Source organism: Chryseobacterium sp. CH21, from assembly GCF_004119445.1.
GTDB lineage: Bacteria > Bacteroidota > Bacteroidia > Flavobacteriales > Weeksellaceae > Chryseobacterium.
In genome coordinates this window covers 56,496-103,141 of the sequence record NZ_QICI01000067.1, presented here as the reverse complement: position 1 = coordinate 103,141, position 46,646 = coordinate 56,496, and the positions used below count along the sequence as shown (strand labels likewise).

General features: G+C 34.8%; 48 protein-coding genes and 1 pseudogene (1 of these 49 only partly in view). 32 read left to right on the top strand and 17 right to left on the bottom strand.

The features are described 5' to 3' along the window. Positions 1-159 precede the first annotated feature (159 nt). The 4 genes from BOQ62_RS14555 (at position 160) to arr (ending at position 3,504) form a co-directional block, all read left to right on the top strand. The gene (locus tag BOQ62_RS14555) at positions 160-951 is read left to right on the top strand and encodes a hypothetical protein (RefSeq protein WP_164976756.1); all 792 of its coding nucleotides are present in this window, start codon (positions 160-162) and stop codon (positions 949-951) included. Positions 952-1,025: 74 nt separating this feature from the next. Beyond that, on the top strand, positions 1,026-1,787 hold the full coding sequence (locus BOQ62_RS14550; protein ID WP_129040600.1) for a hypothetical protein: 762 nt from the start codon (positions 1,026-1,028) through the stop codon (positions 1,785-1,787). Between the two features lie 40 nt (positions 1,788-1,827). Further along, a complete protein-coding gene (locus tag BOQ62_RS14545) occupies positions 1,828-2,643 on the top strand; it encodes a hypothetical protein (protein WP_129040598.1) in 816 nt (271 codons plus the stop codon). Between the two features lie 453 nt (positions 2,644-3,096). Then, positions 3,097-3,504: an NAD(+)--rifampin ADP-ribosyltransferase gene (gene arr, locus BOQ62_RS24295; protein WP_410494201.1), complete on the top strand. Its 408-nt coding sequence runs from the start codon at positions 3,097-3,099 to the stop codon at positions 3,502-3,504. 468 nt (positions 3,505-3,972) lie between these two features. On the opposite strand, the gene BOQ62_RS14535 is transcribed toward arr, so the two are convergent. After that, entirely contained in the window at positions 3,973-4,656 is a 684-nt protein-coding gene (locus tag BOQ62_RS14535) for a hypothetical protein (protein ID WP_129040595.1), read from the bottom strand. A gap of 384 nt (positions 4,657-5,040) precedes the next feature. On the opposite strand from BOQ62_RS14535, the gene BOQ62_RS14530 reads away from it, so the two are divergent. Next, complete coding sequence (locus BOQ62_RS14530) at positions 5,041-5,409, top strand: hypothetical protein (protein WP_129040593.1); 369 nt, start codon at positions 5,041-5,043, stop codon at positions 5,407-5,409. A gap of 38 nt (positions 5,410-5,447) precedes the next feature. Here BOQ62_RS14530 and BOQ62_RS14525 read toward each other — a convergent pair whose 3' ends face one another. Continuing rightward, complete coding sequence (locus BOQ62_RS14525; protein WP_129040591.1) at positions 5,448-6,086, bottom strand: hypothetical protein; 639 nt, start codon at positions 6,084-6,086, stop codon at positions 5,448-5,450. A 154-nt stretch (positions 6,087-6,240) separates the two neighbouring features. Between BOQ62_RS14525 and BOQ62_RS14520 the strand changes: the two genes are divergently transcribed. From BOQ62_RS14520 to BOQ62_RS22530, 21 genes are all read left to right on the top strand, one after another. Further along, positions 6,241-6,813: a C40 family peptidase gene (locus tag BOQ62_RS14520; protein WP_129040589.1), complete on the top strand. Its 573-nt coding sequence runs from the start codon at positions 6,241-6,243 to the stop codon at positions 6,811-6,813. Positions 6,814-6,827: 14 nt separating this feature from the next. After that, positions 6,828-7,157, top strand: coding sequence for a LytR/AlgR family response regulator transcription factor (locus BOQ62_RS14515; RefSeq protein WP_185146801.1), 330 nt, complete (start codon positions 6,828-6,830; stop codon positions 7,155-7,157). Between the two features lie 109 nt (positions 7,158-7,266). Further along, the gene (locus BOQ62_RS14510; protein ID WP_129040587.1) at positions 7,267-7,638 is read left to right on the top strand and encodes a DUF2255 family protein; all 372 of its coding nucleotides are present in this window, start codon (positions 7,267-7,269) and stop codon (positions 7,636-7,638) included. A gap of 288 nt (positions 7,639-7,926) precedes the next feature. Further along, positions 7,927-8,538 carry a methyltransferase family protein gene (locus tag BOQ62_RS14505; protein WP_129040585.1) on the top strand — a complete coding sequence of 204 codons (612 nt, stop codon included), beginning with the start codon at positions 7,927-7,929 and terminating at the stop codon, positions 8,536-8,538. Between the two features lie 82 nt (positions 8,539-8,620). Further along, on the top strand, positions 8,621-9,433 hold the full coding sequence (locus BOQ62_RS14500; protein ID WP_129040584.1) for a 2,3,4,5-tetrahydropyridine-2,6-dicarboxylate N-succinyltransferase: 813 nt from the start codon (positions 8,621-8,623) through the stop codon (positions 9,431-9,433). Positions 9,434-9,568: 135 nt separating this feature from the next. Further along, positions 9,569-10,669 carry a glycosyltransferase family 87 protein gene (locus tag BOQ62_RS14495; RefSeq protein ID WP_164976755.1) on the top strand — a complete coding sequence of 367 codons (1,101 nt, stop codon included), beginning with the start codon at positions 9,569-9,571 and terminating at the stop codon, positions 10,667-10,669. Then, a complete protein-coding gene (locus BOQ62_RS14490) occupies positions 10,669-11,403 on the top strand; it encodes a class I SAM-dependent methyltransferase (RefSeq protein WP_129040580.1) in 735 nt (244 codons plus the stop codon). Before BOQ62_RS14495 ends, BOQ62_RS14490 begins: the two co-directional genes overlap by 1 nt. A gap of 18 nt (positions 11,404-11,421) precedes the next feature. After that, complete coding sequence (locus BOQ62_RS14485; RefSeq protein WP_129040578.1) at positions 11,422-12,351, top strand: glycosyltransferase family 2 protein; 930 nt, start codon at positions 11,422-11,424, stop codon at positions 12,349-12,351. A gap of 1 nt (position 12,352) precedes the next feature. Next, positions 12,353-13,129: a polysaccharide deacetylase family protein gene (locus BOQ62_RS14480; RefSeq protein ID WP_129040576.1), complete on the top strand. Its 777-nt coding sequence runs from the start codon at positions 12,353-12,355 to the stop codon at positions 13,127-13,129. Next, positions 13,126-14,223 (top strand): glycosyltransferase family 4 protein, encoded by a 1,098-nt coding sequence (locus BOQ62_RS14475; protein WP_129040574.1) that lies wholly within the window; start codon positions 13,126-13,128, stop codon positions 14,221-14,223. Before BOQ62_RS14480 ends, BOQ62_RS14475 begins: the two co-directional genes overlap by 4 nt. Positions 14,224-14,468: 245 nt before the next feature. Then, complete coding sequence (hisG, locus tag BOQ62_RS14470) at positions 14,469-15,326, top strand: ATP phosphoribosyltransferase (RefSeq protein ID WP_129040572.1); 858 nt, start codon at positions 14,469-14,471, stop codon at positions 15,324-15,326. A gap of 323 nt (positions 15,327-15,649) precedes the next feature. Continuing rightward, positions 15,650-16,924, top strand: coding sequence for a histidinol dehydrogenase (gene hisD, locus BOQ62_RS14465; protein ID WP_129040571.1), 1,275 nt, complete (start codon positions 15,650-15,652; stop codon positions 16,922-16,924). 365 nt (positions 16,925-17,289) lie between these two features. Beyond that, entirely contained in the window at positions 17,290-18,315 is a 1,026-nt protein-coding gene (hisC, locus tag BOQ62_RS14460) for a histidinol-phosphate transaminase (protein ID WP_129040569.1), read from the top strand. A gap of 156 nt (positions 18,316-18,471) precedes the next feature. After that, the gene (gene hisB, locus BOQ62_RS14455) at positions 18,472-19,566 is read left to right on the top strand and encodes a bifunctional histidinol-phosphatase/imidazoleglycerol-phosphate dehydratase HisB (protein WP_129040567.1); all 1,095 of its coding nucleotides are present in this window, start codon (positions 18,472-18,474) and stop codon (positions 19,564-19,566) included. 2 nt (positions 19,567-19,568) lie between these two features. Continuing rightward, a complete protein-coding gene (gene hisH, locus BOQ62_RS14450) occupies positions 19,569-20,147 on the top strand; it encodes an imidazole glycerol phosphate synthase subunit HisH (protein ID WP_129040565.1) in 579 nt (192 codons plus the stop codon). A 2-nt stretch (positions 20,148-20,149) separates the two neighbouring features. Further along, complete coding sequence (hisA, locus tag BOQ62_RS14445; protein ID WP_129040612.1) at positions 20,150-20,869, top strand: 1-(5-phosphoribosyl)-5-[(5-phosphoribosylamino)methylideneamino]imidazole-4-carboxamide isomerase; 720 nt, start codon at positions 20,150-20,152, stop codon at positions 20,867-20,869. After that, positions 20,862-21,614 carry an imidazole glycerol phosphate synthase subunit HisF gene (hisF, locus tag BOQ62_RS14440; RefSeq protein ID WP_129040563.1) on the top strand — a complete coding sequence of 251 codons (753 nt, stop codon included), beginning with the start codon at positions 20,862-20,864 and terminating at the stop codon, positions 21,612-21,614. Before hisA ends, hisF begins: the two co-directional genes overlap by 8 nt. Continuing rightward, positions 21,611-22,198, top strand: coding sequence for a bifunctional phosphoribosyl-AMP cyclohydrolase/phosphoribosyl-ATP diphosphatase HisIE (hisIE, locus tag BOQ62_RS14435; RefSeq protein WP_129040561.1), 588 nt, complete (start codon positions 21,611-21,613; stop codon positions 22,196-22,198). Before hisF ends, hisIE begins: the two co-directional genes overlap by 4 nt. A 268-nt stretch (positions 22,199-22,466) precedes the next feature. Continuing rightward, positions 22,467-24,590 carry a TonB-dependent receptor gene (locus BOQ62_RS14430; protein WP_129040559.1) on the top strand — a complete coding sequence of 708 codons (2,124 nt, stop codon included), beginning with the start codon at positions 22,467-22,469 and terminating at the stop codon, positions 24,588-24,590. A gap of 713 nt (positions 24,591-25,303) precedes the next feature. Further along, positions 25,304-25,549 carry a hypothetical protein gene (locus BOQ62_RS14425; protein ID WP_129040557.1) on the top strand — a complete coding sequence of 82 codons (246 nt, stop codon included), beginning with the start codon at positions 25,304-25,306 and terminating at the stop codon, positions 25,547-25,549. Then, positions 25,546-25,695, top strand: a complete 150-nt coding sequence (locus tag BOQ62_RS22530) for a hypothetical protein (protein WP_164976754.1) — start codon at positions 25,546-25,548, stop codon at positions 25,693-25,695. The genes BOQ62_RS14425 and BOQ62_RS22530 overlap by 4 nt, the downstream gene beginning before the upstream one ends. Positions 25,696-25,771: 76 nt before the next feature. Here the strand turns inward: BOQ62_RS22530 and BOQ62_RS14420 are convergent, their stop codons facing one another. The 8 genes from BOQ62_RS14420 to BOQ62_RS14390 all read right to left on the bottom strand — a co-directional run bounded on the left by BOQ62_RS14420 (position 25,772) and on the right by BOQ62_RS14390 (position 32,364). After that, positions 25,772-26,941 carry a M28 family peptidase gene (locus BOQ62_RS14420; protein ID WP_129040555.1) on the bottom strand — a complete coding sequence of 390 codons (1,170 nt, stop codon included), beginning with the start codon at positions 26,939-26,941 and terminating at the stop codon, positions 25,772-25,774. Between the two features lie 206 nt (positions 26,942-27,147). Then, positions 27,148-28,323, bottom strand: coding sequence for a M28 family peptidase (locus BOQ62_RS14415; RefSeq protein ID WP_129040553.1), 1,176 nt, complete (start codon positions 28,321-28,323; stop codon positions 27,148-27,150). Between the two features lie 63 nt (positions 28,324-28,386). Beyond that, positions 28,387-29,262, bottom strand: a complete 876-nt coding sequence (locus BOQ62_RS14410; RefSeq protein WP_262708344.1) for a M28 family peptidase — start codon at positions 29,260-29,262, stop codon at positions 28,387-28,389. 20 nt (positions 29,263-29,282) lie between these two features. Then, positions 29,283-29,564 carry a hypothetical protein gene (locus tag BOQ62_RS23390; protein WP_228414177.1) on the bottom strand — a complete coding sequence of 94 codons (282 nt, stop codon included), beginning with the start codon at positions 29,562-29,564 and terminating at the stop codon, positions 29,283-29,285. A 375-nt stretch (positions 29,565-29,939) separates the two neighbouring features. Next, positions 29,940-30,284 carry a 50S ribosomal protein L20 gene (gene rplT / locus BOQ62_RS14405; RefSeq protein WP_034694451.1) on the bottom strand — a complete coding sequence of 115 codons (345 nt, stop codon included), beginning with the start codon at positions 30,282-30,284 and terminating at the stop codon, positions 29,940-29,942. A 119-nt stretch (positions 30,285-30,403) separates the two neighbouring features. Then, positions 30,404-30,601 carry a 50S ribosomal protein L35 gene (rpmI, locus tag BOQ62_RS14400; RefSeq protein WP_002979658.1) on the bottom strand — a complete coding sequence of 66 codons (198 nt, stop codon included), beginning with the start codon at positions 30,599-30,601 and terminating at the stop codon, positions 30,404-30,406. Between the two features lie 184 nt (positions 30,602-30,785). Then, complete coding sequence (locus BOQ62_RS14395; protein ID WP_164976753.1) at positions 30,786-31,355, bottom strand: hypothetical protein; 570 nt, start codon at positions 31,353-31,355, stop codon at positions 30,786-30,788. A gap of 187 nt (positions 31,356-31,542) precedes the next feature. Further along, the gene (locus BOQ62_RS14390; protein WP_129040551.1) at positions 31,543-32,364 is read right to left on the bottom strand and encodes an alpha/beta fold hydrolase; all 822 of its coding nucleotides are present in this window, start codon (positions 32,362-32,364) and stop codon (positions 31,543-31,545) included. 1,018 nt (positions 32,365-33,382) lie between these two features. Here BOQ62_RS14390 and BOQ62_RS14380 point away from each other — a divergent pair. Continuing rightward, complete coding sequence (locus tag BOQ62_RS14380; RefSeq protein ID WP_129040547.1) at positions 33,383-35,590, top strand: ATP-binding protein; 2,208 nt, start codon at positions 33,383-33,385, stop codon at positions 35,588-35,590. Between the two features lie 2 nt (positions 35,591-35,592). After that, entirely contained in the window at positions 35,593-36,222 is a 630-nt protein-coding gene (locus BOQ62_RS14375) for a response regulator transcription factor (protein WP_129040545.1), read from the top strand. A gap of 78 nt (positions 36,223-36,300) precedes the next feature. Here BOQ62_RS14375 and BOQ62_RS14370 read toward each other — a convergent pair whose 3' ends face one another. Both BOQ62_RS14370 and BOQ62_RS14365 read right to left on the bottom strand, forming a co-directional pair. Continuing rightward, a complete protein-coding gene (locus BOQ62_RS14370; RefSeq protein WP_228414175.1) occupies positions 36,301-36,825 on the bottom strand; it encodes a hypothetical protein in 525 nt (174 codons plus the stop codon). Between the two features lie 244 nt (positions 36,826-37,069). Continuing rightward, entirely contained in the window at positions 37,070-38,143 is a 1,074-nt protein-coding gene (locus tag BOQ62_RS14365) for a resolvase (RefSeq protein WP_129040541.1), read from the bottom strand. A 157-nt stretch (positions 38,144-38,300) separates the two neighbouring features. On the opposite strand from BOQ62_RS14365, the gene BOQ62_RS14360 reads away from it, so the two are divergent. After that, on the top strand, positions 38,301-38,861 hold the full coding sequence (locus tag BOQ62_RS14360) for a hypothetical protein (protein WP_129040539.1): 561 nt from the start codon (positions 38,301-38,303) through the stop codon (positions 38,859-38,861). Positions 38,862-38,948: 87 nt separating this feature from the next. On the opposite strand, the gene infC is transcribed toward BOQ62_RS14360, so the two are convergent. Beyond that, entirely contained in the window at positions 38,949-39,449 is a 501-nt protein-coding gene (infC, locus tag BOQ62_RS14355; RefSeq protein WP_185114236.1) for a translation initiation factor IF-3, read from the bottom strand. Between the two features lie 170 nt (positions 39,450-39,619). Continuing rightward, positions 39,620-41,538 (bottom strand): annotated as a pseudogene (gene thrS / locus BOQ62_RS14350) (threonine--tRNA ligase). 91 nt (positions 41,539-41,629) lie between these two features. On the opposite strand from thrS, the gene BOQ62_RS14345 reads away from it, so the two are divergent. Together BOQ62_RS14345 and BOQ62_RS14340 are read left to right on the top strand one after the other, a co-directional pair. Next, positions 41,630-42,817 carry a DUF4932 domain-containing protein gene (locus BOQ62_RS14345; RefSeq protein ID WP_164976752.1) on the top strand — a complete coding sequence of 396 codons (1,188 nt, stop codon included), beginning with the start codon at positions 41,630-41,632 and terminating at the stop codon, positions 42,815-42,817. Between the two features lie 22 nt (positions 42,818-42,839). Further along, a complete protein-coding gene (locus BOQ62_RS14340; RefSeq protein ID WP_129040535.1) occupies positions 42,840-43,814 on the top strand; it encodes a dipeptidase in 975 nt (324 codons plus the stop codon). Between the two features lie 296 nt (positions 43,815-44,110). Here the strand turns inward: BOQ62_RS14340 and BOQ62_RS23385 are convergent, their stop codons facing one another. From BOQ62_RS23385 to BOQ62_RS23375, 3 genes are read right to left on the bottom strand one after another with little or no spacing between them, the layout of a single operon-like run. Continuing rightward, positions 44,111-44,359, bottom strand: coding sequence for a hypothetical protein (locus BOQ62_RS23385; protein ID WP_228414172.1), 249 nt, complete (start codon positions 44,357-44,359; stop codon positions 44,111-44,113). Beyond that, positions 44,356-44,682, bottom strand: coding sequence for a hypothetical protein (locus tag BOQ62_RS23380; protein WP_228414170.1), 327 nt, complete (start codon positions 44,680-44,682; stop codon positions 44,356-44,358). The genes BOQ62_RS23385 and BOQ62_RS23380 overlap by 4 nt, the downstream gene beginning before the upstream one ends. After that, positions 44,682-45,653, bottom strand: a complete 972-nt coding sequence (locus BOQ62_RS23375; RefSeq protein WP_228414168.1) for a hypothetical protein — start codon at positions 45,651-45,653, stop codon at positions 44,682-44,684. Before BOQ62_RS23375 ends, BOQ62_RS23380 begins: the two co-directional genes overlap by 1 nt. Positions 45,654-45,801: 148 nt before the next feature. Here BOQ62_RS23375 and BOQ62_RS14330 point away from each other — a divergent pair, with 148 nt between their 5' ends. After that, positions 45,802-46,646, top strand: partial view of a 2-isopropylmalate synthase gene (locus tag BOQ62_RS14330; protein WP_129040533.1) — the 5' portion only. 319 nt of this gene lie beyond the right edge of the window; the window shows 845 of its 1,164 coding nt (coding positions 1-845); it begins with the start codon at positions 45,802-45,804; the stop codon falls past the right edge of the window.

Here is a 46,646-nt window from a genome sequence, read left to right as displayed (position 1 = left end):
CATTTTTGTAAAAAATGAATGAAAAAATCTTATATCTATTGTTATTAATGATATCCTTATTCGTTATTTTGTTAAAAAAATAAAAACCGAATAAGGATTTAACTCGTAAATACTTTTAAAGAGATCTTTTATCATAAAAACTAATGCAATTATATAACAATGAAAACAGTGAATTTTATAGTTCCTTTTTTATTTGTCGGTTTTTCCATTATAAGGGCACAAATTGGAATTGGAACAGCTTCTCCCAATGCCAATGCCATGCTGGATGTAACCACTACGAATAAAGGAGTTTTATTTCCGAGAGTTGCTCTTGTTTCTACCAATAGTGCCTCTCCACTTTCAGCCCATGTTGCCGGAATGACAGTCTACAATACAGTGACTAATACTTCTGTGGCCTCCAACCCTGTATATCCGGGATTATATTATAATGACGGAACTCAATGGCTAAGAAAATCTACATGGAATGATGTCAGATCAATTACCGGAGGAAGCATCAATGACCCTATTTCGCTGATCACGGCAGATGTTGCCGCCCAAACTTCTTTAAGTACAGTACTAAGCACTATTTCTTTTACCTTAGACAGACCTTCAACGGTAGAGTTCAGTGCTAATGTTTCTACTAGGTATACAGCTTCCGGGAGTAATACGACCCCATTGTCAGATGGAGCTGTCAAATTATGTACGGTTAATTTTCAGTTCACAACAGCTCCTTCAGGAGTATCTACAACTGCATTTTTTGGAGATCATTCCACTTCCTATACCAATTCACTTTCAGCTGCCGGAACCGTAACTGGAGATGTGTATGTGAATCCATATGGAGTAGTTACTTTGCCCGTAGGCAGCTATGTTTTAAACTTACGAGGCTCTGTTTTAAGCGGGACAGCTTTCAGAATAGGATACGGAGGAGGAACCCGTGATATGATCAATATTAAAGCAACTCCATTACAGTAATCAGAATACTTTTATATTTTAAGCACCACTAAAAATCAAAATATGAAAAAAAGAAATATGCCACGCTGATATTCATGGGTTTTTATTTAGTTACAAATGCACAGGTTGGGGTAGGATTGTCAAGTCCAAATTCCTATGCGCAATTGGATATCACAAGTACTAATAAAGGTTTTTTATTACCTAGAGTTGCATTGGTAGCCACGAATAATTCAGCACCGCTTACCAGCCATGTAGCCGGAATGACGGTGTACAATACAGCAACTAATACTTCTGTAGCAGCCAATCCGGTATATCCTGGCGAATATTATAATGATGGAACACAATGGCAGAGAAACTCAGCTTTAAATGATGTACGAATGATAGCAGGAGGCACTATTGCTGATTTACTTTCATCTATTCCTGTCGATATTTCAGCTGGCAGTACTGTCAATACAACATTAACTACTTTTTCTTTTACTTTGGACAGACCTTCCAGCGTAGAATTTGGAGGAAATATATCGATGTCTTTTACAGCAAACGGAGATAGTAATGTTCCGGTAGGTGATTCCTCTGTAAAATTAGTTACTGTCAATTTCATATTTACTTCTGCACCCAGCGGAATAGCTGTCAATACACCATTTGGAGACAGTACAATGACTTATATGAATGCAACTACAGCTAATATAACCACCATTACAGGAAATCTTTATACATCGCCTCATGCTGTACTCCAATTACCAGCAGGAAGTTATGTTGTTAATTTAAATGGATCGGCATCTGGGGCCACTGCATTTAGAGTTAATTATGGATCGGGTATTCGTGATCTTGCTCAGATTAAAGCCACTCCGACAAAATAAAAGGGGGAATAATGAATTTAAATTGACTAAAACAGAACCAATGAAAAATTTACTTCTTACATTAATTACTTTTTTAGGTGTTTCATCCCCGATGGCGGCACAGGTGGGAATAGGCCTTGCTTCACCCAACAGCAATGCAATGCTTGATATAAGCAGTACCAATAAAGGCTTATTGCTTCCCAGAGTGGCTCTTACCGCAACCAATAACCCGTCACCACTTTCAGCTCATGTAGCTGGAATGGTTGTATACAATACAGCAACCAATAATTCTGTAGAAGCTAATCCTGTTTACCCTGGAGAATATTATAATGACGGAAGCCAGTGGCAGAGAAAATCTGCCTGGTCTGAAAAAATGATGGTTTCTGGTGGTATAATAAACGGTGATGCACTTGCCGCTACAATTTTAGATGTCTCGGCAGCTACAACCAGTGGTTCTATATCCACCATTACTTTGGCAACCCAATCATTTACTTTAAATAAAACTTCTTTAGTGGAATTTAATTCTAATATTTCTGTGGTTTTTACCAATTCAGGCATTGCACAGGGATCTGCAGGAGCCGGAATAACGGATAATGTAGTAAAATTATGTACGCTATATTATTCATTTACGAGTGCACCCACAGGTATCCCTACTAATAGTGTATTTGGATTATCTTCACTAACTTATATTAATAGCTTTGCAACATTTGTTGCAACAGGTAATTTTTATCTTGTTCCCCGTTCTATTTTAACTTTACCTGCGGGAAATTATACTCTTACAGTAAACGGTGCCGGTGCAAGTGGAACTGCTTTTAGGCTAACATTTGGCTCAGGTAACCGTGATGCCATTAATATAAGAATAACGCCTATAAAATAGATAGGCTATAAATTCTACAAAATTTAAATTTTGTAGAATTTTTTTTATTGTCAATACTTTAATCTATTTTTAAATTGAACTATTCCAACAGAATAACCTAGATTTGAAAAAAAAAGCATGGAATTTTCCCCTTTTAATCCGGTGATTAAGCTTTGCCTGCAAGGGATGAGTTTTGAAGACAAAGGAATGCCTGAAGAAGCGGCTCAATTATTTTTGCAAGCCTGGGAAGAAGCTTCAGATAATCATGAAAAATTTCTGGCGGCTCATTATGCAGCGCGTCATCAGAAAACCCTTTCTGATCGTTTAAAATGGCTAGAAACTTCTTTAGAATTTGCCCTTAAAATCAATGATGATACTGTTAAAAGTGCTTTGCCTTCTCTTTATCTGAATATCTCCAAATGCCACGAGGATTTAGGTGATACAGAAAAATCAAAAAAGAATGCAGAGTTATCTATACTGCATAAAAATCATCCTTCCGATAAAGGCCCTTTTTACCACGGAACAAAAGCTGATTTACAAATTGGAGACCTGTTGACAGCGGGCGGAAATTCTAATTATCAATCGGAATTAAAAATGAACCATATTTACTTCACTGCTTTAGCCAATGGGGCAGGACTTGCTGCAGCACTGGCTAAAGGAGATGGAGCAGAGCGAGTATATATTGTGGAATCAACAGGAAATTTTGAAAATGATCCCAATGTAACAGATAAGAAGTTTCCCGGAAATCCAACCCGTTCTTACCGCTCGGAAATGCCCCTGAAAATTATTGGAGAAGTTAAAGAATGGGACAGACCAAACCCTGAGGATCTTCAAAGATTTCGTGAAAAATTAGATAATAATGAAGGAAAAATCATCAATTAGTTCTTCAGTAATAATGAACACTTCGGATTATGATTATACTCATAAAGTACCGGATAAATCTTTTCATAGATTTGAAACAAGTTTTTCATTTATCCAATAGTTGGAGTCTCTCGGTTAGAGATTTTTCTATTGGATATTTTTTTTACAAAGTAATTCTCTATCTGAGGAATATTCCTATGTTTGGGACGAACTAAACATTTTAAAATCATAAAAAATTTCAAAAGAGCAATTAAAATTGGTTAGGGGCGAAGCAATTCCGGTGGTTCAATGTAAAATTGGATGTCATTATGAGTGCAGATCAGTAGGAGTTTTTGATGACTTGCAAGCCTGCATGACTGTTCACACGAATATGTTCAAAATAAAAAATAAATTATCTACACTCTGAAAAATAGGATTTTATTGAGTAAAAACAAAAACAGCCACAATGAAAATAGTGTGGCTGTCTTTTTTGAAATCAAATATCGAGTATTATAAAGATCTGGAACGGGCAATATTAATAAGGTATACAAGGTGTGCATACATGCTTCGCTTCACAGACTCTACTTTTATATCTCCGGTAGTCTGGTTAATGGTGGTTATAATATCGGTATTACACTGACCGGCAAAATTTCCGCTTCCTAAATAGTTGACTGTATTGGCGCTCGGATAAGAAATCCTGGGATAATCAGGTGCTGTTTGATTGACAACAGGTGCCGTACCGAAAAATCCTTTGTTATCAATATATCTGGCGGTCCAGGTACCTAAAAACTGTCCGTTACTTGTATTAATTCCCTGCCCAACTACAATTTGAGTATCCACAGGGTTACTGAATCCGGCACAGGAAGTATAATGATTGATAGAAATGGTACAGGAAGACGCATTATCAATAGGCTGAAAGCATTTTCCTTCATAAATAGTAAGCCTTTGCTCCGTAGCAGACATAGAGGTGTTTAATAATGCCTTGGGAGCAAAAATCTCTTCAGGTGAAATCAAGGTTAAAACTCCGCTTGCATCAGCTGCAACAATTTTTTTTTCAGCATTCGAAAGCGCTCTTACTCTTACCAGACCATTTACATCTAATGTATGTGTTGGGGTGGAAGTATTAATCCCAACCTGTGCTGATAAACTACCACAAATAGCAAAAGCTGCCAAAAAGGATGTTTTTGTTTTCATGTTATTTTTTGAAAAGGTTAAATTTTTCACTAAGGTAAGAAATATCTTCAAAATAGAAATAAAAATAGCCTGAAATCTAATATAAAGTAATTGTAAACAAATATTGAGTATAATAATATTTGTTTTTGAGTTTATTTTTAAAATAACTCAAAATTTAAACACCTTGTATTTGTTTGAAAAATATTTGTATTTTAGCCAAAATATGTTGTTTTTTAATAAACATATTGAGCACTAATTAAAATTCAGACAATTTGAAGAAAAAATTAGTAGATTTGCACGGAACAAAAAAATAATAAATATTAAACACTATTCTCTGTAAAAGAACTTTTAAAGGAAAAATATATAGAGAATAACAGGATTTTAGGTTATAAAACTACTGAAACTATGAAGAAACTTTTTTTACTTTTATTTACGGCATTTTTATTTATCGGTTGCAGCTCTGATGATGATACCATCTATGATTATGTAGGAACATGGTCTGGTTCTTATGAAGGAAGTGACAAAGGAGTTTGGAACTTTGTAGTAGATAAAAGTGGTAAAGTGGTAGGAACTATGCATTCCGATGTCAATAATGAAAACTATAATATTTCCGGAAATTTAAGTGAAACAGGAGATCTTAACGCAACATTAGGACTTCCATCAAAAGGAGAATTCAAAGGAACGTTAACAACAGATAAAAAAGGAAACGGAAACTGGTCCAACTCACTTCCAACCCCTGCAATATCAGGAAGCTGGAAAGGAGAAAAGAAATAAAACAAGAAAGTCTGCAGAATCTACTGCAGACTTTTTATTTATACAAACCCCATATGGGTAATTTCATTTTTCTCATTCTTCAATACTACGAAATGGAGCAGGAGGTCATTTTCGGAAAAATATTTTTTAAAAGAATTTTTCTTTTCCTTATTCCAGTTAATTATCTCTTCAGCACATTCCGTTTTATAGTTTTCGGAATCTAATTTTATAGTGATAACCATTGTCTGATCTGAAGTACACTCTTCATTCTTATAAAGCATTTGACCCTGAATTCTTACACAATCAGAAACATTCTGGATGGTGCCCATCTGAAATTCTCTCAAAAGTTTTTTGCCTTCTTCAGTTTTTAGCCCATTTCCAACTGTTCGTTTTCCTCTTTCAGAAACCTTATCTAAATCTTTGATGGCCGTCATCAGTTTTGCAAACTTCTGGTAGAGGAGGGGATCACCTGCTTCTTTGATGTAGATTTCCAGACTCTTACGAATAATCTTTCCGATTTTTGAACAGTGCCCAAATTCTGAACTGTTCTGTCGTACTTTTTCATACGATGCACTCTTTTTAAAAGCTGTTTTATTAAACCCGCTTTTCTTCCGAACCACATTTTTCCCGTTCAGATTATAAAATACCAGATCGCCCACAGCTCCGGTGATCTTGATTATACTTTCATAGGTTGCCATATCTTCAAAATAGAAATCAAATATACCAATAAATAATGAAAATCAAAATTTTAACATATATTTATAATATAGTTGTAGTATAGTTATACCATAATTAAAATATAAAATGTATATTTGTGATATGTTTTGTTAATTAATTATAAATCAGAAGAATATGGGAACGGGATTATTTCAACAAAAAATTAAAATCAAGCAGATGGCTATTGTACTGGCAACATCTGTTTTTGTGGTTTCCTGCGGATCTTCGAAAAATGCTTCTGGCAGCAAAAAATCAAATACGAAGACTGTCGCAAAATCTGAGAATCTCAGAAAACTGGACTCAAAATTTAATGGAAATGTCTCCAGATCCATCAATGATATTCTTAAAGATGCTGAAAAATATATCGGAACACCGTATAAATTTGGAGGAAATACATCATCTGGATTTGACTGTTCAGGGTTTACCGTAAAAGTATTTGAAGAAAATGATTTTAATCTTCCGAGAAGATCTTCTGATCAGGCCGAAGCTGGGAAAAACATTGATATTAAAGAAGTGAAACCTGGCGACCTGTTGTTTTTTGCAACAGCAGGAGGAAGCAGAGTCTCTCACGTAGGAATCGTTCATGATATTGGTCCTGACGGAGAAGTGAAATTCATTCATGCTTCTACCTCAAAAGGGGTGATGATTTCTTCACTGAACGAGAAATACTGGAATAAGGCCTATCTTCATGCTCAAAGAGTGCTGTAAAATATCTTCTTAAAATGATAGAAAACCGGACATTTGCTTTCATTAAAACAGATAAAAAGCTGATCAAGCTTTTCTTTAACGATATCAGTGTTATTAAGGGATTAGGGAATTATGTGGAAGTTCATACCATAGACAACAAAAGATATATTTATTACAAAACGCTTAAAGACCTTATCGAAAGTCTTCCGGACGAATTTATGCGTGTTCACAATTCATACATTGTTAATCTGACAAATATTGAATCTTTTGAAGATAATCACTTGCTCTGTGGTGATTTAAAAATTACAGTCGCCAAAAGCTACAAAGAATGTCTACAGACAGCTCTTGGTAATATGATGCTTTAGAAAACTCATCACATCAGAAAAGGATCTAACTGCATCATATTTCTGACAGGATACATAAATAAGTTTTCATTCCACTTTTCATGTTTTAGTTTTATAGAAAATTAAGACAATGAATAAAGAAACAGCATTAAATTATATTCAAAATAATACGATTATCGGAATAAAAGCCGGACATCAAAGACCGGGATTCCTGGAAATATGGATGGTTGTAGTCCAAAACCGGATTTTCGCAAGATCGTGGGGACTTGCCGAAAGAAGCTGGTACAATGCTTTTTTAGAAGATTCTGCAGGAAAAATCCAATGTGGTGAAACGATTTATCCTATAAAAGCGATCATTCCGGAAGATATCAATAAACTTACAGACGAAATTAATCAGGCTTATCTGACAAAATATAATTCCGGTCATAATATTCAATATTCACAGGGAATAATTCAGGAAAAACATGTTACCAAAACAATGGAGTTTATTATTTTGAAGTAAAGAGATGTGAAAATCTGTGTAATCTACTCAATCTGCGAGATAATAATGGGTAAGATATTCAATAGGAACGGGCTAAAGCCCGTTCAATAAAATAGAAATCAATCAATTGTCTTTAGCCAAAACTTATATTATCATACTCTTTCACCACCCCGTCAAAAATTCTTTGAATTTTCGCCACCCCTCCGGAGGAGGGGAATTTTTACGTTTCTCATTGTAATTTTTCTGCAAGCAATCATTGCAATAGTATTGCATTGCAAAACTCAGCAAATTTGTCCAAAAACTAATTATATGGCAGATTTCATTAGATTCTTTATTCCTTCCTATTTCCTGTTGTTTTTTACCATTTCTTTTTTAGGAATTAGCGTTAAAGTAGCAAAACAGATTGGCAAAAATCCCAACGTTCTTCCAAGAGATGGCTCAGCTTATGCTTTGGTAGGATTATATTTTAAATTGATTCTACTGGCGCTGTTTGCATATGTTATGCTTCTTTTGTGGTTCCCGGAATCTGTATTTCCGGCATTTAAAATTCAACTTCTGGAATATCCGTTTTTTCAGTATACAGGATTGATATTGATGATAACGGCATTTGTCTGGGTGGTTATAGCCCAGATACAGATGAAAGATTCATGGCGTATTGGAATTGATATTGAAATGAAAACTAAGCTGGTCACTCATGGATTATTCAGATTTTCAAGAAATCCTATATTCCTTGGAATGATCATCAGTCTTATCGGGTTTTTTCTTGTTTTTCCAACTATAATTGCTTTGTTTTTTCTTCTGATGGGAAGTATTTTGATACAGATTCAGATAAGGCTTGAAGAAGAGTATCTTATAAAAGAACACGGAGAAATCTATCAGACCTATAAAAAGAGGGTAAAGCGTATGCTGAACCTGTATTAAAACATCATGTTAAAAACTGTTTTGCTGAACTTTTTTGTATCTTTGGCAGGTATAATTTTTCAAACTAATTTAAATAAGAAACATGTCGTTACAACAAACTATTGAAAATATCTGGGATAATAGAGATTTATTACAAAATGAAGACAGCCAAAAGGCGATTAGAGAGGTTATTTCTTTAGTTGATAAAGGTGAACTTCGTACTGCAGAACCTACAGAAAATGGCTGGCAGGTAAATGAATGGGTGAAGAAAGCAGTAGTAATGTATTTCCCGATTCAGAAAATGGAAACTATTGAAGTAGGTCCGTTTGAATTTCATGATAAAATGCCTTTGAAGAAAGGTTATGCTGAAAAAGGAGTGAGAGTTGTGCCCCATGCCGTGGCAAGAGAAGGAGCTTATATTGCTCCGGGAGTCATTATGATGCCATCTTATGTAAACATTGGTGCTTATGTAGATTCCGGAACAATGGTTGATACTTGGGCAACAGTAGGAAGCTGTGCACAGATCGGTAAAAATGTTCACCTGAGTGGTGGTGTAGGTATCGGTGGTGTATTAGAACCATTACAGGCTGCTCCGGTAATCATTGAAGATGACTGCTTTATCGGTTCAAGATGTATTGTTGTAGAAGGAGTTCACGTAGAAAAAGAAGCAGTATTGGGTGCAAACGTAGTATTGACAGCTTCTACAAAGATTATTGATGTTACTGGAGATACTCCAATTGAAATCAAAGGAAGAGTTCCTGCTCGTTCAGTAGTAATCCCCGGAAGCTATACAAAACAATATCCGGCTGGAGAATATCAGGTTCCATGTGCACTGATCATTGGTCAGAGAAAAGAATCTACAGATAAGAAAACATCTTTGAATGATGCATTGAGAGATAATAATGTAGCAGTTTAAGTTGCCTATTATTTATTGTAAGTAGCCTGTCAATCAATACGAAAACATTCTATGGTAATACCTTTTAAATCATTTTTACATCGTATTTTTTCTTTTCTGTCCCAAAAATATGTTATCATTTCTTTATACATATTATTGGCTATAGTATCTGCCTTAAAACAGTATTTTCATGCAAAATATAATAATTATCTGATATTTAAATATGTTTTTTGGCATACCCGATGGGAGAAACCTTTATATGAACAATATCCTGCAGAATATTTTGACAGCAATCATTACGGACCATTTTTCTCAGTGGTTATCGCTCCTTTTGCTCTCATGCCTGACTGGCTGGGAATGACATTATGGAACTTGTTGAATGCATTGATACTGCTTTATGGGATTTTTACGCTTCCTATATCTGATACTTATAAAAAGATCATCGCCTGGATAGTACTACATGAATGTTTGACAGCTTTGCTTTCATTTCAATTTAATGTTGCTATTACTGGGCTGATTTTACTTTCTTTTACTTATATAGAAAAACAAAAACCTATAAAATCTGCTTTTGTAGCTATTATAGGTTTTTTAGTCAAACTCTATGGTATTGTAGTACTTGCATTTTTTCTATTTATAAAAAGAAAGATAACTTTTATATTAAGTGCTGTTGCTTTCCTGCTTGTTTTCTTCGGTCTCCCGATGTTGATTTCAAGTCCTGAGTTTGTCATGAAAAGTTATATGGATTGGTTTAACGTTTTGATTTTCAAGAGTCATGACAATGAATTTAATAATCAAATGGCTGATCTTTCATTCTTAGGATTTATAAGAAAGACAACAGGAATATATATTAATGTATTATATGGATGTGCTTTTGCAGGAATTATATTGATTATTATATTACTAAGAAACAAAATGTGTAGACTTTTTCCATTTAGATTTCTAATTCTGGCGTATGTATTTCTTTGCCTTGTTCTTTTCAATACGAATGTAGAATCACCTACTTATATTTTAGGCTTTATGGGAATAGCCATATGGTTTACTCTTGTTCCCAAAAATCCCTATACCATTTCATTATTAGTTTTTGCCATTATTCTTACAAGTTTATCTCCTACAGATCTTTTTCCAAAGCCTATACGAGAAAAATATGTAATTCCTTACGCTTTAAAAGCAGTGCCGTGTATCTTTATATGGTTTGACGTTGCTTATAGGCTGCTTTTCGATAAATTTAGTACTGTAAAAAAAATAAAAATGGCTTAATGGATAATAAGACTTTAATAGATCAGAATCAATCGACCTGGGAATCTTTTTGGAAAAAAAATCCGACAGGATTTGATTCTATAATGAAGCAGGCTACTCTTTATTTTGCTAAAACCCTGAATAAAAAATATCCAATACAACCTGATGATCATATTTTAGATTTAGGCTGTGGGCCGGGATTTCTGATAGATTATCTTAAAGATAAATGTGAACTCATCCATGGTATTGATATTTCTGAAAAATATATTGAAATTTGTAAAGAACAATATAAAGATCAGAAGAATCTGAGTATTAGTGTCAATAATTCTTATGACCATGATGGGTATAACCAGATTATAGTAGAAAAGAAGATCAATAAAGTAATCATGCTTAGTGTTCTTCAATATTATAAAGATCTTGATGAAGTAAGAAATTTAATTTTATATTTAAAAAAGGTGAGTGGTCAACAGTCATTCAGATGTATTCTTGCGGATATTATTCCTGAAAATAATTCTGTGATAGCAGACTTGAAAAGTATTATAAAGAATAGTGTAGGAAAGGGACATACGATAGACTTTATTAAATTTTTATTTTATGTATTTTTCTCAGACTATAGGAATACGAAGAAAAATGGAATGCTACATATTAATGAATCCTTTTTTACTAATTTAGGTCAAGAGCTTGATCTGAAAGTTCAGATTGTTAAAAATCTAACGGTTCATTCTGGTAGATATTCTGTTATTATAGATTATTAATGAGTCTGAAACAAAGAAATGAAGAAAATATCTTTTGTCATTCCTGCTTATAACGAAGAAGGAAACGTTGCCATGATCCATCAGAAAATTAAAGAAGTTTTTGATGGTTTAAAGAACTATGACTTTGAAATCATATTTGTAAACGATGGCAGCCGAGACAATACGCAACAAAAATTAGAAGAACTTTCCAATCAATATGAGGAAGTAAAATTCATCGAATTTTCCCGTAATTTTGGCCATCAGCCCGCTGTAAAAGCTGGAATGGACAACGCTCATGGAAATGCAGTTATTTCTATGGACGGAGACCTTCAACATCCTCCCGCACTGATTCCTGAAATGATTAGGAAATGGGAAGAAGGTAATGACGTTGTTTTCACTTTTAGAAATTATCCCAAAGAGATTTCATTTTTTAAAAGAAAAACATCAGACTTATTTTACAAGCTTTTATCAAGCCTATCAGATGTTAATTTAACGAAAGGGGGCGGTTCAGATTTCAGACTGTTGGATGCAGGCGCTGTTGAAGTCATGAGAAATTTTAATGAAGATGATTTATTCTTGAGAGGACTAACGAGTTGGATGGGTTTCAAACAAGCAGGGATTGATTTTACCGCAGCAGAAAGGCTCTCTGGGAAAAGCAGTTATAACCTTAAAAAGATGTTTACTTTCGCTTTTACAGGAATCACAGCTTTCAGTGTAAAACCACTATACCTGGCAGCATATCTGGGATTTCTATTCTCGGCATTGTCAGTCATTGGATATGGAGCATATGTTATTCATTCATTTATTGCCAAAACTGAGATTTCAGGTTGGGCATCCTTAATTATGACCATTGTTTTCTTCGGAGGACTTCAGTTGATCATCCTCGGAATCATGGGAATTTATTTAGGTAAAATATTTAAACAGGTGAAAGACAGACCTAATTATATTATTAAAAACAAAAATTTTTAGAATGGTTTTATTGAGTTTTGATATTGAAGAATTTGATATGCCATTAGAATATAAGGGTGAAATTCCCTTTGAAAAGCAGATTTCAATTTCACAAACAGGATTAGAGAGAATTCTCAATATCCTTAAAAAACATAATGCCAAAGCTACTTTCTTTTCCACAGTAGTTTTTGCAGAAAACAGCAGGTGCCTTATCGAAAGGCTATTAAATGAAGGACATGAACTTGCTTCTCATACATGGTTTCATTCAGAATTTGAAGACAAGCACCTGAAGGAATCAAGAGAAAAACTGGAAGAATTATTCTCCACAAAGGTTACCGGATTAAGAATGCCGAGAATGATGCCTGTAGACGAAAAAGAAGTGGAAAAAGCAGGATATTCTTACAACTCATCCATCAATCCTACGTTTTTGCCGGGAAGATATAATAATTTGAAAGTATCCAGAACCTATTTCAAAGAAGGAAATGTAACGCAGGTACCAGCTTCGGTTTCCCCTAATTTCAGAATTCCTTTATTTTGGCTGAGTTTTCATAATTTTCCTTTATTTTTCTATAAAAAACTGGCTTCGGACTGTTTGAAAAAAGATCAGTATCTGAACATTTATTTCCATCCGTGGGAATTTGCAGAAATCAAAGATGAAGCCTTCAAACTTCCTGGATTTACGGTAAAAAACTCAGGGAAAGAAATGATGGAAAGATTTGATTCATTTGTAGGCTGGCTGAAAGAAAAGGGACATACATTCGGAACATTTCAGGAATTTCAAAAACAGATAGAACGATGAAGATTGCCTTTGATGCAAAACGGTTTTTCCATAATACATCCGGTCTGGGAAATTACTCGAGAGATCTTGTAAGAATCCTTTCCGAATATGAACCGGATAACGAATATCTGTTACTCAATAAAAACAAATCGGAGCGCGGAAAAGATATTCTGGAACGCCCTAATGTTCACTTTATTGAAACCTCAAAAGGAAACCTGTCACGTCAACTAAAAATGGGTAAAGATGCCCAAAAACAAGGGGCTGATATTTTCCATGGATTATCCGGTGAACTTCCTTTAAAATGGGATCCAAAACCTATTAAAAAGGTCGTTACCATTCATGATCTGATCTTTGTAAGATATCCACAGTATTATTCTTTTTTTGACAGAAAAATCCATTTTTGGAAATTTAAAAAAGCGGCTGATACGGCTGATAAAATTATTGCTATTTCACAGCAGACGAAAAGAGATATTATCCAGTATTTAAATGTTCCTGAGACTAAAATTGAAGTTATTTATCAGGGATGCCATCATGCTTTTAAAGAACAGCAGTCTCCGGAATTGATGCAGGCTGTACAAGAGAAATTTAAGCTTCCTGAAAGGTTCATACTGAATGTTGGAACTATTGAAGACCGCAAAAACCTATTGAATGTTGTAAAAGCAATCAACGGTACGGAAATTCCGCTCGTTGTAGTGGGAAGAAAGACTAAATATTACAAAAAAATAGAAAGTTTCCTGAAAAAAAATAAAATAGAAAAGCAGGTACTTTTTCTGGAAGGAGTTTCTATGGATGAGCTGGCTTGTCTCTATAAACTGGCAGATATTTTTGTTTATCCAAGCTTCTTTGAAGGCTTCGGAATCCCCGTGATAGAAGCGCTTTTCTCAAAAACGGTTGTTGTTACCAGCAATACCAGCTGTCTGCCGGAAGCCGGAGGAAAAGACTCCGTCTATGTAAATCCTGATAATGATCAGGATATCCGGGCTAAACTCAAATTTCTCTGGGAAAATGAATCCGAGAGAAAACGCCGTGAGGAAAAGGGTTTCGAGTTTGTTCAGAAGTTTAATGACGAACCCATTGCAAAGGAGCTGATGAGTTTTTATCAAAAATTAATCTGAAAAAACGTTCCATTTTAAAAATAAATCCTACATTTGCATCATAATTCAAACAATGAAACCAATATTTTTAGCATTACATCATTATCATCATCATCTCTGTTAGGCGGAATTGATTGATATAAGTATGTGCTAAAATCAAAAATAATTAAAACCGTCTGAGTAAATAGACGGTTTTTTGTTTCCTGAATTCTCCTCAGAAATTTCAATAGATCAGTTTTTATTTGCTCGGACCCAAAAAAGGCAAAATGAGTAAATTAAAAATTGCAATCCAAAAAAGCGGCCGGCTTTACGAAGAATCTCTTCAGCTTCTCAAAGACTGCGGAATCTTCGTCAACAACGGTAAAGACCAACTCAAAGTTTCAGTAGATAATTTCCCGATGGAAATCATGTACCTTCGGAACTCAGACATCCCTCAATACCTTGAAGATGGAGTAGTTGACGTGGCTATTCTTGGTGAAAACCTCCTGATTGAAAAAGGTAAAAATATCACGACCGTTCAAAAGCTTGGTTTTTCAAAATGCCGTGTTTCACTGGCTGTTCCTAAAGAAGTAGAAACCGATGACATCTCTTATTTCCAGGGTAAGAAAATTGCCACTTCCTACCCAAATACCCTTAAAAACTTTTTAGAAAAAGAACGAATCATATCAGACATTCACGTTATTTCCGGCTCCGTAGAAATCGCTCCTAATATTGGTCTGGCAGACGGGATCTGTGATATTGTCAGCTCCGGAAGTACCTTATTCAAAAACGGATTAAGAGAAACGGTTACATTGCTGAAATCGGAAGCTGTTTTAGCTCAAACACCCCAATTATCGGCTGAAAAAGAAGCTATTCTTGAAAAATTCGTATTCAGAATCAAGTCTGTTTTAAAAGCAAAAAATTCAAAATACATTCTGATGAATGTTCCTAATGAAAAAATCCAGAAAGTAGCAGGAGTTCTTCCTGTATTGAAAAGCCCTACAGTTATTCCATTGGCAGAAGAAGGCTGGAGCAGTATCCATTCTGTTATTGACGAAGAACGCTTCTGGGATGTTATTGATGAACTGAAGGAAAATGGAGCGCAGGATATTCTAATCATTCCAATTGATAAAATGGTTATTTAGAAAATTGATAATTGTGAATGTTGTTCAACGCAAAGGCGCAATGAAAATAAAGTTAATACTGTTTTAAGACGCAAAGATTTTATCTTCGATAAAATTGAATGCCATTTTTAAATCATAAAACTATACTTAAACACTTGCTGAAAATCTAAGATTTTCTTACGTCTTAAAAAAGTAAAGATTTAAAAAACTTGCGCCTTTTCGTTCATAAAAAAATGAGTTATTAAGGCATCAGGCAGTTCAATAAAATAGCTTCAGCTATGATCTTAATATGACTTAACAACTTAAAAGAATCTTAATGATTCAAAAAAAATTAAGAAAGTACAATGAAAATATACAGATATCCCACAAAAGACACCTGGAAAGGCTTGGTAAAACGCCCTGTTTTGGAACAGAAAGAAATTTCAGGTCTGGTTGCAGAAATATTCGCAGAAGTTGAAAAGAACGGTGATGAAGCTTTAGTAGAATTCAACAAAAAGTTTGATAAAGCAGAAACTAAGAGCGTTAAAGTTTCTGATGCAGAAATTAAGGATGCAGAAAAGCGGATTAAGGCTGACTTGAAAGAAGCTATTCAACAGGCTAAAGAAAATATTTCAATATTTCACGCTTCTCAAAAGCAGGACATTCAGAAAATTGAAACGACAAAAGGAGTAGTCTGCTGGCGTGAAAGCCGAGCTGTAGAAAGAGTTGGGATCTATATTCCGGGAGGAACAGCTCCTTTATTTTCCACAGTGTTAATGCTTGCAGTTCCTGCAAATCTGGCAGGTTGTAAAGAAATTGTGCTGTGTACACCTCCGGATAAAAACGGTAATATCAATCCTGCTATTCTTTATGCAGCAAAGCTTTGCGGAGTTTCGGAAATCTTTAAAACAGGTGGAGCACAGGCTGTTGCAGCAATGACTTTTGGAACAGAAAGCATTCCTGCAGTCAATAAAATTTTCGGACCAGGAAATCAGTTTGTAGTAGCAGGAAAAGAATATGCACAACGTTATGGTGTCGCTATTGATATGCCTGCCGGACCGAGCGAGGTTCTTGTCATAGCAGATGAGCAGGCTGTTCCTGACTTTTGTGCTGCAGATCTTCTTTCACAGGCAGAACACGGAAGTGACAGTCAGGTTGTTTTTATGACGACAGACCTTAAAGTGTTTGAAGAGACGATAGGAGCTGTTGAACAGCAAGTCAAAGACTTACCCAGAAATGAGTTTGCAGGCAAGGCTTTGGGAAATAGTTCTTTTATTTTAGTTGATACACTGGAAGAAGCGCTTGCGTTCAGCAACCTTTATGCTCCGGAGCACCTTATTCTGGCCATCAAAGATTTTGAAAAATATATTCCCATGGTTCAGAATGCAGGCTCGGTTTTCCTTGGTAACTATTCTTGTGAAAGTGCAGGTGATTATGCCAGCGGAACCAATCACACACTTCCTACCAATGGATATGCAAAGAACTACAGTGGAGTGTCGCTGGATAGCTTTGTGAAGAAAATAACGTTCCAGCACCTTTCAAAAGAAGGTCTTCAGAACTTAGGAAAAACAATAGAGCTTATGGCGGAAGCAGAAGGACTGTTTGCTCATAAAAATGCAGTGTCCATAAGATTAAAATGATAAATGTTGGAAAACGCAAAGACGCAAGAAGAATATAATTGGAGCACATTTTAAGACGCAAGGATTTTATCTCCGATAAAATTGAATAATGTATATAAAAACACAAAATAAAGCCCATACCCTTGCTGAAAATCTTCGGTTTTCTTGCGCCTTAAAAAAGTGTTACAGAATTAAAAAACTTTGCGCCCTTGCGTTTATCAAAAAAATGAATCATTTAAGCAAAGTTAAGATTCAAAAACATTTGAATTCAGCTCACTGCATAATAAAGATCGGAAGATATTTTCTTCATTATTCTTAATAACCTAATCCAGTTTAATGATTTAAAAACGGTTTTATAATAATTTTTTTTAAAGAAAGTCAATACAATGAAAAATAACAGTATCAAAGAACTCGTAAGAGAAAATATATTACAATTACAGCCCTACATCAGTTTCAGGGATCATAATGAATTTAATGCTCCTGTTATGCTGGATGCGAATGAAAGTCCGTTCGGGGAATGTAACCGCTATCCGGATTCTACTCAGAAAAAGCTTAAAAGCAAGCTTGCTGGACTTAAAAAAGTCTCTCCCTCACAGATTGCCATAGGAAACGGAAGTGATGAGCTGATAGACCTTATCATCAAAATTTTCTGTGAGCCTAAAAAAGATGCCATTCTGATGATGAATCCATCATTTGCGATGTATGGATTCTATGCAGCGATCAATGAGAATAAAGTGTTGAAGCTGGATCTGGATGAAAGCTTTGAAATTGTAAAAAAAGATTTTTTAAAAGCAATAGAAGATCCTTCACTGAAAATTTTCTTTTTATGCTCACCCAATAACCCTACAGGAAACAGTGTGGATGATATTGAATTTTATCTTCAGAATTTCAACGGAATTGTAGTCGTAGATGAAGCTTATATTGAATTTTCAGGAAAAAAATCAAGTCTGGAGCTTTTAGAAAAGTATTCTAATCTGATTGTGCTGCAAACCTTTTCAAAAGCATGGGGAATTGCCGGAGCAAGGGTAGGTATGGCTTACGCGTCTGAAGAGATTATCAGCCTTATCAATACCGTAAAAGCACCGTATAATGTGAATGTTTTGAGCCAGGAATTGATTTTAAAGACATTGCAGCAAGAAAACAGCCTTCAGGAGAACGTAACCCGTATTTTGGAAGAGAGAACATGGTTAAAACAGCAGTTTGAAGGAATTCAATGCATTTCGAAAGTGTTTTCCACAGATGCTAATTTCTTTCTGATCAGAATGGAAAATGTTGACAGTGTCTATACAAGAATGCTGGAAGAGGAAGTCTTAACCAGCAGAAGAGATCCGGCCATTCCGGGATGTATCAGGATCAACGTGGGGACTCGTACAGAAAATGAAAAACTAATAAACCTTTTAAAAGGAATATAAATTATAAACCATTAAGAAAGATGAAGATAATAAGAAATGTTAAGTTAAGTTTTATCAAAAATAAATAAAACGTATCGCTAAATTAATAGCTTTAGCTATGGTCTTAATAATTCTTAATCACTTAAAACAACTTAATGGTTTAAAAAATAAAAATATATGAAAAAAGTACTCTTTATAGACCGCGACGGAACACTAATTATAGAACCACCCACAGATTTCCAGGTAGATTCTCTGGAAAAACTTGAATTTTATCCCGGAGTTTTTCAAAACCTTGCAAAAATTGTGAGTGAACTGGATTACGAACTGGTGATGGTAACCAATCAGGATGGACTGGGAACCGACAGTTTTCCTGAAGAAGATTTCATAAAGCCACACGAAAAAATGATGCAGGCATTTGAAAATGAAGGGATCATTTTTAGTGATATTTTAATTGATAAAAGCTTTGAATCCGAAAATCTACCTACCAGAAAACCAGGAATCGGAATGCTGAGTAAATATGTTTATGGCAATTATGATCTGGAAAATTCCTATGTAATTGGTGATCGAAGTACGGACGTTCAACTTGCTAAAAATCTGAAATCTAAAGCTATTTACCTTAATCAAAACTTAAATAATGAAGCTGAGCTTTCTACAACACAATGGTCGGAGATTTATCAGTTCTTAAAATCCGGAATGAGGAAAGCTAAAGTCTCCCGCAAAACCAACGAAACAGATATTGAAATTGAAGTCAATCTTGATGGAAACGGAAAATCAGATATTTCAACCGGACTTCATTTTTTTGATCACATGCTGGATCAGATTGCGAGACACGGAAATATGGATTTGACCATTAAAGTGAATGGAGATCTTGCTGTAGATGAACACCACACCATTGAAGACACAGGAATTGTGTTGGGAGAAGCCATTTTAAAAGCTTTAGGAAAGAAAAAAGGAATTGAGCGATATGGTTTTCTGCTTCCGATGGACGATTGCCTTTCTCAGGTAGCAATTGATTTTGGAGGCAGACCGTGGTTAGTTTGGGATGCTCCGTTTACAAGAGAAAAGATAGGGGATGTACCTACGGAAATGTTTTTTCACTTCTTTAAATCCTTTACGGATGCTTCGAAATCCAATCTGAATATCAAAGCAGAAGGAGATAACGAACACCACAAGATTGAATCCATCTTTAAAGCCTTTGCAAAAGCAGTGAAGATGGCGGTAAATCAATCCGATAGTAATTACAGTTTACCTTCTACAAAAGGAAGTTTATAAATATGATTGCCATAATAAAATACAACGGAGGAAATGTAAACTCTGTCCAGAATGCCCTCAACAGGCTGAAAGTTGAATCTGTGATTACTGATGATCCCGAACAAATCTTAAAAGCCGACAAAGTGATCTTCCCAGGCGTAGGAGAAGCTTCATCCACCATGAAACTGTTGAAGGAAAGGGAACTTGACCTCCTGATTCCAAGCCTTACACAGCCCGTTTTAGGAATATGTCTGGGAATGCAGCTCATGTGTAAAGGAAATGAAGAAGGAGATACTGAGGGAATGGGGATTTTTGATATCAATGTCAGAAAATTTCCGGCAAAAGATATTATTCCGCATATGGGCTGGAATACCGTTTCAGAGCAGACTTCACCCTTGTTTTCAGGAATTGAATTGAGTCATGATGTTTATTTCGTTCACAGCTATTATTGTGAGCTTTCAAACTTTACCACTTCTGTCTGTGATTATATCCTGCCATTCAGTGCTTCATTACAGAAAGACAATTTCTATGCAGTACAGTTTCACCCTGAAAAATCAGGCATTGTGGGAAGTCAGATCGTTAAAAACTTTATAAATTTATAATGATGAAAATAATTCCGGCTATAGATATTATCGACGGCAAATGTGTCCGTTTGTCAAAAGGTGATTACAACACAAAGAAAATATACAATGAAGACCCTGTAGAAGTGGCGAAAGAATTTGAGAGTTTCGGCATTAAGTTTCTTCACCTGGTGGATCTGGACGGGGCAAAATCAAAGCATATTGTCAATCAAAAGGTTCTGGAAAATATTGCAGGTTCTACTTCGTTGCATATCGACTTCGGAGGAGGCTTAAAAACTCAGGAAGATATTAAAACAGCTTTTAATTCTGGCGCAAAACAGATCACTTTAGGAAGTATTGCGGTGCAAAATCCTGAATTCTGCTATGAGATGATCCAAAAATATGGTGAGAAAATTATTCTCGGAGCAGACTGTGACAACAGAAAAATCAAAACCTCCGGATGGCTTGAAGAAAGTGACAATGACATCATCGATTTTATCCTTCAATATCAGGAAAAAGGAATCCAAACCACAATATGCACCGATATTGCAAAAGATGGAATGCTGGAAGGTCCTTCAACGGGGCTGTATATTGAGATTTTATATAAAACATCAGTTCAGCTGGTCGCGAGCGGAGGGATTTCAGGGATTGCTGATGTGTATAAAATGAAAGATATTGGCTGTGCAGGGACAATCATCGGAAAAGCAATTTACGAAGGAAAAATAAGCTTACAACAACTTCAAAATTTTATTGAAAATGCTTAAAAAAAGAATTATTCCATGTCTGGATATCAAAGATGGAGCTACGGTGAAAGGAATCAATTTTGAAGATCTTAAAAATGCAGGAGATCCTGTTGAACTTGCCAAAAAATATGAACAGGAAGGAGCAGATGAACTTGTTTTTCTTGATATTACAGCAACTATTGAAAACAGGAAGACTTTTGTAGAATTGGTAAAAGAGATTGCCAAAGAACTAAGTATTCCTTTTACGGTGGGTGGTGGAATTTCGTCTGTGGAAGATGTAAGAAAGCTTTTGGAGGCGGGGGCAGATAAAATAAGTATCAATTCCTCGGCAGTAAAAAATCCAGGACTGATCTCTGATCTGGCCCAAGAATTCGGAAGCCAATGCGTTGTGGTGGCTATTGATACGAGACAAGTTGGTGATAAAGACCTTGTTCATATCAAAGGAGGAAGAGAAGCCACAGAGCTTGCTACAGTGGAATGGGCAAAAAAAGCTGAGTCTCTTGGTGCAGGAGAAATTCTCCTTACTTCGATGGATGGCGATGGCACAAAAAATGGCTTTGATCTTCGTATTACAAAACTGGTTTCAGATAATATAAGTATTCCTGTGATTGCTTCCGGAGGTGCTGGTAAAGTGGATGACTTTATTAAAGTATTCAATGAAACAAAAGCAACGGGAGGATTGGCAGCCAGTATTTTCCATTTTAATGAAATAGGAATTCAGGATTTAAAAGGACAGTTAAAAACTCAAAAAATAGAAGTACGATGAACATAGATTTTAATAAAGATAAGGGGCTTGTTCCGGTAGTCATTCAGGACAACAGAACACTGCAGATTTTGATGCTGGGCTACATGAATGAAGAAGCTTTTGAAAAAACAAAGAAAGAAGGAATTGTTACTTTTTTCAGCCGTTCCAAAAACAGACTCTGGACAAAAGGTGAGGAATCCGGTAACTTTTTAACAGTAAAAAGTATTGATATCGACTGCGATCAGGATACCATTTTAATTAAAGCTGTTCCAAAGAATGTAGTTTGTCACACAGGAAGTTTCAGCTGTTTTGGAGAAAAGAATGCTAAAGGTTTTTTGTATGAACTACAAGAGAAAATTTCTCAGAGAATAGATACCAAAGCTGAAGACTCTTATACCTATTCACTTTACCAGAGAGGAATCAATAAGATAGCTCAAAAAGTAGGAGAGGAAGCCGTAGAACTGGTTATAGAAGCAAAAGACAATAACGAAGACCTTTTTAAAAATGAAGCTGCAGATCTGCTGTATCACTTCCTGATTCTGTTGAAAGCTAAAGGATTTTCGTTGGAAGAGATTGAAGAAATTCTTAAAAACAGAGATCAATAAACCTTTGAAATAATTCAAAGGTTTTTTCGTTAAGACAGAGAAAAATTACAAAAGCAAGTATATTGCTGTACGTTTTCATACATGACGATTATCAGTTGATGTTGATAAAATAAACTTTAGAAATTATATTAATGGATTATTTTTATTTAAATGTATTTGATGAATTAATTTAAAACTATACCAAACGAAAGGTTGTTAAAATACCGAAAATTCAAAGCCTGTTAAAAACCGTACTTTTGTTTTTAATTATTCTAAATAAAACTTAAGTATGAATAAATCTATTTTCTTAATCGGAAGCCTTGTGGCATTTTCTCAAGTTGCTGCCCAGAAAAGAGATTCATTAGAACAGAACAGGCTTGATGAAGTAATTGTTACTGCATCAAGATCTCCGGAAATTGTAAAGAAAACAGCTTCTACGGTCAATATCATCAGTAAAAAAGAAATTGCAGAGCAATCATTGATTTCTGCCGATCTCAGTAATATTTTGGCTTATAAAGTCCCTGGATTAGCATTTGGGAATAATCTGGTGAGCAACAGAGGGCAAACGTTAAGAGGAAGAAATGTTCTGATCATGATTGACGGAATTCCACAATCCAGTCCTTTACGTAACAATGACAGAGAAATCAGAAGCATTGATCCTTCTGTATTAGAAAGAATTGAAGTGGTAAAAGGAGCGACTTCCATTTATGGAAATGGCGCAGAAGGAGGGATCATTAACTATATTACCCAAAAAAGCACTTCTGGTAAAGTTTTTTCAGGAAGAACCGTATTAGGATTCACCAGCCATGATTTGTTTAATAATAAAATGTTCAAATCAGATGGTGGCGCAGGATATAGAGTTTCACAAAGTTTCTTCGGAAAAGCAGGAAAGTTCGATTATCTTGTAAATGGAACTCTTACCCAAAACGGAGTAAAAATAGATGGTGAAGGATTAGTCCAGAATCCAAGATACGGATTGGGAGAAACTGCCGTCAACAATATTTTTGCCAAAATAGGGTATGATTTGAATGAGAATAACAGATTGGAAGCGATGTATAATTACTATTCGAGTTTGCAGGATTCCAAATATATTTTAGATCTTGGAAAATATGGCGAACGGCCTTCTACCGGTAAATTGGGAGATAGAGAAGGCGTAAAAGAAGGGACAAGATATAACCACAACGGATATCTTAAATATATTAATAAGAATATTTTTCGTAACACTACCCTCAATACAACCTTATATTTCCAGGACTTTTATACGATTTATGATTACAGAAATGCTCCAAGATGGAAAACAGGAGGACAATCGGCCATTTTAGAGAAAAAATACGGTTTCAGAGCTGATTTTAATACGGAATTTGGAAAAGAAAAAGGGTTAAAAGGTTCATTGACTTATGGTCTGGATCTTTTAGATGAAAAAACAAGCCAGCCGCTGGTTGACGGAAGAATGTGGGTTCCTGAAATGGATATGCTTGCTGTAGCCCCTTTTGTACAGGGAAAATTATTCCTTACTGATGATCTTACGGTAAAGGCAGGAGTACGATGGGATAAAATGTCCGTAAAAGTTCCGGATTATACTACGTTGCCTTCTAACAAAGATGTTCCATTCAATGTAGAAGGAGGAAGATTGAATTATTCAAACCTGTCTTATAATGTAGGTGTGAGCTATGTGGCATTTGATTTCTTCCAGCCCTTCACTTCTTATTCCAGAGGATTTAATATTTATGATCTGGGACGTGTGCTGAGAGATGCAAAGAGCAATGTTCTGAGTGAAATCAATACCGATCCTGTAGTTATTGATAATTATGAAATTGGTTTCAACAGTAAGATCGGACAGTATGTAGATTTTTCAGCCAGTTATTTTTATAATTATTCCAAACTTGGAGCTGATTTGGTTTCTGTAAACGGTTTTTGGACCCCGCTGCGTGCACCTCAGTATATTAACGGAGTAGAATTAGCTGTGAATATTTACCCGACACAGGGATTAACGATCGGAACCAATTACACCTATCAGGAAGGAAAGGTAGATGTGAAAAATGACAACAGCTACGAAAAATATTTAAGCGGTTTAAGAATTGCACCTGCAAGGCTGAATTCTTTTGTTAAATGGAATGATAAAGCTCAGAAATTACAGCTGGGAGTTTATCACATGTACTCATTTAAAAGAGATCAATTTGAGCCTGCCGCTTCTGGAAAGTATGATGAAGGAGAAGGACCTGTCAAAAGCTTTAACCTTTTCAATGTTCAGGGAAGCTATAAGCTGAATAAACTCCTTACCATAGGACTTGGAATTGAAAATGTTTTCAACACCTCTTATTTTACGCCTACCTCGATGTATACCGCTCGTGATGCAGAATATGTAAGAGGAAACGGAAGATATTATACGGTTTCTCTTAATTTTAATTATTAATCTTAATACTTTTTTATAAAACGAGCCCTTTTCTATTTCGAAAAGGGCTCGTTTTTTTAGTGAAATTGCTTCTTACTATTTTTGAAATAATGTTTATTTTAGGGATTTAAATGAATTATTGCAGAGAATGAAATATGTTTTAGGAATTTGGTCAACAATTTGTCTTATCCCGATCCTGCTTTTTTTATTTCAGGATCAATCTATCAAAGGGGTGAGTAGAGTTGATTTAAAAAATACTCTTTTAATTTTTATAGGTGGGGTCTTAATTATGTTTTTAATAAGAAAAGGAATCAAATGTTTTAAGTAATTTTTATAGAAACAACACCATGAGAAAAATAGTTATACTGTTTTTTATTCTTTCATTTGCCACTTATAATTCCCAACTGAAGCTGGGGAAATATATGAACATCTGTTATGTTACTGATGCACCAAGTTCTATACTTTTGCTTCAGAAAAACAGTAACTTCCTTTTAATTTATCCTGGTTCTGTAGAACAATTTTCCGGAGTCTGGACAGTTAAAAAGGATACTTTGTTTCTGACATCACAATATCATAGTGCATTAGGGAAAAATGATAGTATTTCTATAAATAAAAAAGAATATTTCTTAATAAAAAGAAAGAAATTAATACCTGTCCAAAATGGAAAATGTTTTTTAATCTTAAAAAAATAAACTCTTACATATGATTAAAGAGTTACAGAAGCTCAGGATCTAATGAATGATGGGCAATATATGCCTGCTGTTACTATTTTGCAAAATATAAATGGACTGTCTCCAAAAGCTGAAAACTATAGATTATTGTTTATGGCAAATTGTTGGTATAAGCTAGGAGAATATCAATGGACTATTGATATTGCTGATAATTTATTACAGAAAGATGAGCATAATGAGCTGGCTTCTCAGATGAAATATTTGTCCTATTGTGAGATTAGAGATTTTGATAACGCATTAGAAGAATGATACGTTTTTTATCATTTAATGAAGCAGATGTTTATAAAGTAACTCTGGAGGAATTATTAACAGATATCAAAAATGGCTTTATTAATGAAAAGGCAATTGTTTCTAAAATCAAAGAACTGGCACTAAAAAATAACTGCTTGAAGTAAAATATTTAAACATGTTCGTCTAAAATAAAACAGCAGGAATATTCCTGCTGTTCTTTAATATAAGTTGCTTGATCTTTTATCTCTCAATCATAATATTCTTAACAAGTGTTTCTTCACCTACTTTCAAAACGCCAATATACACTCCGTTTTGTAAACTTGAAACATCAATCTTTTTTTCATTATTTACTTTCAGAAGAGATCTTCCCAAAGAATTATTGATTTCAAAGCTAAAATTAGCTTCTTTGGAATCAGGTAAATCAATATTCAGGACATTATGGGCAGGATTAGGATAGATTTTTACCATCTCTAATGAATTTTTAGCAGCTGCTTTGCTCATTGTGGTAGTTGCCGTTGCAAAATGCTGTAAAGCGCCTACAGTAGCCTTCCCGATATTATAAACATATACAGGATCCATATTGGTAAAGGTATCTTTTGAAGAATGTGGGTAGGTGCTACGGATTCTTTCAAAATATCCGGTGATCACTTCCCCTTTTTGTTCAAAAGGAATATAATCTGTATCAGCGGCCGGATCTACAGCCGTCTGAAGAGGAGAGTAGAGTGCTGTACAGTTTCTCAATTGCTGAGTCACCGCGGCAGAGGCCGCATTATTACTGGAAACCCCTCCCTGATCTTCATCACAGTACACCGTGTTATTGTTATTTCCTTTTACACCACCTACCTGATCCAGATTGATGACCAGTTTGATATCCAATTTGCGGACACCTCCTTGGTATACTACATTATTCACATAGTGACTGCTTCCTTTTAACCCTTGTTCTTCACCGGAAAAATGGATGAACTTGATGGAATATTCAGTAGGGACATTTCTTAAAATTCTTGCTGCTTCCAGAATAATGGATGTTCCGCTGCCATTGTCATTCACCCCCGGACCATAAATGGTATCGAAATGCCCGCAAATAATGACATACTTATTAGGATAAAGCGTTCCGGTTTTGGTAATAATTAAATTTTTGGAGCTCGTACTTCCGAAAGTAAACGGACTTTCTACAATCTGGCTGGCGGTATAACCATAAGCAGTGTACTTATTTTTGATCCAGTTCAAAGTGTTGGTATTGGCTACAGAACCAGTAGTTTTTACGCCTAAATTACTAAACTCCTGAAGATTGGCAGTAATGTTGGCCTGGGTAACCATATCCGCTCTGTCTTTGTAAGCCTGGATAAAGCTTTGAGCCCCGATGCACTGCATCACGAATGCAGTGCACAAAAGTGTTGTGAATTTTTTCATATAAATAATATTATTTTGGTAACACGAATGTAGTAAATAAATCACAACAAAGTGTTTAATATTTTAAAATAAAATGAAATTTAATATGAATGTCATACTGTTTTTGTGGGTTTTGTTATAAAAGATTGAATTGCAGATGTTGGCAAAAAATAAAAAACCTCTGAATGACTTCAAAGGTTTTCTATTTAAAAAGGTTATCATGTAAATTATCTTTCAATCATCACTTTTCTTACAACCTTTTGGTCTCCCACTTTTAAAATCCCAAGGTAAGCACCGTTTTCCAATCCGGAAGCATTGATTTTCATTTCATTGCTTCTTTTGAAAATTGATCTTCCCTGGAAATCGGTAATTTCAAAAGTAAAATTCTTAATTCCCGAATCCGGAAGCTCAATATTGATGGCATCCTTTACAGGATTGGGATATATTTTTATATTTTCAAGGGTGTTTTTTACAACCGTTTCATGAGTACCGAGTGTTCCTGTAGCAACGGCAAAATGTTGCAATGCCCCCACTGTGGCTTTTCCTATTTTATAAATATATACAGGATCCGTATTGGCAAATGTATCATTTACTGTATGGGGATAGGTACTTCGGATTCTTTCAAAAAAGCCTGTAATAACTTCACCTTTCTGCTCAAAAGGAATATAATCAGTGTTTTCCGCAGGATCTACAGCCGTCAGAAGAGGAGAGTAGAGTGCTGTACAGTTTCTGAGCTCCTGTGTTACAGCAGCAGAAGCTGCATTATTGGTTGAAAGCCCTCCCTGATCTTCATCACAGTAAACCGTATTGTTATTATTTCCCATCACACCGCCTACTTGATCCAAGTTGAAAACAAGTTTAATATCCAAAACACGGTTACTTCCCTGGTAGGCAACTGTGTTAGCATAATGTGTGCTCCCTAAAAGACCTTGCTCTTCACCAGAAAAATGAATGAATTTTATAGAATATTCGGTAGGTACATCTTTCAGAATCCTTGCTGCTTCAAGGATGATAGAAGTTCCGCTTCCGTTATCATTAACTCCCGTTCCGGTAATACTGTCGAAATGCCCACAGATAATTACATATTTATTAGGATATACGGTTCCGGTTTTGGTAATTACCAGATTCTTAGAGGTGTATCCTGCTAAAGTAAAAGGGTCTTCTACCATCTGGCTGGCAGTATATCCATAGGAAAGGTATTTGGTTTTAAGCCATTCCAGAGCGTTGTTATTGGCTGTAGTCCCTGTTTTTTTTACTCCTAAAAGAGCAAAATCCTGCAGGGATGTGGTAATATTGGTTTGATTCACCATATTCGCTCTATCCTGATAAGCCTGAATGAAACTTTGAGCATTCAAACTGCACATCGCGATAGAAGCCAGTAAAAAAGTAGAGATTTTCTTCATTGTATAATTCTGATCCCTGAAATATTAATAGAATTTAAAATAAAATCAATATTCAGGATGGTACTATTTATTAATGATTATTTTTTTGGTTGTATTTCCTTTTTCTGTCTTAACGGTAATCATATAAACTCCATTTTTAAAGGCTGAAGTATTTATTTTTTCTTCGTTTTCAACATTTAAAACTGAATTTCCTGCCATATCATTAATCTCAACTTTAAATTGTTTTACCTTTTGTTGAAATTCTATTGTTATAAGATCTTTAGCTGGGTTGGGATACACTCTTACTGTTTCTGCTGAACTTTGTGTAGTTTCTTTGGTACTTAAAAGATTGCTGGTTGTAGTAGCTACAGCAAAATGCTGCAAAGCTCCCACAGCTGCTTTCCCTACCTTGAAAATATATACTGGATCAAGATTGGCATAAGTATCATTCACGGTATGCTCATTATTGCTTTGGATGGTTTCATAAAATCCGGTAATGGTATAGCCTTTGGCCTCAAACGGCATATAATCTGAGCTGTAAGCATGAGAAAGATTGGTCTGAAGAGGAGAGTAAAGGGTAGTGCAGGTCATCAGTTCCTGAGTCATCGTATTAGAGATTGCATTATTGGAAGATACTCCGCCTTCATCTCTTTCACAGTTGATTGTATTGTTGTTGTTTCCTATAAGACCTCCTACCTGATCAATGTTTAGAACCAGTTTTATATCCAAAACACGGTTACCTCCCTGATAAGCAACATTATTTACATAATGATTACTTCCCACAAGACCCTGTTCTTCCCCGGAAAAATGAATAAACATAATCGAGTATTCTGTAGGAACATCTTTCAGAATCCTTGCTGCTTCAAGAATAATAGAAGTTCCGCTGCCGTTGTCGCTTACTCCCGGTCCTGTAATAGTATCATAGTGCCCACAGATAATAACATATTTGTTGGGGTACAAAGTCCCGGTTTTGGTGATAATTAAATTTTTTGAGGCATTACCTCCATAGGTGAAGGTGTCTTCAGAAAAGTCGCTTGCTGTATATCCGTAAGACAGATATTTGTTTTTAAGCCAGTCAAAAGCATTGTTATTAGCTGTTGTACCCGTTTTTTTACACCCAACCCAGCAAATTCCTGAAGGTTGGTGTTGATATTGGTTTGGGTGACCATATCAGCTCTGTCTTTATAAGCTTGAATAAAACTCTGTGCACCAATAGTTTGTAATGCAACAGAAGTCAGCAAAAAAACGGCAACTTTTTTCATTGTAATACTTTCTTTAGAGATTGCTAATATAACAATAAATTATCATTTATTGTTAATGATTAACATTGTATTCAATGTATTATTTGTTGTTTTAATAATTTTAATTCTTTTTCTTGAATTTGTTAATATACTAGTTTGTGGTTCTTTTAATTGTTTGTATTTGTTTATATTTTTCTATTATTTTAAATATTTTATGTTAAATATTTTGCATCTGATCCATTAACCTAATATATTTTGGTATTAATGTGCCAAATTATTAGAAAACTTATGGAAACTGAATTCTGTACTGAAAACAGAAAGTAGTTGAGAAAGTACACAACAAAAAAAATCCCGGGAAAAACCCGGGACTATATTGATAACAAAATCTATTCTACATTATTTTACTTGATCTACAACAGCTTTGAAAGCTTCAGGGTGATTCATTGCTAAATCTGCTAAAACTTTTCTGTTAAGTTCGATGTTGTTCTTTTTAAGAGCTCCCATAAATTGAGAGTAAGACATTCCGTGCTCTCTAGTTCCCGCGTTGATACGAGTGATCCAAAGTGCTCTGAAATTTCTTTTCTTCTCTTTTCTACCACGGTAAGCATATTGCATTGCTTTTTCTACCGCGTTTTTAGCTACAGTCCAAACGTTCTTTCTTCTTCCGAAGAAACCTTTAGCTTGCTTAAAAATTTTCTTTCTGCGAGCTCTTGAAGCTACGGCATTTACTGATCTTGGCATAATTTAAATTGTTTTTTTGAAAAGGGCGGCAACTGATGTTACTCTTATTTGCACCGTTTCAGGGTTAAATTGTTGAATTTGTTTTGAATTCTTATAAACCGAATATAGATTTATAAAAACTACTTAATTGCTAATTGACGTTGAACGCTTTTCTCGTCCACTTTAGCTACGTAAGAAGTAGTAGTAAGATTTCTCTTCTGCTTAGTTTCTTTCTTAGTTAAGATGTGGCTTTTGTAAGCATTTTTTCTTTTGATCTTACCAGAACCGGTAAGAGCAAAACGCTTTTTAGCACCTGATTTCGTTTTTAATTTTGGCATTGTTTTGCTTTTTTATTGTTTTTGTTATCAATATCTGTTTTGGCTACTCCTAAAGACATTAGGAATAATAGTGTGCAAAGATACGAAAAAAATCAATTCGAGCTTTCATAATCTTTGGTTTTATCATAATTGTATAAAAAAACCGCCTCTGTTCAAGAAGCGGCTATAGCTCTAAAAATTATTTTTATAAAAAGTCTTCCACAATGATGTCATTTCTTTCTTCATTATTTCCTCCTAAAACAACTTTAATTCTGAAACCTGTAGGAATAGCTGCTCCTGCTCTTGAATAAAGCTGAAGTTTCACATGTGGGTTAGCCACATAATAATTAACAGCAGTATTAGAACTCCAAAGCGGGCTTCCATCTCTGTAGATCACCATATTTCCATCGTTTTGCACAATAAGTGATGGAGTACCTGTACTTCTGTAGGTATTGGAATGCCATAATACAGTATTAAGTCCTGGTCTTTCTCTGTATAGAACAAGGTTATTGTCTGTCTGCATGATAAATCGGTAAGTACTTCCGTTGTATTCCATGCTGATAGATTGTCCTGCACTTAACGTCTGAGGGTGATTGGTAGATTCTTTTAAAAGTTTGTAACGGGTAAGGTCTATAAGACGGGATGCGCTCTTTCCATCTGCAGTAATACTTTTCTCGATTTGTGTATTCGCATTCACATTGTCAAGATCATTGTCCTGAGCACAAGATGCCAAAAGCATCGGAAGACTTAATAAAGTCAGCAATTTGGTTTTCATAAGTTATAATTTAACAATACAAATGTAGTTATTGTAATATTAAATCACAAATTTGAGACTAAATAAGTGTTGTTTTACTCTTTGTTTAAAGGGGTCTGGGTTTTAATTAAAACACTAAATAGTGATTTTAAATAAAAAGGCATTGTTAAAAAAAACGATGCCTTTGAAATATTTTAATACAAATTAATTATGATTGGAAAAAAGATAATAAATCTTTATTGATGGTTTCCGCCTCTGTTGTAGGCATACCATGAGGAAAACCAGGATAAGAAATTAGTTTTCCATTTTTAAGGAGGGTAGCAGCCACTTTACCTGTTGTTTCAAATGGTACAATCTGATCATCTTCACCATGCATCACCAATACAGGTAGATCTACGCTTTTCAGATCTTCCGTGAAATCTGTTTCAGAGAATGCTTTTACACAGTCGTAATGCGCTTTGATAGAACCGCTCATTCCCTGTCTCCACCAGTTTCTCTGGATTCCTTCAGAAATATTGGCCCCTTCTCTGTTGTACCCATAAAAAGGGAAGGTAATATCAATGAAGAATTGCTGTCTGTGCTTCGCTGTATTATTTCGGATATCATCAAAAACAGAGATTGGAACTCCATTCGGGTTATTGTCATTCTGAACCATAATAGGAGTAACTGCGCTTACCAGTACAGCTTTCGAAACTCTTCCGTTACCATGTTTTGCTACATATCTGATCACTTCACCACCTCCTGTAGAATGTCCTACGTGGATGACATCATTTAAATCTAGTGCTTCTACAATTTCTGCTACATCAGAAGCATAAGTATCCATGTCGTGACCGTAAGGAGTCTGTTCTGATCTTCCGTGTCCTCTTCTGTCATGAGCAATTACCCTGTATCCCTGTTCTAAGAAGAAGAACATTTGTGCATCCCAGTCATCACTCGATAATGGCCATCCATGGTGGAAGAAAATAGGTTGTCCTTTTCCCCAGTCTTTGTAATAAATTTCTGTTCCGTCTTTTAATCTAAGTGTGCTCATCGTTTCTTTTTTAATGATTAATAAATAGTGTATTTGACTTTTTTATATTCACAAATGTAGATAGAAAATCTTCACAATATCTTGATGTAAGATAATAATTGATTAATTATTGTTGAAAAATAATAATATACAGGTAATATTATTTGAGAATAAATGGATTAAAAGTCTTTATAGTATAGAAATGAGCCAATAAAACACTCAAAACAGCTTTTAAGTGGTGTATGAAGGATCGTATATAACCATGAAAAATAACTGATAATAGGGATTGTCTTATTATTTGATTCTCCCTAATATTGAAATTCAGTTATACTTGATGATTTCTATAACTTTTTTTAAAACCTTTTAAATTATAAATGTAATTGATCTATGCTTTCATCCGCAGATTTACACCTTGAAAGAGCCTTGTTTCTTGCTGTACTGATTTTATTTTTCGGAGCAGGAATTTTGTACACACTCATTATTTTGATCATTCATTCTTTACAGAAGAAAATTAAAACTGCAGGTTATTATTTTCTTTCATTCCTACTTTCCGGAGTGATTGTAGTAATAATGTCTATACTTTTTTTGTATACAATGATTTTATAATAAGTTGGAAATTATGTGTTAAAAGTATTTTCTGAAAAAATATGTATGCAAGCTAAAAAACCACTGTTATCAGGGATGTTTTCATGTAATACCTGTTACTATCTTTACCATCGAAAATTGATTAAAAATAAAGCGGTGAAACACCAATATTAATTCAATAACTTCTATAGCTTTCTTTTTCACCCATAATGAAAGGATAAATTCTTATTTCGAACAAACACTACAATATAAGCATGGGTAAAAACAATAACAAAATAAAATTGGGTGGAGAAGAAGCTATAAAAGTAATAATTGATCTGGATCGGATTGTCTTTTCGCTTTACGGGATAAAAAGTCATTTTACCGAACAAAACAGCCTCAAAATCAATTAGCGGGTATTTACCTATATTTACATTCTTTACTATACAAAAAACTTAATAAAGATAAGGGGTTGATGCACAGGTTACTATTTATATTTACTTTATTTATTTGTCCGGTTTTTGTTCAGGCACAAGATGTCTTAAGCAAATTAGAAAAAGAATACATCTCTACTTCAAACGATACGGCAGAGCAATTGAATCTTGCTCCCAAATATGCTACAGCTTTATTTTTTCATAATCGCAAGCCTCAATCTTATCAGATTTTAGAGGCCAATATTTCCATGGCTAGAAAACAGTCTGATGGGAAATATGCTACTATTTTATATGCTGTGCAAGCCATGAATTACCGCCTGGATAATAAAGGAGCTGAATCTTCAAAAAGTCTGGAGATGGCAAAAGCTTACAGCTTGAAAACAACCAGTAACGAAGCAAAAGGTTATCTGCAGTATGCAAAAGGCTGGATTCTGATCCGTAATAATAAAACAACTGATGCTGTTTCCGCTTACCTGAAAGCTATTGAATATTATGAAAACTCACCAACCACTTCCACATTATACGGAAGATTTGGTAATGTTGCTAAAGAGTTATCAACTATCTATTCCAACCTCAATGAATACCAGTTGGAAGAAAAGTATAGTAAACAATTTTTGTTGCTTGCATCCAAACAAAACGACCCTAATCTTATTTTTGATGCCTACATGCGAATGGGCTATGTATACGAACAAAAATATACTCAAAATCCTTCAGATACAGGGTTTAGAAATAAAACAGAACAGTATTATTTACAGGCTATAACTACTTTTAATAAAAATAAAGATGCAATGCTCAACAGGAGCAGTCTTTCCTATGCAGCCATCAATTTAGCTAATTTATATACTGATTTTGATAAAGATAAGGCAATGCAGTATGCCACATTAGCCAACAGCGTGAGTTTGGAAATAGGTGATCCTATCCATATTGCTTCTTCATTTGGAATTTTGGCTGAACTGGCTCTACAGGATAAAGAGTATGATTTGGCTAAGTCTTACTTTCTAAAAGCCTCTATGGAAATTGGGAAAAGTCCGGTCAGAGATCATAATATTGAATTGTCTATCCTTGAATCATTATCCAGAATCAGTGAAGAACAAGGCCATTATAAAGAAGCCCTCACTTATTATAAAAGTTATGTTGATCAATACAAAAGTGTTTACGATCAGGAAAAACTGGATATTACCAAAAGATTAGAATCTCAGTTTGATAAAGAACGACAGGAGCAGAAATATATTAAACTGCAGCTGGAAAGTGATAAAAAAGCACAGGAAATTAAGTTAATTAATATACTTCGGGCACAGCGTGAGCAGGTGTACAACAACTTAAAACTGGTAGAAGAAAATCAGCGTGAAAGATTAAAATTCTCAGAACTTGAATCGGAGAAAAAGGAACAGCAGCTTCGTTTGGCAAAATTAGAAACCCAACAGAAAAATAATGACATCAACAGCTATAAAAAATTATTAGCCTTCAAAGAAAAAATCAATACCTACTACATTTTCTTTATTATATTCTTCATTATTCTGATTTTATTATTGCTGTATGCCTATAAACAACGTGCCAAGTCTCTTAAGCGGAGGGATGAATTGCATGCTTTAGCCATGGAACAGGAGAAACAAAATTCAAAAATATCTACCCTTACCGCATTGCTTGAAGGGCAGGAACAGGAGCGTGGCCGTCTGGCTCGTGATCTCCATGATGGATTGGGAGGTTTGCTTTCCGGAACTAAACATCAGTTGTCTTATCTGAATCCTTATCAGTCTGAAAATATTGAAGAAGGAATTTACAAATCAATTGATCAGATTGATGGTGCTGTAGAGGAGTTAAGGCGTGTAGCACACAATTTAATGCCGGATCTATTAATGAAATATGGACTTGAGGTTGCCATTCAGGAGTTTGCTTCCCGTATTTCCAATAATGCTTTAGAAATCCACACAGAGTTTATCAATTACAGCAATTCTATATCTCAGGAAAAGCAATTGATCATGTACAGGATCATTCAGGAACTGGTTAATAATGCTATAAAACATGCCAGCCCTTCCGAAATTATTATTCAGATCAGTGAAGAAGAAAATGTATTAAACATTACAGTAGAAGATAACGGGCAAGGTTTTGATCCTAAAAGCTTAGACGTTAGAAAAACAGCAGGTTTTCATAATATAGAGTTAAGAATCCAATTTTTAAAAGGAACAATGAATATCACCTCCGAATTGAATATTGGTACCAGTATAGAACTTCAAATTCCTATTCATTAAACATGATAAAAGTAGCCATAACAGACGATCACCCACTTCTCTTAGAAGGATTGAAGAATATTTTAGGAAACAGCAATACCATAGATGTGGTAGATTGTTTCAAAAACGTTTCAGAAATGAATACAGGTCTTGCAAAACAAGCCATCGATATTTTATTGCTGGACATCAATCTTGCAGATACCAACAGTATCGAACTCATAAAACCAATAAAGAAAAAATATAGTAATCTCCAGATCATTATCCTCAGCGTTCACAATGAACTGCCTGTTATTAATAGTTCTCTGGCTGAAGGTGCTTTGGGATACATTCAAAAGAATGCTTCAGTTTCTGAAATTCTGGAAGGAATTACCAGTGTGTATGAAGGTTCACAATTTTTATGCTCACAAACCAGATCTGTTCTGGAGAAGAAATCAACTGATGGATTAAACCAGGTTCCGAAACTAACCCGAAGAGAAAAGGAAATTCTCGGGGAAGCAGCGAAAGGACTTACAACGAATCAAATGGCAGAAAAATTGTTTATCAGCCCGCATACCGTAGAAAGTCACAGAAAGAACCTTATTGAGAAATTCCAGACATCCAATCTTAGTTCAGCCATCAAACTAGCGATAGAATATGGATTGATTATTGAATAAAATATTCATCTGCAAAAAAGGCCTGCTTACATCGTAAAAGCAGACCTTTTTCTTATATAATCAAATAATTGATGTGTTTTAATCTTTGAATTTCAACGCAGCCTGAAATAGGTTTTTCTTTCCTATTAAATCATATTCGTCGTTATATTCAGGCTGATACATCAGGATGAAAACTCTGCTGTCAAAATCTTTTAAATTAATAGGCTGGTCTACCATAATATCATAAAACCTTGTAATAGTACGGGTAGCTGTCCATTGTTTTGCATTACCTTTAGGATTTTTATCAAATCTGTGATCTTTCGCATCCGTATAATACCAATAGGAAGGAGCAGAATCCATCAAAAACATTTCCTTGTCCTTGTTATATAATTCCTCTGCCATACCCGTATTCTGAAACCATGGAACCTTTTCTATGCTTAAAAGTCCCAAAGCTCCTGCATAGATATCTTTATTTGTAGTGGCACCTACTAAAAAACCTTCTAAATTGGTAGAAGTGATTTCGAACATAAAAGTGGATTTCTTCAATTCATAAACATCATTCACAGGCTGAATCACTTTTCCATCCTGCTTTATTACTACTTTTAAGGATTGCGCGAAAGTCATAAAATTTAATAAACAAAAAAGAAAGGTCAAACTTAATTTTTTCATTGTATCTCTTTAAATAATTTCAGCAAAGATATCGGTCTTTATTGCCATACGCACTGGCTGGTTTCAGGGGTTTTTATTTTAAATACAGGATGTTTTAAAACCATTAAGAAGGATTTAAGAAATAAAGTGTAGTTAAGATGAATCATTCTTATTTTCAAGCGTAAAGCGAAGCTTGTTTTAATACGTTCAGTTTTTTTCCTTAAAACAAATCCGCCTTCAATTGTATCTTTATATAAGCCGTTTTCTGCTTTTTACCATTTACCACAGCGGAATTAAGTGGATAAACTTCTGCATAAAAGGTATTGTTATCTGTCCAGAATGCCTTTTTATCATCAGCTATTTTGAAGTTGGTGAAATTCACGTATAAAAGATTGTCCTGTTTCTTGGTTTGTGATAAGTATTTAGTGATAATAAAATTACTTCCCACGTCATTATTAGATGAAACAGAGGTAACCCAGCTCTTGGTTGGGAGAATTTGTGGATAGCCATCAGTACTCAATTCAAACATTACAGCATTTTTAATATTATAAAAAGAATAGTAAGAATCTGCTACTTCATCAGAATTCTCTTTAAAAACCTCCAGATTCAGGAAAGGTGATCTTCCTACATATTCATTGGCAAGCGGACCAGTTTCTGCAGATATACTTTCATGCTGTGTAATAACCTCTTTTCTGCCATTTTCAATGTATACCCAGTTATCATCCTGTAGTTTCATATTCGGATTTTTCACCAATGTTTCATTGATTCTATTTTTTGAATTGGCCTTAAATTCCTGCTCTGAAATCTCTGCAATAGTACCAAATTTCTTAAAAGATTTATTTTTAAAATCATCAGATTGTTTAAATGTGCTGCTTCTGATCTCATAAAGATCCACACCATTTAAAGTTAATTCAAATGACGGAGTGAATTGTGACTTCAAAACAAAAGCTTCAATGCTGTTCGAAATATTGTTATGAATGCTGTAATGAATAGAGTAGAAGTCTTCAAACTCTTCAAATCCATAATAATTATCGAACTTATTGTAAGCTACTTTCAGATGAGCGGAATCTTTATTCGGAGCCACAAAAAACTGTATAGAATCCAGTTTGGTAAATAATTGAAAGGGCACCTCCTGAACATTCTCCACTCCTTTTATTTTTTTGAAATCAGCAAGTGTTATTGTTTTTTGCTTAACTTCAGTTTTTGATGTGCTGGTTTCTGATGTTTTGTTCTGTTGATTGCATCCCACAAAAACCAATATAGATGATATAACGATTTGATTGAGTATTTTCATTTTCTATATTTTGGGCAAATGTATCAGTATTAAGGTCTGTAGCCAACAAAACCGTCTGATATCGGCAATAAATGGCTGAAAGCAGGGATATATTGAACGGTAGATTTTGGAGAATTTTACACACTGTAAATTAAAATATGTAAATTATTTTTTGAAGATGAAAAACGTAATAACCAGCTTTTCAATTGTAATCATTTTATTAGCTTCTTGCTCTCCTGCTACGGAAAAAAAAGAGAGTAAAGTTGATTCTGCAAATTTAAAAACAAAAGAGATTTCAACTCCTGATCCGGTAAAGAATGCTGTTGAAAAATCAGAAATTCCAGGTGATTTTTCAACATTGGTTCCTATTGATCTCTTGAACAGCAAGAATACCAATGTGTACGAAAAATATGGTATAGAATTTTCTGGGAACTGTTATTCATGCGATTTGGCAAGCGTGTCTATAACAAAGAAGAGCATAAGATGGATCAATGTATGTGACGAAAAAGACACTTTCGAAATCCATGACTTCTCATATTCTACCGAAGGAAACAAAACTGTTTTTAAAACCCCGGAGAGAACTTATATTTTAACCCAAATAGATAAAGCACCCGTTTACGAACTTGTTATAGAAGGTCAGAAGCTGGAAATGAAAAACAAAAGAGTATCTGCTTATTTCACAACCAAAAAAGCTTTGCCTCTTTTTACAGAGCATGATTGTGGTGATTTTGGAGGATAGAGTAGCCTGGAACAATCTTTTTTTAATTAAAGCATAAAAAAACCTCAAAGTAATTTGAGGTTTCTTTATATTAAAATAATGACTTAATTATTTTGCTGGTTTTTTAGGACTCATCATCATAATCATTCTCTTTCCTTCAAGCTTAGGAAGTTGGTCTACTTTACCTACATGCTCTAGTTCCTGAGCAAGTTTTAAAAGCAAAATTTCTCCCTGGTCTTTAAAGATAATTGAACGTCCTTTAAAAAATACGTAGGTCTTTAATTTTGAACCTTCTTCAAGGAATTTTTCAGCATGCTTCTTTTTGAATTCGTAATCGTGGTCATCTGTCTGAGGTCCGAAACGGATCTCTTTCACTACCACTTTTACCTGCTTAGCTTTAAGTTCCTTCTGTTTTTTCTTTTGCTCGTATAAGAATTTTTTGTATTCTAATACTCTTGCAATAAAAGGTTCTGCTTTATCAGAAATTACTACTAAATCCAATTCCTGATCTGCAGCAATTTGTCTTGCTTTGTCAATTGGATAAATTCCTGGCTCTACGTTATCGCCCACCAAACGAAGCTCTCTCACACGAATTTTATCGTTGATCAAGTGTAAGTCCTCTTGTACCGGACGTCTTTGTGGGCCCCTGTTGTTAAATCTTTGTGCTATTGTATTATAATTTTATTGGTTAACTACTTAATTTAATTGATTTAAATATTTAAAATTGAAAGATTCATTAATGTTTAATCTTTGAATCCTTCAATCTTTTAATTTTAAACTTATATTGCTGCTTCTTTTTTGAAGTAAGCAACGAAATCCTCCATCTTCATCACTCCAAGATCTCCTTCGCCACGTCTTCTTACAGAAATTGTGCCTTCTTTTTCTTCATTTTCTCCTACTACAAGCATGAAAGGAATCTTGTTCAATTCCGCATCACGGATCTTTTTACCGGTCTTCTCGTTTCTGTCATCAATCTGACCGCTAATATCGTGATTTTCCAAAAATTGTGAAACTTTTTTTGAATAATCTACATATTTTTCACTGATCGGTAGAATAATAAACTGATCCGGGCTTAGCCATAATGGGAAATCACCTGCAGTGTTCTCCAGCAAAATAGCAATGAAACGCTCCATAGAACCAAATGGTGCTCTGTGGATCATTACCGGTCTGTGCTTTTCATTATCATTTCCGATATAATGAAGGTCAAATCTTTCCGGTAAGTTGTAATCTACCTGGATAGTTCCCAGCTGCCATTTTCTTCCTAAAGCATCTTTCACCATGAAGTCAAGCTTAGGACCGTAGAATGCCGCTTCTCCGTATTCAACTACCGTTTTTAGACCTTTCTTTTGAGCTGCATTGATGATCGCACTTTCTGCTTTCTCCCAATTCTCATCAGAACCGATATATTTTTGTTTGTTTTCAGGGTCTCTTAATGATACCTGAGTTACAAAATCCTCAAACCCTAAAGATTTGAATACGTAAAGCGTAAGGTCAATTACTTTTTCAAATTCTTCAGAAAGCTGATCCGGAGTACAGAAAAGGTGAGCATCATCCTGAGTAAATCCACGAACTCTTGTCAATCCGTGAAGCTCTCCACTTTGCTCATATCTGTATACTGTACCGAATTCAGCATATCTTTTTGGCAAATCTCTGTAGCTCCATTGTGAAGTCTTGTAAATTTCACAGTGGTGAGGACAGTTCATTGGCTTCAGTAAAAATTCTTCTCCTTCATTTGGAGTTTTAATCGGCTGGAAGCTGTCTTCCCCATATTTATCCCAGTGTCCTGAGGTTACATACAATTCTTTTGCCCCGATGTGTGGAGACATTACGAATTCATAACCTCCTTTTTTCTGAGCATCAGAAAGGAAATTCTCCAACTTTCTTCTTAAAGCAGTACCTTTTGGTAACCAAAGGGGTAAACCGGCACCTACTTTTTCAGAGAATGCAAAAATTCCAAGTTCTTTACCTAATTTTCTGTGGTCTCTTCTTTTAGCTTCTTCCAATCTTTCAAGATATTCAGTAAGGTCTTTCTGTTTTGGGAAAGAAATACCGTATACTCTTGTTAATTGAGGATTTTTTTCATTTCCTCTCCAGTAAGCTCCTGCTGCATTTAAAATCTTAACCGCTTTTACAATTCCAGTATTCGGAATGTGACCACCACGACATAAGTCTGTGAAGTTATCGTGTGTTACAAAAGTGATTTCTCCATCATTAAGATTAGAGATCAATTCTACTTTGTAAGGGTTATCTGCATATGTTTTTAAAGCATCTTCTTTAGAAACCGGATATAGAGAGAATGTAGATCCTTTCTTCGCGTTTTCTAAGATCTTTTTTCAATCTTTTCAAAATCTTTTTCAGATAAGCTTTCATCCCCGAAATCTACGTCATAGTAGAATCCGCTTTCAATAGCCGGACCGATCGTCAACTTAGCATTAGGATAAAACTCAAGGATAGCCTGCGCCAAAAGGTGGGCAGAAGAATGCCAGAAAGCCTTCTTTCCAAGATCATCATTCCAGGTCAAAAGCTGTACCGTAGAATCCGTGGTTATAGGTGTGGTTATTTCTACTTGTTGGTCATTAACAATTGCGGAGATGGTGTTTCTTGCCAATCCCTCGCTTATAGATTTTGCCACATCTAGAGGAGTCACTGCTCCTTCGAATTCTTTGACGCTATTGTCTGGAAGTGTAATTTTTATCATTGTTTACTAAGAAATTTTAAGATGCAAAAATACGGAATTTTTAGATAAAATACTATATTAGCCTATATTTAGAATGAGAATTAATATTAAAATGAAAAAGTTATTCGTAGTTTTTGTCTCATTGAGTGCCACATTCTGTTTTTCGCAGAAAAGTACATCCCCATTTTCTGTTACTTACAATAGAAATATTGAGACATATTTTCTTGCAGAAATACTGTCTGCAGAGCACCGAAAGAATAATAAGGATTTTGAACTTTATAAAATAAAAGAATGTTCTGTCTATCAGCCGGTTGTTAAAAATGCTTTACAGAAATACGGCCATTTGAAAAACTCAGATATTGCTGTTTCCACTGCCAGGCTCAATGATATTTTAATGGAAAAATATGGTGCCGGAAATGATGCAATGATGAAACCTCTGATGTATCACAAGGAATTTCCGGATGTGAAATGGATTAATGAATATCACTTTGAAAACAATAATCTTACAAAAGAACAGAATAAAGAAGCAACAGATTTAATTAAAAATTATCTTTCAGCGCTTTCAAAATTTTATATTCAGGAGAATATCGGGCAGTTTTTTAAAGAGAACCAAACCTTTTATAATGGCGGAATAACGGAATACAGCAAACAGATTCCTGACGGATTTACAAAAGCCATGGAACAATTTTATGGTGAAAGTTTTAACACCTATACGATCATTATTTCTCCTATGATGATGTGGCCCATTGAAGATCATGAAGGAAGAGGAATTGGCACCAATGTTACATTGCCATCTGGAAAACAGAATATTTACGAGATTGCCAGTCCGTTTGTGAAGGTACAAAAACCGGGAGAATTCGGGTATGACAATCAATTTCAGGCCAGGTTTTTAAGTGTTCATGAATTTGGACATTCCTTTGTTAATAAAGAAGTCAATCAAAACAAAGATAAGCTTACGAAATTTAAAGACTTATTTGAAAAATCAAAACTAAAGGAAACCATGGTCAAAACAGGAGGTTATGGAGATTATCAGACCTGCGTTGCTGAACATTTGGTAAGATTAGGGGAAATTGAGACCGCCAGAATTCAAAAAGATGAGGAAAGGGTAAAAAGACTTCAGGAATATCATCTGAAAAATAATTTCATTTTTATCCCTTTATTAGAAGAAAAAGTAAAAGAATATAATTCTAACAGGAAAAAATATAAAACATTCGGAGCTTTCGTACCGAAACTGCTTGAAGTTTTTGAAAACAGTTCTGTAGAATTTATCAATGATGAACTGAACAAAGTAAAGAAATAAAAAACTCCAATATTACACTACTATGAATACTATAAATATAGATCTGCACTGCGATTTATTATATTATCTGCTGAGATCCGATGCTGCTATTGATGACAAAGAAATTGGCTGTTCACTGCCTTATTTACAGGAGGGAAATGTAAAACTTCAGATCATGGCAATGTATGCCGGAACAGGAGCAGATAGTACAGTTTATGGCTTGGAGCAGAGTAAATTGTTTTCAAACCTCATTAAAAATGATAATTTTTTCTTTTTTAATTACGATAATTATGAGGCTGAGGAAAATAAAAATCGGGTAGGAATTCTTGCTTCTATCGAAAATGCATCCGCTTTTTGTGATGAAAGCCAAAGTCTTGATTCCGGATTTAAAAATCTTGAAACGATTATTGAAAATGTAGAAAAAGTCTTCTATATTGGGATTACACATCATTTAGAAAACCGTTTTGGGGGTGGAAATAATGCAACTGCAGGCTTAAAAGACGATGGAAAAGTGCTGATTGACTATATCGCTGACCGCAAAATTGCCATTGATTTAGCACACACAAGCGATCAGTTGGCTTACGATATTTTCACTTATATTGATCAGAGAAATTACTCAATTCCTATTCTGGCGAGCCATTCCAACTATAGGTCTGTTTATAAAAATAACAGGAATCTTCCTGATGAACTGGCAAAAGAAGTGATTAAAAGAAAAGGTTTGATTGGACTTAATTTTATTAAAGATTATGTGGATGTCGAGAATCCCGAAAGACTCTACGAACACATTCAATATGGTTTGGATCTTGGCGGAGAAGAAAGCATTGCTTACGGAGCAGATTATTTCTACTGGAAGGATCATCCGGACAAATCCCGTCATCCATTTTTCTTCCCGGAGCATTCCAATGCATCTGTATATCCACAGATCAATAAAGAAATTGAAGAACGTTTTTCATCAGAGCTGGTAGAAAAGATCAGTCATAAAAATGCACTGAATTTTATAGAGAATCTATATAAATAAAATTTTCGTATCTTATTAAATCAAAGCGTAATTAACAGGTCGCTCCTCCGGAGCTCTAATTTTAAAAATAAATACTTCTATTAATAGTTAGCTCCTATTGGAGCCGGATTTGATCCCATCGGGATCTACTGTTAGTAGAAAAAATGAAGTTTCTTTAAAAGAAAGCTCCGGAGGAGCGACCTGTTAATACATAAATCTGTAAAATTATATTTAAAAGAAAATAGATTTGTATGTTTTATTTTACATGAAATTAAATATGATAAAATATTGTAAAATAATTCTTTATGTATTTTTAATTAATGTTTTCTTTTATACTTCACTTTCTGCTTAATGATCTCAATGACATCCACATTCTGTACTTTAGATTTGATCCATCCATGGATGTCAATATAGAATAATGAACGTCTGTAATATTCATTATTGGAATACTCTTCCAGCTTTTTATCAAAACTTTCAAAGGCTTTCTGTCTCTGATCCAATACCTGATTATTAAGATTCTTAAAAAACTGAATACTTTCAAAATGGAATTCTTCCGGCTTTTTCATTTTTTGGCAAACTTCAAAGTAGAAGCAATGAATTCATCATAATCTTCATCATTTCCAGACTCATATTTTGCCATTAAGATCAGAATTCGGGTATGAAACAAAAGATCTTCCTGCACATTTCCTTTAGATTCTATCACTCTCATAGAATATTCAATGGACTTATCAAACATTTTACTGCCAAAGAACATGGCTGCCATTTTAAGGTAAAGAATCATGAAATGGTGTTCATCAATTCTTTCTCTGAGTCTTTCCATTTTTAATTCTACTTCAGGAATAAGTTTGGTTCCCGTAAAAAACTCTCCTTTTACAAAGTGAATATTCATCAATGTGTTATACTGAGTAAGGAAAATAAGAGACTGAAGATTTTCATTCTGAACAAAATTTTCTGCATGTACCATTGTATTGAAATTCTCAAAATGTTCTTCCAGGATATCAATATTTCCATACAAAAAAGGATTTTCAACAGATAAGTATTCCCCTTGATATACCAAACCGGATGGCTGTAGATCATTTCAGGTTTTTTATGGAAAAGGTCTACCCATTGATAAGCATATTTTAATGTGTATTTGTAATCCTGTAAAAGTTGGTTTTTCCACACATGGGCTTTGTAATACCAAAGTTTTTCTGTGAAGTTAAGCTTTTCGGGGTTTATATTTTTAATCTGGGCATTGAAAACATCCATCACTTCCTGTCGGTCTGTATCATTTTTTACATAGCCGTGGGTAAGCATTTCACTGTATAATTTCAATGAAAGATTAGATAATTTTGTGGTATAACGATTCTGTTTACTGATCTCCTGGGATTGCTTGATCAATTCTTCGGCACGGCCTTCAATACTTCGTGTAATAAATTGGGATTCAATTACTTTTTCAAGATCTATGATTTCCGAAGCGATACTTTTCTCATCCAATTCCAATGCAGTTTGCTTAGTTTTGTCTAATATCTTTAAAGCCTGTTTGTAAAGTCCTTTTTGATACAGGATATTGGCGAAATCCAATTGTTCACGAAGCTGGATTCTATAGTTCTGATGACTTGGGTTCATACGAAGGCTCACCAAAATCTGTTTGTAAAGATGAGCTTTCAGGTTGGAAAGCTGTTGTTTGGTAGAAATTTTTTTCTCTATAATAATGCTTTCATCATATTCTTTCATCTTATCCATTTCGGAAAATAACAATAGAAATTTGGCATCTACGTTAATTCCGAGACGGTTTACATATAACTTAAACTGTCTTTTTTCAGAGGTGGTCAATGACTTTACCAATACAAACAAAAAATCTTTCTGCAATTCTGCCATTGTAAATTTTTAGAAATTAAATTATTGATTAACAAATGAATACAATTGTTTTTTCAGCTGTTGAATATTGTAATTTTCAAAAAAAATGAAATTGAAAAAATATTGCATGCTGTAGTTTTGAGCCAAAATTAAGTAAAAAACTTCACTTATGAATTCCGAAAAAATCGAAATTTTTGATACGACACTGAGAGATGGGGAACAGGTTCCGGGATGTAAACTGAATACGGAACAAAAGCTGATTATTGCTGAAAGGCTTGACGAATTAGGAATTGATATCATTGAAGCGGGATTCCCAATTTCGAGCCCAGGAGATTTTGAATCTGTTTCAGAAATCTCAAAACTGGTAAAAAATGCAAAGGTATGCGGGCTGACAAGAGCGAACAAAAAAGATATTGACGTGGCTGCGGAAGCTCTGAAATTGGCAAAGAAACCAAGAATTCACACCGGAATCGGAACTTCTGATTCTCATATTAAATATAAATTCAACTCAACAAGAGAAGATATTATTGAAAGGGCAGCAGATGCTGTGAGGTATGCTAAAACATATGTGGAAGACGTAGAATTTTATGCTGAAGATGCCGGAAGAACGGATAATGAATATTTGGCAAGGGTTTGCGAAGCTGTTATCAAAGCTGGAGCAACTGTCCTGAATATCCCTGATACCACAGGATATTGCCTGCCTGAAGAATATGGTCAGAAAATCAAATATCTGAAAGAAAATGTAAAAGGAATCGAAAAAGCGGTGCTTTCATGCCATTGTCACAATGATCTTGGATTAGCTACAGCGAATTCTATTGCCGGAGCCATCAACGGAGCACGTCAGATTGAATGTACCATCAATGGATTAGGAGAAAGAGCAGGGAATACAGCCTTGGAGGAAGTCGTCATGATTTTGAAACAGCATAAAGATTTGAACCTGCATACCGATGTGAATTCCAGAATGTTGAATGAAATGAGTACAATGGTGTCTGATCTTATGGGAATGTCTGTACA

Coding starts and splice junctions, on each gene's coding strand:
- BOQ62_RS14555 (WP_164976756.1), top strand. CDS start 160: ATGAAAACAGTGAATTTTATAGTTCCTTTTTTATTTGTCGGTTTTTCC.
- BOQ62_RS14550 (WP_129040600.1), top strand. CDS start 1,026: ATGGGTTTTTATTTAGTTACAAATGCACAGGTTGGGGTAGGATTGTCA.
- BOQ62_RS14545 (WP_129040598.1), top strand. CDS start 1,828: ATGAAAAATTTACTTCTTACATTAATTACTTTTTTAGGTGTTTCATCC.
- BOQ62_RS14535 (WP_129040595.1), bottom strand. CDS start 4,656: ATGAAAACAAAAACATCCTTTTTGGCAGCTTTTGCTATTTGTGGTAGT.
- BOQ62_RS14530 (WP_129040593.1), top strand. CDS start 5,041: ATGAAGAAACTTTTTTTACTTTTATTTACGGCATTTTTATTTATCGGT.
- BOQ62_RS14525 (WP_129040591.1), bottom strand. CDS start 6,086: ATGGCAACCTATGAAAGTATAATCAAGATCACCGGAGCTGTGGGCGAT.
- BOQ62_RS14520 (WP_129040589.1), top strand. CDS start 6,241: ATGGGAACGGGATTATTTCAACAAAAAATTAAAATCAAGCAGATGGCT.
- BOQ62_RS14515 (WP_185146801.1), top strand. CDS start 6,828: ATGATAGAAAACCGGACATTTGCTTTCATTAAAACAGATAAAAAGCTG.
- BOQ62_RS14510 (WP_129040587.1), top strand. CDS start 7,267: ATGAATAAAGAAACAGCATTAAATTATATTCAAAATAATACGATTATC.
- BOQ62_RS14505 (WP_129040585.1), top strand. CDS start 7,927: ATGGCAGATTTCATTAGATTCTTTATTCCTTCCTATTTCCTGTTGTTT.
- BOQ62_RS14500 (WP_129040584.1), top strand. CDS start 8,621: ATGTCGTTACAACAAACTATTGAAAATATCTGGGATAATAGAGATTTA.
- BOQ62_RS14490 (WP_129040580.1), top strand. CDS start 10,669: ATGGATAATAAGACTTTAATAGATCAGAATCAATCGACCTGGGAATCT.
- BOQ62_RS14485 (WP_129040578.1), top strand. CDS start 11,422: ATGAAGAAAATATCTTTTGTCATTCCTGCTTATAACGAAGAAGGAAAC.
- BOQ62_RS14480 (WP_129040576.1), top strand. CDS start 12,353: ATGGTTTTATTGAGTTTTGATATTGAAGAATTTGATATGCCATTAGAA.
- BOQ62_RS14475 (WP_129040574.1), top strand. CDS start 13,126: ATGAAGATTGCCTTTGATGCAAAACGGTTTTTCCATAATACATCCGGT.
- hisG (WP_129040572.1), top strand. CDS start 14,469: ATGAGTAAATTAAAAATTGCAATCCAAAAAAGCGGCCGGCTTTACGAA.
- hisD (WP_129040571.1), top strand. CDS start 15,650: ATGAAAATATACAGATATCCCACAAAAGACACCTGGAAAGGCTTGGTA.
- hisC (WP_129040569.1), top strand. CDS start 17,290: ATGAAAAATAACAGTATCAAAGAACTCGTAAGAGAAAATATATTACAA.
- hisB (WP_129040567.1), top strand. CDS start 18,472: ATGAAAAAAGTACTCTTTATAGACCGCGACGGAACACTAATTATAGAA.
- hisH (WP_129040565.1), top strand. CDS start 19,569: ATGATTGCCATAATAAAATACAACGGAGGAAATGTAAACTCTGTCCAG.
- hisA (WP_129040612.1), top strand. CDS start 20,150: ATGAAAATAATTCCGGCTATAGATATTATCGACGGCAAATGTGTCCGT.
- hisF (WP_129040563.1), top strand. CDS start 20,862: ATGCTTAAAAAAAGAATTATTCCATGTCTGGATATCAAAGATGGAGCT.
- hisIE (WP_129040561.1), top strand. CDS start 21,611: ATGAACATAGATTTTAATAAAGATAAGGGGCTTGTTCCGGTAGTCATT.
- BOQ62_RS14430 (WP_129040559.1), top strand. CDS start 22,467: ATGAATAAATCTATTTTCTTAATCGGAAGCCTTGTGGCATTTTCTCAA.
- BOQ62_RS14425 (WP_129040557.1), top strand. CDS start 25,304: ATGAATGATGGGCAATATATGCCTGCTGTTACTATTTTGCAAAATATA.
- BOQ62_RS22530 (WP_164976754.1), top strand. CDS start 25,546: ATGATACGTTTTTTATCATTTAATGAAGCAGATGTTTATAAAGTAACT.
- BOQ62_RS14420 (WP_129040555.1), bottom strand. CDS start 26,941: ATGAAAAAATTCACAACACTTTTGTGCACTGCATTCGTGATGCAGTGC.
- BOQ62_RS14415 (WP_129040553.1), bottom strand. CDS start 28,323: ATGAAGAAAATCTCTACTTTTTTACTGGCTTCTATCGCGATGTGCAGT.
- BOQ62_RS23390 (WP_228414177.1), bottom strand. CDS start 29,564: ATGAAAAAAGTTGCCGTTTTTTTGCTGACTTCTGTTGCATTACAAACT.
- rplT (WP_034694451.1), bottom strand. CDS start 30,284: ATGCCAAGATCAGTAAATGCCGTAGCTTCAAGAGCTCGCAGAAAGAAA.
- rpmI (WP_002979658.1), bottom strand. CDS start 30,601: ATGCCAAAATTAAAAACGAAATCAGGTGCTAAAAAGCGTTTTGCTCTT.
- BOQ62_RS14395 (WP_164976753.1), bottom strand. CDS start 31,355: ATGAAAACCAAATTGCTGACTTTATTAAGTCTTCCGATGCTTTTGGCA.
- BOQ62_RS14390 (WP_129040551.1), bottom strand. CDS start 32,364: ATGAGCACACTTAGATTAAAAGACGGAACAGAAATTTATTACAAAGAC.
- BOQ62_RS14380 (WP_129040547.1), top strand. CDS start 33,383: ATGCACAGGTTACTATTTATATTTACTTTATTTATTTGTCCGGTTTTT.
- BOQ62_RS14375 (WP_129040545.1), top strand. CDS start 35,593: ATGATAAAAGTAGCCATAACAGACGATCACCCACTTCTCTTAGAAGGA.
- BOQ62_RS14370 (WP_228414175.1), bottom strand. CDS start 36,825: ATGACTTTCGCGCAATCCTTAAAAGTAGTAATAAAGCAGGATGGAAAA.
- BOQ62_RS14365 (WP_129040541.1), bottom strand. CDS start 38,143: ATGAAAATACTCAATCAAATCGTTATATCATCTATATTGGTTTTTGTG.
- BOQ62_RS14360 (WP_129040539.1), top strand. CDS start 38,301: ATGAAAAACGTAATAACCAGCTTTTCAATTGTAATCATTTTATTAGCT.
- BOQ62_RS14345 (WP_164976752.1), top strand. CDS start 41,630: ATGAAAAAGTTATTCGTAGTTTTTGTCTCATTGAGTGCCACATTCTGT.
- BOQ62_RS14340 (WP_129040535.1), top strand. CDS start 42,840: ATGAATACTATAAATATAGATCTGCACTGCGATTTATTATATTATCTG.
- BOQ62_RS23385 (WP_228414172.1), bottom strand. CDS start 44,359: ATGAAAAAGCCGGAAGAATTCCATTTTGAAAGTATTCAGTTTTTTAAG.
- BOQ62_RS23380 (WP_228414170.1), bottom strand. CDS start 44,682: ATGAATATTCACTTTGTAAAAGGAGAGTTTTTTACGGGAACCAAACTT.
- BOQ62_RS23375 (WP_228414168.1), bottom strand. CDS start 45,653: ATGGCAGAATTGCAGAAAGATTTTTTGTTTGTATTGGTAAAGTCATTG.